Here is a 57,671-nt window from a genome sequence, read left to right on the forward strand (position 1 = left end):
TAATGCGAGTTTAGTTTGCTTTAATGAAATTATAGCTAAATGGCGAGAAAGACTTTACGACATAAGCTGGTATATGAAAAACCTAAATGAATACATTGCCCGTGAAGCAAATAAGGAAGATAGCTGCACAGGTAAGTACTGGGAAGGGCGCTATAAATCACAAGCATTATTAGATGAAACCGCATTGCTTAGTTGCATGGCCTATGTCGATTTAAATCCTATTAGAGCAAACATGGCCGGTACGTTAGAAGACAGTGATTTTACTTCTATTCAAGAACGTATAGCGCAATTGACAGCCTTTACTAAAAATACGGTTCAAACAAATAACCGCTCAAAACAAAAAGATAGTGTTCAAGATCAAAGTCAACCAAGTCAGCTAAAGCCATTTTGCGCTAACAACATAAAACACACTATACCTTTTGCGTTACTAGATTACCTAGAGTTAGTAGATTGGAGTGGTCGTCAAATTTCTCCAAACAAAAAAGGATATATAAATAAAGCAATTCCTAAAGTGCTAGTTACTCTGAATATAGAAGAAGCACAATGGCTTGAATCGATTCAACGATTTAGGCATAAATATTCAAACTTTGCAGGGAGTAAACAACGATTAAAGCAGCAAGCCGCGAATAACGATGTTAAATGGTACAAAGGTGCAGGGTGAGCGCCACACCTTCAGCGATAACTTAAACAACAACTTTAACAAACCACCTTTGAAACTAACTTTACCTGCCTGATATCCTTACTAAACATATATCTACTAATAACTTAAATTATATAAACTAATAGAGCGTAGAAGTGAGAGGGAATTAGTAAATAACGATGACGAACTTTGAGGTTAAATAAACCAGGTAATATATGCCTGTCCCATTTTTAATTTTTATGCCTGTCCCATTTTTAATAAATAACTTCATGCCAATATTGCAATAAGCACCGTTTATGGTATAAGACTGCCAGCTTTAGTTTACTCAATATAGTATGGATAATAGCAAGGGTGAACAAGCCAATTTAATCTATTGAATTTTTTGGACTTTTATCGAAAAGCGGCGCCCAGTATTATCTTTAATATAAAGCCGCTTTGCAGCAATAGCACTTAACCAAACACACCGAATTTATTTTAGCCTACGGCTACACCTTAAATCATACGTACCGCACGAATGCTTATATGAGCACGTACCTGGGTATTTAGTATTAATTACACGCCGCTGGTGATGATCACGCTAGGCATGTCATTTTGTAAGTTAATTAATTCTAATCACACGGCTATGGCCGTAAATTTGTGTAACCAGTTTATAAGCTACAGCACGTTTATAAACGTCAATGCTTTAAACGTAATCCAACAAAAGCGGCATTACCTCACATGCCAAGCTTTGCAAACAGCCTATAAGTACTAAGCACTAGTTACTGCTTTAGGCTGCAATTCAATTTTAGTTATGTAATTAACAAGGTTAACAATGAACACCAATTTTAAAGAGCGTAAGCTTACTTATTTATCTGCTTGTTTAGTTTTCTTATTTACCAGCCAAACAAGCTCAGCCTTTGAGCAACCACCGCTATTTAATCAGGCTAATACAGCTATAGAGAGGGTTGCAGTGATAGGCTCGCGCCATGTATACAGCAGTAACTTTACGCCTTTAGAAACACCACAAGCTGAGCAAACAATCGATTTAGCAACGCTTGAAAATGCTGGCGCATGGGATTTAAACCAAGCATTGGATCTATCTGCTTCGGTTGCTAGGCAAAATAACTTTGGTGGCCTGTTAAATAATTTTGCTTTACGTGGTTTTACAGGAGATGAAAACCTCTCGAGTAACTACTTAGTTAATGGCTTTAATATAGGCTGGGGCTTGGGTGGTACGCGAGATCTGTCAAGTATTGCCTCGGTTGAGGTGCTAAAAGGGCCGCGTGCTGCGTTATTTGGTCGGGGAGAACCTGGCGGAGTGGTTAACTTAATAACTAAACGGCCAACATTTGATACCGCAGGCGAACTAAAACTTGCTGTTGCAAGTGAGGATACCTATAGGGCTGATATAGATTACACCACTGGGGTTTCTGATGATGTTGCAATTAGACTGATCGGTTTTTATGAAGATTCAAATAGCTTTAGAGACACCATTAAAAAAACCAAACAAGGCGTTAGCCCATCAGTAGCTTGGTATATTAACGACAATAGTGAACTGATTTACGAACTTGAATACAGTAAGCAAACAATACCTTTTGATAGAGGAGTGTTAGCAATAAATGGTGAGCTTGGGGTTATTCCTGCAAACCGATTTTTAGGTGAGCCGGGTGATGGCCCTATTACAGCACAAGTAATTGGCCATCAGCTTGAACTTAAGCATGATATTAATGACGACTGGAGTGTATTAATTGCTGCTAATTACCGTGATACTAAGTTAACCGGTTTTGCCACTGAAACTGGTTTTGCAGGTGTAGTGAATGATGAGGTTAATCGCTTTAGGCGTTATCGAGATTACAGTGCAAACTATAAGGTTTTACGCGGCGAAGTTACTGGCGATATTAATTTTGCAGGGTTTGAGCATCGTTTAACTATAGGGGCTGATACCGATAAATTTGAAAACGATCAGTTTTTACTACAGGTAAAGGGCGATCAATATATTAATGTATATAACCCAGAGTATGGTGCTTATGCGCTACCTGCACCCACCACTCATACTGATCGTATTGAAATTCAGCAATCATTGGGCGTATTTATACAAGATCAAATAAGTTTAACCAATAAGCTAGATATACGTCTTGGCGCGCGTTTAGACGATTTTAAGCAAACACTTAATAATCGTTTAACTAATACAGGGTATAAACAAACAGAATCGCGTATTAGTCCGCAATTAGGGGCTGTGTATGCGGTGTCTGACTTTATATCGGCTTATGCGGCTTATGGTGAAAACTTTCGTCCGCTTTCGGGTACCGACGCCCAGGGAAACGGCTTTAAACCAAACCAAACAACTTCAAAGGAAGTAGGCGTTAAGGTTAGTTTAAATAACGGTGCGCTGGTGGGCACCTTAGCCTTATTTAAAGTTGAGCAACAAAATATGTTGGTAGTAGACGATCCAACAGCATTTACCAGTGCCGCTATTGGGGAGGCGCAAAGTAAAGGGTTTGAAATTGATATAAATGGTCAACTAACGAATAACTTAAACCTGTGGGCGTCTTATGCTTATGTTGATGCAACAACCAAAAATTCATTTTACGATAGCAACTTTGGCCTAAATATAGCTGCAGGCAGCTCGCTGTTAAATATTCCTCAGCATCAATTGAGTTTACAGTTGGTAAAGTCGACAGAAGTGAATGGAAAAGCACTAAAATTGGGTGGTGGTTTACTTTATGTGGGAGATCGAAATGGCTTTTTTGGTACCGACTTTACACTGCCAAGTTATATAACTGCTCGGGCATTTATGCGTTACGCCGTATCAGACTCAATAACGCTAACAGGGGAGCTAGATAACTTATTTAATGAAACTTATTATATCAGCTCATTTTCAGACGCTTGGGTGCAACCAGGCACGCCTCGTAGTGTTAGATTTTCTGCCTCGTTTAAGTTTTAATACCTTACACGTATTTTAAAAACGTATAACAGGCTGGTTAATATAAGCAGCCTGTTAGTTAATCTAGTATTGAGTAAGGTATTTTATTGTGGGTACTTTAGTGGCTTGCTTTATCGCCCCAAATTTCTTCTAGGCGGTTGTCGCGCCCACAACGCCAGCGATAGGTATTGTAGCGAATAGGATTGTTTTTATAATAATCTTGATGGTAACTTTCATCGCCTTTAATTGGGTAAAAGGTACTGGTGTTTAGTATAGGGGTAACCACGGTTTTATTTAGGAACTGTTTGCTCACTGCTTGTTTAGATTGTTCTGCTAATTTGCGCTCTTGCTCGTTAGCTACAAAAATAGCGCTTAAGTAACTTGGCCCTTTATCGCAAAATTGGCCTTTAGCATCAAAGGGATCAATGTTTACCCAGTAATGCTCGAGTATAGCTTTATAGCTAACTATTGCAGGATCGTAAGTAATTTCTACAGCTTCATAATGACCACGATGATTGCCGTTATAAGTTGGGTTTTTAAGTTTACCTCCCGTAAAACCCGATATTACATCGGTTACACCTGCTAGCTTTTCAAAATCACTTTCCATACACCAAAAGCAACCTCCGGCTAAAACGGCTTTTTCGGTTTTGTTTGCATGGGCGAGCGAGGCATAAAATATAACGGATGATGTTAACGCTAAGGCTAATATTCTTTTCATAAAATCTCGCATCTGTTTGATGAATGTATAAATAAATATATTGGTATAGTTACTAGACCCGCTATTAGTAAAACGTATTTCATTTTTATTTGTAAGCCGCAACGCGCTTTAGTGAATGAGGCCACTTTAATAAAACCCACTTTAAAGCCTAAACCCTATTTTTGAGACTAACGCAAAGCTTGTTAGCAAATTTTAAGAACAGTAAAACTAATAAAATGCTTATTGCCGGTGGTTCACAACTAGGCATTAGCAAGAAGATAGCGGGTAGGTGCTTAGTACACAAGCTTATAAAATGTTAACTGCCAATACCGCTGGTGGAGGTATGTATTTAAAAAGTAGGGAAGTGAGATATTTAGCACAAATGGCGTTGACTGTTTGCGTACAGTGTTTGTTTTTATATAATAAACTTTATGTATAAATTCAGTTTTATAATAGGTTATTATATATAAAGTTTTAATTTTTAATGGTGCCGGTTTACTTAGCTGGGTTACAATATTGTAGGTAACTGTGTTTATATACAGTATTGTTTGGAGGTGCATAATATTACCTGTACTTATTAAAGTGCAGAATAGGAGTTTAATAAGAAATGGCTAGTGTATTAAACACCTTATTCAGAGCTTATTTATACTGAATGCTATTAGCTTTAATGGACAAAGCTATGAGTAAAAAGAACACATCATGCTTTGTTGTGGGTGAGTATAGTTTAGCAATAGCGCTAATCTTTATGTTTTCTTTATCATAAGTAAAGGGCGGGGCTTACCGCATAGCGATGCTCCGTTTTAGTTACCAGTAATTATATAGTGCTCTGTTTATAGCAAAGCTATTTTTTGGGTAAGTTGCCTTAACATAGCATCGGCATTGGGAGATTGCTCGTTTAACCCGCTAATTAAAGTCATAAAGTAGCAGTCAATCATTACGCTTGCTTTTACGTCATCAATTTGAGTTTGCTGCTGAAATAATAACTGTTTAAACAGGCTTACTTGCTCACTAAAAAAGGTTGCTTGCCAAATAACATTACTGATAAGTATTTTACTAAATTCACTGTTTTCACAATAAAAATAATACAGGGGATGTGCATAATGACGCAGCTTTAATCTAGGAGAGTGTTGTTTATCGGATGCGCGAGCTTGATTAATTATAGCGGTAATTTGTTGCTGCATTCCGGCAATTAATAAGTCTATTTTATTTTCGAAATGACTAAATACAGTGCCCACAGCCACACCAGCAGCTGTTGCAATTTCTCGGGTTGAGGTATGCTCGTAACCTTGTAATAAAAATAACTCCCAAGCAGATGCTAAAATTTTATTACGTGTTCTCTGTTTTTTATCCATTATATTTGTGTATTGCTCTCTACTAGTTTTATTAAGTAATGTTTGTAAGTGCAAAATAAGTGTTTATAAAACTGCATTAAAAACAATTGAGTACCCTATTTTAAGCTTGAAAATGCTTATTGACTATTCGCTACTTACTAAATTAAGTAAATAGTAATTGAGTGCGCTCATTTTTATTGTGAGCATGCTCAATTAATAATCTGCATTGTTATTATTATAGCAAACATGTATTTGTTCATTCTACAGGTTCTAGTTTGTTTATCTAACTCTCAAGTTAGAGTTTATTGCCTTATTTAAGCGCATTAAAATAAACCAGTAGCCTGGTTATAAGCGATAATATTTACTCGCGTAAATGCTATAAAAATTAGCACAGTGTAATACTTAGGATATGTTGTTTAATAGCTGCATTTTAACTAAAATAACTTTATTTATAATGGTTGGTGTGTAAATGAATCAATTAACCGAAAAATCGATTGGCTGCCCTTATTGCGGCGAAACAATTGACGTTTTACTAGATGCTGCAGATTTAGACCAACAGTATATTGAAGACTGCCAGGTATGTTGTAAGCCAATTATTTTTAAAGTTTTTGAAGATGCTGATGCTGAGCTTGGTGTTAATGTATACAGTGAAGATGATGCATTTTAACTTTTATAATCTCGCAGATTTAATTTAAAACTAAAAGGCTGCTTTTTATCAAAGCAGCCTTTTAGTTATTTATGTAAGCTAAAAAGTCGTTATTTATTTTGCTGCTCTCTTGCTAATTGGTTTGGCAATAACTGCTCTATAATTTCGCGAGCGGGAAGGGTGTAGCGCGTGCCGTCAAACATCACCGAAGTGAACTCGTTAATATTAGTAATCCCCGTTAGGGTCCAACCTTCGCCGCGCTCAGGGCAATAAACCGTGGTAGTGGGCTGTATTACTTTAAAATCGTCACTCATGGCTAATTACTCTCAATATATTGCTTGTTAATGCAGTATGGTAAGTTAATAATACTGTTATATAAAGTGCTATTTATTGCTTAATAGCTATTTTTACAAATACTGAATTTAAGTAGTAGGTAGCTCAAAAATTTATAATTTTGGTAATTGCATGTTTAAAACAATAACACTACCGCGAGTTACCTTGCGTTTAATAACTCACAAACATGGTGCAGCTTTGTTTGGCATTTTAAATCATCCTTTAGTGTCTCAATATAACGATTACCAAACACCGCTTAGCCAGCAACAGGTTAAGCAATTAATACAAAACGATATTAGCGGCTATTACGAAGGGGGTGTATTGCGCTTAGCAATTGAGCATAACAGCAATGGCCAATTGTTAGGCTCGTGTGGTTTATACAAAATAAATACAGACAAGCAAACTGCTTTTATAGGTTTTGAGTTACACCCAGATTTTTGGCAACAAGGAATTATGCAAGAAGTGCTTTTAGGTTTTATGGCAGTAATGCCTGCATTACAATTAAAACATTTGTATGCTGAGGTAAGTACACACAACCAACGTTCACACGCTTTGCTAATAAAGCTAGGATTTACGCCAAAGTGTGGTGTACAAAATAGTGATAACAGTTCACTTTGGTATAAATTATTATAGAGTTAACGTGCTACAATAGCCGGTTTAAATCTAAACGTTACTTCCGTAATTACTGTAATTATTTATAATTAAACACAGCAAAGAACACATCATACTTACTGTGGGGGAGCAATACCTTAGCAAAGGTGTTAAATTTATAAAGTAGCAGGGCAGTAGTAAATGCTAAGCGCTGATATTTATCTCAAATTACAATATCTGAGATCCTGACGACTTATCCGGTTCACTTAAATTGCACATTTGAGTTCGGCGTGTTTAACCTTTATGGTGGTTTTGGTCCGCACTTATAAAACCTACTATATGCAAGTGCACGTAACGTTATTTGAAATGACAGCTACAGAGCAAATTGATATAGCGTTTTCAAGGCCATTACTAAGAAGCACAATTAGCAATGAATTTATTAGCCATGCGGTCTATCCAGATAAGCTAGTTGCTCTTGTTAATCAAGGCCATAAATGTGAAAGTAAACAAGTCGGGTTTTCGCCAAATAGTGTTAGCAAACCTAGGCATATGCAAACATTAGTAACCGAGATTGTAATGTTTAGGAGTGGGGTGATAGGACTGTATTGTGCACAAGAAATTTTACAGTGAGGATGTCATTTTATAACGCTGGAGAATGCAAGTACGCAAAGTCCACTACAAATTCAATTTAAAAAATGACGTAAGTACAACATTTGTAAATATAGTTTTAAGCGCCCAAATAGACATTCAAAGCAGCATGGCTGAGTGATGCTATAAACTTAAAACCAATAAAAAAGGCCTTGTTATGCTCTATAACAAGGCCTTTGTAAAACTAAGTTAGGCTTTAAAGTATATACCTAAAACCAATTGCGATACCGTCATCTTCCGATTGTTCCATAAGTGCTTGTTGTTCTTTATTAGCACTTTCAAAGTCACTAAAATCTTTACGTGCTTCTATGTAAAGCTGGGTATTGTCGTCAAGTAAGTAATGAACACCAATAACGGCAAATTGACGCTTAAATACATCGTTAGGATCGGCGTTAAAGTTAGGTTGAATTACGTAATCGTCGCCAGCATCAAAAAGGTTGTATGCAATAAATGGTCTAAAGTCATTATCGAAACGGTAAGATACAAATGTTTCTATACCAACTGCTTCTTTAATTAAGCGCCCCAAATTGTCGGTATCATGGTTTTCGTTTTTATTAATGTTAGCTGCAGCGTATAAACCTGCTGCATTAATATCGCCCCAACTAATTCCCGCACCATAAATTATATCTTCTACTGAGCGAGTTGTGCCATCGCCAAAGTGTAAGTCAAACTCACCGCGGTTAATGCCGGCAGTTAACGTAAGCATATTGGTTACGTTATAAGTTACTGCGCCACCAAAAGTGTAATTAAACTCTACTTTTTGTGCAGTCGCTTCGCCAGCTTCCCATTTGGCTTGGCACTGTGCTTCTGTAATATTGCTTACATCACAAGTGTAAAACTCACTGTTTTTTAGTTGCGTTTGTACGCTAAATTCAAAGTCGTTGTAAGTATTGCGATATTGCAGCGTTTTATCACCGCGACCGGTACCATTTACTGCGCCATCGTCTTTATTATATGTATAAACACCCGCTGCGTTACCATCCCATACATAGCTAAAGTTAGTAGCGTGAACCACATCGAACCATGAACCCCATAGTTTACCAATAGTAATTTGACCATACTTGTAATGCGATAAGCCGGCATAACCTAAGCGGTTATATAAAAACTCATCTTGAATAGATTCAAAGCGGTTATTGTAAACAATATCACTATTACCAACAGGGTTTACACCCCATTCAATTAAGGCCAGTGCTTCCCAATCATTTTTTAATTGGCGTTTAAAAGCAAAGTTAATACGCGAGGCACCATTTACTATTTCAGTTTGGTTTTGGGTATTGATCGCACGAACGTCAATATAACCACCAATAGAGACAGCATTTTTATCGTCTTTATAAACTTCTACTGCTGATACAGCTGGAGCCGCTAAAATACTTACGCTTAGTAGAGTTGCTAACTTGTTATTTATCATTTGTTGCCTTGTGTAAATTTGATGCTTTTTTATTGGGGTATATCTGTGGGGTTGAAGACTAACAAAGCAATAATATGCTCAAAAGTGAAAAATAATCACCCGCAATAAACAAAATAAATAGCAAATATTCACCTAGCGTTAATTTTGTTTTTGTGGTGTTGCTTTTTTTAATACTTTAAGTTGCTGGGTAGTTGTTTGGTATTAGAAATTAAAAAAATAAAGGTGAGTTTTTTTCAAGTTGGCTAAAAAGTGAAGGGTAGTGCAAAAGCTCTAAGTGTCTTTTATATCATCAATATATACAAAAATATTTTTAATAAAAACTAAATGCGACAAACAAGCTAACAAACAGGTTAAACAGTTGTATTAAATAATTTTGCAGATGTTAACAACGGCGAATGAAATTCAGTCAGCAAAAATTTATTAATTAAATACGCACCAGCAGCAATATCAATTGCTGACTGATGTTGTTTTTGGATACAAATATAAGGAAGTGTTAACTTTTTAAAATTGAAATTTGTTTAATTATGCGGCAATTTAATCGCTTTGTAAGGTGCGTTACCTAGTGTGGGTTAAGTAATATTTCACAACTTAATTATAGTTATTAAAGCAGGCTCTTATTTGCGTATTTAGCCTTTAAACTTTCATAGAAAAAACGATGAATTTGGTTTAAACTGCGCGCAATTAAAATACATCATGTCTCCCTTGGAGGGTAGCGCTATTATTAGTACAGCTAACATCACCATGCAATTTGGTGCTAAACCATTATTTGAAAACATCTCAGCAAAATTTGGCGACGGCAACCGTTACGGTTTGATCGGTGCTAATGGTTGCGGTAAATCAACATTTATGAAAATTCTAAGTGGTGAGCTTGAGCCGTCTTCGGGTAACGTTAGCACTGATCCAAATGAACGAGTTGCTAAACTAAACCAAGACCAGTTTGCGTACGAAGAGTATTCTGTAATTGATACTGTGATCATGGGTCACAAGCAGTTATGGGAAATTAAACAAGAACGCGACCGTATTTACTCTTTAGCTGAAATGAGCGAAGCGGATGGCATGAAAGTAGCCGATTTGGAAACTGAATTTGCCGAAATGGACGGTTACTCTGCAGAATCTAAAGCGGGTGAGTTGTTATTAGGTGTAGGTATTGCTACTGAGCAACACTATGGCCCTATGTCAGAAATTGCGCCAGGTTTTAAATTGCGTGTACTTTTAGCACAGGTACTGTTTTCAGATCCTGAAATAATGCTACTCGATGAACCTACTAATAACTTGGATATTTATACAATCAAGTGGTTAGAAGATGTATTGAACCAACGCGATTGCACCATGATAATAATATCGCATGACCGCCACTTTTTAAACTCGGTTTGTACCCACATGGCCGATATTGATTACGGTGAGCTGCGTATTTATTCAGGTAACTACGACGAATACATGTTTGCTGCAACGCAAGCACGTGAGCGTCTGTTAAGCGAAAACGCCAAAAAGAAAAACCAAATTGCTGAACTTCAACAATTTGTATCGCGTTTTTCTGCTAATGCGTCAAAAGCTAAGCAAGCAACGTCGCGTGCTAAACGTATCGACAAAATTCAGTTAGATGAAGTTAAAGCGTCATCACGTCAAACGCCATTTATTCGTTTCGATCAAGAAAAACAATTATTCCGTAATGCGCTAGAAATGACTAACCTTAGCCAAGGTTTTGGCGACAACACTTTGTTCTCTGGCCTTGAAGGTTTAGTAGAAGTAGGTGAACGCATTGCTATTATTGGCGAAAACGGTGTAGGTAAAACAACACTGTTAAATACCTTTGCTGGGCGTTTAGCGCCTAAGTCGGGTGAGTTTAAGTGGTCTGAAAATGCCAATATTGGTTATTACGCGCAAGATCATGCAGATGAATTTGCCACCGATATGAACTTATTTGAGTGGATGGAGCAATGGCAGCAAGAAGGCGACGACGAGCAAGTGGTGCGCAGCTTTTTAGGCCGTATGTTGTTCTCTCAAAACGATATTAAAAAGTCGGTTAAAGTAATATCGGGTGGTGAGCAAGGCCGTATGTTATTTGGTAAAATTATGATGCATAAACCAAATATATTACTAATGGATGAGCCAACCAACCACATGGATATGGAATCTATTGAAGCACTTAACTTAGCACTTGAAGCCTACGAAGGTACTTTATTGTTTGTGTCTCACGATCGCCAATTTGTATCATCGGTTGCTACGCGTATCTGGGAAGTTAAAGACGGTAAGGTTATTGACTTTAGAGGTACCTACGCTGAGTACCTAGCAAGTAAAGAGGCGTAAATAGCGCTTTACTGCTAACTTTTAAAAGCCATGTTTAACATGGCTTTTTTTGTTTTTGTTAGTCGCAATTTAATGACTTTTGGGTATAATACCCGCCATAAAAGCGGACATAAGTCCGCTAGTTAAAATAGTATATTACTGAGGAGTATTTATGAAAGTTGGCATTATTATGGGTTCTAAATCAGATTGGCCAACCATGGAACATGCGGCGCTCATGCTAGAAAAATTTGGCATTGAGTACGAAACAAAAGTAGTTTCTGCCCACCGAACTCCTCAACTCCTTGCTGATTACGCAAGCTCAGCAAGCGACCGTGGTATTAAAGTTATAATTGCAGGCGCAGGCGGCGCGGCCCATTTGCCGGGTATGGCAGCTGCATTTACCTCATTACCAGTACTTGGTGTGCCAGTTAAATCAAAAGCGCTTAATGGTATTGATTCGCTACTTTCTATTTGCCAAATGCCTAAAGGTGTTGCGGTAGGGACATTAGCTATTGGTGAGCCTGGCGCTGCTAATGCAGGTTTACTTGCAGCGCAAATTTTAGGGTGTCAAAATCCTGAAATATTCGCAAAAATTGAAGCGTTTCGTAAAGAACAAACCGACACTATTTTAGCTAACCCTAATCCTGCAGAGTAATAATGACTATTTTAATTTTAGGTGCAGGGCAATTAGCACGCATGATGAGCCTTGCTGGCGCGCCACTTAATTTAAATGTGGTTGCGTACGATGTAGGCAGCCAAAAAATTGTGCACCCACTCACAGGCGAAGTTTACTCAACCACATTAGAGCAAGCCATAGCAAACGCAGATGCAATTACTGCTGAGTTTGAGCATATACCTGACGATGTATTAACACTTTGTTGTAATAGCAATAAGTTTTATCCGGGTAAAGCCGCCATTAAAACCGGTGGCGATCGCCAAATCGAAAAAGCACTACTAGATAAAACAGCTGTAGCGTGCGCACCGTATCAACTTATTACTGAAAAAGCGCACCTTGAGCTTGCGGTTAAAAACCTAGGTAAACCTTTAGTTATTAAAACCTGTCAAGCAGGCTACGATGGTAAAGGCCAATGGCGATTAAAGTCTGACGATCAAATTGATGAAATTTGGGCTCAAATGTCTGATTTTATTGCCTCAGGCACAGCACATGCACCTCATACTATTATTGCTGAAAAAATGATTCCGTTCGATCGTGAAGTATCTATTATTGGTGCACGCGATAAACACGGTAATGTTGCAATTTATCCGTTAACCGAAAACCAGCACACCAATGGTGTATTAACCTTATCGGTAGCAGGTTTAAATAATAGCCATGTAGAGCAGCAAGCTATTGATGCCTTTACTAAATTAGCGAATGAGCTTAATTATGTGGGTGTATTGGCAATTGAGTTTTTTGACGTTAAAGGCACTTTACTGGTAAACGAAATTGCCCCGCGTGTACACAACTCAGGCCACTGGACACAGCAAGGTTGCCATTGCTCGCAGTTTGAAAACCATATGCGTGCGGTTGCAGGGCTGCCTCTGGGTAATACTGAGCTTAAACACGCCACTGCGATGATAAATGTGCTTGGCCAAGCCAGTATTCCTACTGCAGTTTTAGAAGTGACTGATGTAACTAGTCATTGGTACGGTAAAACAGTAAAACCAGGGCGTAAAATGGGTCATATTAATGTCTCAGCTCAAAGTCTACATCAACTAGGTGAACGCTTAGCTGAACTTAGCGAGTGTTTACCAGAACAAGCCTACCCAGGTATTTTAGCCACGAGTACATCTTTGATACTCAACTAAAAATAAGCAATAAATTGGGACATCTCAATTTATTGCTTAACGCCAAAGGCTACACCTATGTTTAACCCTAAATACCGCAATGTTGTGTTTGCATTTTTAATGGCACTATTAATGTCGGGCTTTATGTCTTTTGTGATCTCATTATTTAACGTGGGAATGGTCGATAATATTATAACTATATGGCTCAAAGCATGGGTATTTGCATTTTCTATCGCATTTCCTACAGTTATTCTAGTTGCACCTTTAGTACACAAGTTAACTGATAAAATAATTCGAGCGTAATACAGCATGCCATTAACACTCAAAAAGCCATTGTTTTTAATTCTTTTAGCATTATGTATCACTCCTTTTATTGGCGCTGGTAGTGCACTGGTAATAGGCGCTGCTTTTGCTATGACATTAGGTAATCCGTTTGCCGAGCTTTCGCAAAAAGCCAGTAAGTGGATGTTAAAAGCAGCGGTGGTCGGGCTTGGTTTTGCCGTTGACTTTAATCAGGTAATTGAAGTGGGTAGCAGCTCTTTAGTGCTCACTATTGTGAGTATTACCGCAATAATTGGCTTAGGTGAAATACTTACCCAAGTATTTAAACTTAACCGCAATACCGGCGTATTAATTTCATTTGGCACTGCTATTTGTGGTGGCAGTGCTATTGCAGCTATGGCACCGGTAATTAAAGCAAAAGATCATGAAGTGGCTGTGGCACTTGGCGTAGTATTTATGCTCAATGGCGTGGGCTTACTGTTGTTTCCGGCCATTGGCCATTATTTTAATTTAACCGAGCAGCAATTTGGCATGTGGGCTGCTTTAGCTATTCACGATACCAGCAGTGTTGTAGGTGCATCCGCTACTTATGGCGCTGTGGCACTAAGCATTGCCACCACAGTAAAATTAACCCGCGCTATGTGGATCATTCCTTATACTGCGCTTGCTGGGGTGTTTTTACGCTCAGATGAAAAAGCCAGTATTCCACTATTTATTGTTGGCTTTGTACTCGCCGCACTTATTAATACTTATTTGCCACAGTTTTCACCTGTATGGAGCGTTATTAATATAGTTGCTAAACAATTGCTTATAGTTACATTATTTTTAATTGGTAGTGGCCTATCATTAGCAGTACTAAAACAAGCCGGACTTAAGCCCTTTATAATGGCAATTTTATTATGGATAGTGGTAAGTAGTGTTATTTTATTATTAATTTTAGATGGGTTGATATAATGAAAGGTAATTTAAGTAGTATTACTTTGGGTAGTACGTTGTTTTGTTTACTGCTAAGCAACTACGTTGCAGCGGCGCAACTGCGTGTTGCCACCTTTAATGTAAGTATGGATGCAACTAACTATACACCAAGAAAAACCCCTGTAAAAAGCGATTCTTTGGTTAGCGCGCTTAAAGCAGAGCATTCACAAATTAAAAATATTGCCGAAATAATTCAACGTGTTCGCCCCGATATAATACTATTAAACGAGTTTGACTATGTGCCAAAAGAGCAGGGTATAGCGTACTTTAAAAGCCATTATTTAAACGTGAGTCAAAATAATCAAGCGGCAATAGACTATCCTTATTTTTATATTGCGCCGGTTAATACCGGTTTAGCCACTGAGTTTGATTTAGATAACGACGGTAAAAAAACAGGAATAATGGGCGACGCTCACGGTTTTGGTTTTTTTGAAGGCCATTACGGTATGGCCGTTTTATCTCGTTATCCAATCGATTTAGATAAAGTACGAACGCTGCAAACTTTTAAATATAAAGATATGCCTAATGCGCAAATGCCTATCGATCCAACCACAGGCAAAAACTGGTATAACGAGCAAGAATGGCAAAACATTCGTTTGAGCTCAAAATCTTTTTGGGATTTACCCATATCAGTTAATAATAAAACGGTACATATACTTGCATCGCACCCAACCCCGCCGGTTTTTGATGGCTTAGAGGACAGAAATGGCAAGCGTAACCATGATGAAGTAAGGTTAGTTGCAGACTACATTAATAATGCCGATTATATTTATGACGATAAAGGTAAAAAAGGCGGTTTAAATGCTCAGTCTCGGTTTGTTATTTTAGGTGACTTAAATGCCGCCCCTGAGGGTGATAAACAGCGAACTATAACTACAGATCAGCTACTTAAGCATCCGCTTGTAAACGCCAGTTTTATACCGCAAAGTGCTGGCGCAAAAGAGCAATATCCACAGCACAGCCATGCTAAAAATTACAGTGCAAGTTGGCAAGCACGGGTTGACTATGTTTTGCCATCGCATTATGGGTTAAAAATTATTGATGGTGGGGTATTTTGGCCAACTAAAAATAGCCAGCTAAACCGCTTAATTAAAGACAGAAATGCGTCGAGTGATCATCGACTAGTTTGGCTAGATTTACGCTTAGAATAAGCAACCTAACTCAGTTACACCGGCGTTTGTCTTAAAAAATTGCAATCACCAAAGTGCTTCTGCTTAAATACGGCTTAATTATAATTACCGTTAATAAGCACTATGATTTTTAATATCTCATCGTCCAAAACATTAATAGCACTGGCTGTTGCCTCAAGTGTTTTTTTAGCAGGGTGTCAAGCAACTGCATCATCTTCAACAGCTACGCAAAATAATGTAACAACGTCTCCTGTTGCTGCCGTTGTTAATACCCCCGCCGATATGGGCTCTACTAAAATAACGTTAGAGCAAGCTATGGCCCATCCCGATTGGCTTGGACGTCAACCAGAACGCGCATTTTGGGGCAGTGATTCTGCTACCATTATTTATGCACGTAAAGAGCAAGGTAATGAGTTACGTAACTTATTTAGCCAATCAATTACAAGCCAAAGCGCAGAGCAAATAGCACTTAATAAACTGCACACTGTAGGTGCAAATAAAGCTGTTTATTCAAAAAATAAAGCCCTGCAAGCCTATGTATTTGAGGGTAATATATTTGTAAAAAGCGTTACAACAGGTGCAATTCAACAAGTAACGCATACCTCTAGCACTGAATCTAAACCACAATTTTTAAATGATGGCAGCTTAGCTTATCGTCAAGGTAATACATTTTTTAAAGTTGACTTAAGCTCAGGCTTAACCACTGAAATTGCTAATTTAAAACTGGCAGATAAGCCCCAGGGCATTACAGAGCCAAGCAGTTATATTGCTAAAGAGCAGCACAAACTTATTGATTACATAGCGCTAACGCATAAAAACAATAAAGATAAACAAGCACGCAAAGCACAGCTTAAGCAGCAAAATAGCTCAATTGCTAATACTGAGTTTTATTTAGGCAAAGGTAATAGTGTAAAAGACGTGCAGTTATCGCCAAATGGTGATGCTTTATTAGTGGTAGTGCAAGAGCAAAGAGATTGGCGCGATGATAGCGATATAATGCCAAATTATATTACCGATGATGCCCGCATTGAACCTAAAAAAGCGCGCCGCCGAGTAGCTGACGAAAAGTCGCAAACCTCAGAGCTGGTATACATTAATTTAAACGATAAAAGTCAAAATACCTTAAGCTTTGATACCCTACCGGGCTTTGATGAAGACGTATTAGCAGCGGTTAAAAAAGAAAACTATGCCCGTGATGGTAAAACGTATAAGTCTAAAAAAGCGCCGCGTGGTATAAATTTAATTAGCGATTGGGGCTGGGATCAAAGCCCTATAATTTGGAACGACGACGGCTCAAACGTAGCAGTAATGCTAGAAGCGTGGGATAACAAAGATCGCTGGTTAGCAACCGTCGATTTTAAAAATAATAAGTTAGTGTCGCAACATCGTTTACATGACGACGCTTGGATAGCCTATGCTTTTAACGATTTTGGCTGGCTACACAACTCTAACACCTTATATTATGTATCAGAGCAGTCGGGTTACAGTCAGCTTTATAAAAAGCCGTTAAATGGTAAAGCAACAGCGCTAACAACAGGTAAGTTTGAAGTATCTAATCTTACGCTTACCGACGATAACAGTGCTATTTATTATAAAGCTAACGTTGAACACCCAGGCCTATACGAAATTTACCGTGTAAATCCACTAACCGGTAAAAACGAGCAAGTAACCGACCTTAACGGTATGACCGACTATACACTTAGCCCTGATCAAACCAAGCTGCTGTTAAAGCACTCAACAATTATGTTACCAACTGAGTTGTATGTGGCTGATGCAAAAGCAAACACACAGGTTACCCGGTTAACACATACGGTTTCGGATGAGTTTTTAGCTAAAAAGCTAACGGCCCCTAAAATAATTGCAGTGCCATCTAGCCATACTGATCAACCTATTTACGCAAAAGTGTACTATCCGGCTGATTATGTAGAGGGCGAAGTGGGTAAAAAGCGTAAAGCGGTTATTTTTAACCACGGTGCAGGTTACTTACAAAACTCGCACTTGGGCTGGTCTGGGTATTTTCGTGAGTTTATGTTTCATTCGTTATTAGCTGACGAAGGTTATGTAGTAATGGATATGGATTACCGCGCATCTAAAGGCTATGGACGTGATTGGCGTACGGCAATTTATCGTCAAATGGGTACACCCGAAACCCAAGATTTAGCTGATGGGGTTAAATGGATGGCAGAAAATGCCAACGTAAATACGCAAGCTGTAGGTACGTATGGCGGCTCTTATGGCGGCTTTATGACCTTTATGGCGTTATTTACCGCGCCAGAATTGTTTCAAGCGGGCGCTGCACTTCGCCCCGTTACCGATTGGGCTCATTATAATGCGCCTTACACGGCAAATATATTAAACCATCCGGATGTTGATCCAATTGCATATGAGCGCAGTTCGCCTATTTACTATGCTGAGGGTTTAAACAAACGCTTATTAATTAATGCGCCTATGGTTGACGACAACGTGTTTTTTCAAGATACGGTTAGATTAGTACAGCGTTTAATTGAGCTTGAAAAAGAAAACTTTGAAACGGCTATTTTTCCGGTAGAGCCGCACGGTTTTGTGCAGCCATCGAGCTGGTTAGATGAATATCGCCGTATTTATAAACTGTTTAAAGAAACCCTGTAACGATTAATAACAAGTTACACCTAAAACGCCACTTTTAAGTGGCGTTTTTTATATTTAGTTTTTGTTTTTAATGTAGTTAACTAATAAAGGTGCGGCTAACAAAGTACCACCAATAGCACCAATTAAGTGCGCGTCAATTGCAACGGTTGAGTTTATAAGCTTACCAATATCAGCATTAGGACCATTTAGCTGCTCAAATATTATTTTAAGCCACACCCCAATAAACAATAAATAGCCCGACTTAAGCTCAAGTGTTGTATCTTTAACTGCGCCCCAAATAATAACGCCATGTAACAGTGCGCTTAGCCCAGTGTAAATATAAATACTGGGGCAAAACCAGTAAACACCTAAGCCGCACCACAGAGCCAATAAGCTAATATTAATAGCGTAGCGTTTAGGCGACGTATATTCGCCATGTAGTAACCAAATTAAAATAATACCGCCGCAGTTTAGCGCCAAATGTGCCCAGTTAGCATGAACAAATTGGCTGCTAAAAACTCGCCACAATTCGCCCTGATTAACTAAATCGCGATTAAATTCGAGTAAGTCATTTAAATCAAAAGTAGCAAAAGTAACGCTTAGCAGCATTAAAAATAAAGGAGGGAGTAAATAACGAGGTTGCACTGGTAAATTAAGCATTTAATTGTAATTTTTAGTATTAATTTTTGCATATTGTGCCTGTTTAACTTTAAGATGCCAATTAACTCCTGATAATTTAGGTTATTTACTCTTTATGAACTTTAAACATCACGCATTACTTGCTATTACATTATGTGCAACGTCTTTTCCTTTATTTGCACAACCCCTTACTCAAATTGAAACGCGCGAGCCAGAAGCCGCAACCGGCTTAGTACATAAACAAGCCGTGAGCGGCAATAATTATATGGTGGTTGCAGCTAACCCGTATGCATCTCGTGCTGGGCAGCAAATATTAGCGCAAGGCGGCAGCGCTGTTGATGCTGCAATAGCAACGCAACTGGTACTGACTTTAGTAGAACCACAATCGTCAGGTATTGGTGGCGGCACCTTTATGCTGTACTACAACAAAGTAAACAACAAATTAACCAGTTTTGATGGCCGTGAAACTGCACCAGAAAACGCCGACGAAACATTGTTTTTAGATAAGCATGGCAAAGCCGTGAAGTGGATTGAAGCCATAGTAGGTGGACGCTCAGTAGGTGTGCCAGGGGTTTTACATGCCTTTGCTAACGCACATAAACAATACGGTAAACTACCTTGGGCTGATTTATTTAAACCAGCCATTGAGCTTGCAGAGCAAGGCTTTGAGGTTTCGCCGCGATTACACGGTTTACTGCAGCGCCAATTAAACCCTGGCGTAATGAGCATGCCAGTAATTAACGACTACTTTTTCCCAAACGGTAAATTAATTGCGATAGGTAGCATCAAAAAAAACCAGTCATTAGCTAATTTATACAAAGAGATTGCTAGTAATGGTATTGATGCATTTTATAAGGGCGCTAATGCCAAACAAATGGTTAATGCGGTACAGCACTCTAAAATAGCGCCTGGCAAATTAAATGAGCAAGATCTGGCTAATTACACTAGCAAAGAGCGCGAGGCGGTATGTATTGAGTACCGTGTTTATAATGTATGTTCTATGGCACCACCCAGTAGCGGCGGGGTAGCTGTGCTGCAAATGCTTGGCTTATTAGAGCATAAAAACATGGGCGCACTGCCAGCCAATGGTGAGCAAGCACTGCATTACTTTAGCCAAGCATCAAGAATTGCGTTTGCCGATAGGGATGTTTACATGGGCGATCCCGATTTTACCCAAGTACCTACCAAGGAATTATTAAATAAAGACTATATAGCCACACGTGCAAAACTAATTACCGAGCAAGATATAACAGCCGTTGCTGGTAACCCAGTTGATTACTTAAGTTATGCCAAAGATGACTCGTTCGAATTGCCATCAACCAGCCATGTGTCGATTGTAGATAGCCAAGGTAATGCAGTGTCTATGACCAGTTCAATAGAAATGGCTTTTGGCTCAACGGTAATGGTAAATGGTTTTATTTTAAATAATCAGCTGACTGACTTTTCATTATCGCCGCGTAAAAACGGCCAGCTTGTAGCAAACCGAGTTGAAGCTGGCAAGCGCCCGCGCAGCTCTATGTCGCCAGTAATGGTATTTAATAAAGATGGAAGTTTACGTTTGGTTGTCGGATCTCCTGGCGGAAGCCGTATTATTAGTTACGTTGCGCAAGTGGTAATTGGCGTGCTTGATTGGGATTTATCTGTTCAAGAAGCAATTAATCTACCACGTACTACTAATCGTAACGACTACACTAGCCTTGAAAAAGGCACTGCGCTTGAAGCATTAGCGCCAGCACTTAGCAAGCGTGGTCATAATGTTAGAATTTTAGATTTAAATTCTGGTTTACATGCAGTTGAAGTAAAAAACAACACATTAATAGGCGGCGCCGATCCTCGCCGTGAAGGGGTGGCTTTGTCTGATTTAACTGATAAAAGCGCCACTTTAAAATTCTAAATTATGTATAATACAAATACGCTAAGCTAGTGTTTAAAATTAGCGCATTTATATATTCTCAATGGTCTGACAAGGTTAAATAGCATTGCAATTTAGCCTTTAACACCGATAATGGCAGATCATAACTTAAGACTAAGTAAAGCTTGGAAATATGACTACAAATACCGATCCAAATTATCTTTATATTCATCATTCTGGCCCCGGCCTTCTTGAAACGCCATTACTCAATAAAGGCAGTGCATTTAGCCAAAAAGAACGCGAAAACTTTAATATTGCGGGTTTACTGCCTCCTCGTTATGAAACAATCGAAGAGCAGGTAGAGCGTTGTTACCAGCAGTATTCTAGTTTTACCGACAATCTTAATAAGCATATTTATTTACGTGCAATTCAAGATAATAACGAAACACTTTATTATCGTTTAGTGCGTGATCATATTGAAGAAATGATGCCAATAATTTACACCCCAACAGTGGGTGATGCCTGTGAAAAATTCTCAGATATATATCGCAGCGCACGTGGATTATTTATTTCATATGAAAATCGTTTTCAAATAGACGACATTTTACGCAATGCCACCAAAGGTAAAGTAAAAGTAATTGTGGTAACCGATGGTGAACGCATTTTAGGCTTAGGTGACCAAGGTATTGGTGGCATGGGTATTCCTATTGGTAAGCTATCTTTGTATACCGCATGTGGTGGCATTAGCCCTGCGTATACATTACCGGTAATGCTAGATGTGGGTACAAATAACGAGAAGCTATTAAACGATCCTATGTATATGGGTGCGCGTCATAAGCGTATTACTCAAGATGAGTACGATGAGTTTTTAGACTTATTTATTAAAGCAATCAAGCGTCGCTGGCCAAATGTATTACTACAGTTTGAAGACTTTGCTCAGCCAAATGCGATGCCACTGCTGAAACGTTACCGCAATGAAATTTGTAGTTTTAATGACGACATTCAAGGCACAGCTGCAGTAACTGTTGGCTCATTGCTTGCTGCGTGTAGAGTTAAAAACGAACGCCTAGCAGATCAAAAAGTAGTATTTGTTGGTGCTGGCTCTGCGGGTTGTGGTATTGCTGAGCAAATTGTAAGCCAAATGGTTTTTGAAGGTATTAGCGAAGCGCAAGCACGCAGCCAGGTATTTATGGTTGACCGCTTTGGTTTGTTATCGGAAGGTATGGAAGGTCTACGCGACTTTCAGCAAGTTTTAGCGCAACCACAAGCTCGTTTGAGTGAATGGACGTACAGCGGCGAATTTGCGTCATTACTTGATGTAATGCATTGCTCTAAACCCGATATTTTAATTGGTGTTTCGGGCCAACCTGGTTTATTTACCGAACAAGTAATACGCGCTATGTATTCAGGTTGTGCACAACCTATTATTTTCCCATTAAGTAACCCGTCAAAACAGGTAGAAGCACACCCAATAGATATTATTAACTGGACCGAAGGTAAAGCACTTGTTGCTACAGGTAGCCCATTTGCCCCAGTTGAATATAATGGTGAGCTTTTCCCAATTCCGCAGTGTAACAACAGTTATATTTTCCCGGGAATTGGTTTAGGGGTTATAGCTGCAAAAGCAACGCGTATTACAGATGCTATGTTAAGTGTTTCTAGCGAAATGCTGGCTGAATCATCGCCGCGTGCAAACACAGGTAAAGGAAGTTTATTGCCGGCACTTACAGAAATTGAAACCCTAAGTAAACGTATTGCATTTGCTGTAGGCAAAAAAGCGATTGAAGAGGGCGTTGCTCTTGATATTTCTGACGACGCACTATGGGCTGCTATCGATAAAAACTACTGGTTACCTAAGTACCGTAACTATAAGCGCAGTAGCATTTAAAGCTGCAACTTAGTATTTAGTAATAATTAAAAAACAGGCTACGGCCTGTTTTTTGTACTTGTTCATCTGTAATTAACCACTTAAAGTGTTTAATAAGCTTAATATATAGCAGGCTGTAAATACTTTTTGTATTAAATTAGTGACCAATAAAGGATTGCGAATTTAATAAAGTTAGTAATATAACCAGTTGTTACGGTTAATATAAAAGGATTCACTTATGAAAACGTTTACTTTATTTTTAGGTGCAGCACTGAGCTTTAATGCATTTGCTGCGGCCACACCCGATACACCGCATATTTATGTTAAAGGTGAAGCAACAATTACCACCATGCCAGACCATGTATTATTAAATGTTGGCATTACCGAAATAGATAAAGATTTAATTGCTGCAAAAAATAAAACCGATATAACCATGGCTAAGGCAATAAAATTAGTAACAGCATTAGGTGTAAGTGATGCAGATATTAATGCCGGGCAAATATCAATAAACCGAGAAAGCCAATATAATCGTGAAAGCGGTGAGCAACAATTTAAAGGTTTTAGGGTTAGCAGATCTTTAACGGTTAAGCTTAATGCCATTAATAAATATCCCGAGTTACTACAAAACTTAGTAAACAATGGTATTAACGAAATTAACCATACGCGTTTTTTAGCAAGCAATTACGATGAACTCTACAAAAAAGCGCAAAAACTGGCTATAAAAGATACTCGCGATGCAGCTAAAGAATTTAGCAGTGAGTTTGGCGTAGAGTTAAAAGGCTTATATAGCGCATCTATGCAGCCATTAAATGTGCAATCAGCCCCTTATATGCGCGCTGAAAAAGTGATGCTCTCAGATAGTACACCGAGTAATTATGTACCCGATGCCTATCATGCAGGTGAAATCATTATAACTGCATCTAGTTATGCAGTTTATTATATAGATTAAGTTTATACCTTACTGGCGCTTAAAACGTGCCAGTAATGTATCACCTTGTTGCTTACTAATACGGGCAATTGATTTAAGCATATTATTAATTTCCTGCCTGTCGTACTCATTCGTTACGTGCTCGTTAATGTCATCAACAATAGCATTTAAATAATTAAATAAACTTTCCCTCGCCGCTGAATTTTCGTGAGCAACAAATAAAATATTTTTAAATGCTTCTAACACATTGGTCATTACGTACGCATCGCCTTTAGCGTAATTACGTAGCGGTGTAAAATTATCATGCAGTAATTCATCAAAGCGGGTTTCGTGTATATATAATAATGGCGTATCTTTGCTGTGCTTAAAGCTGTAATTAATATCACTTATTGAAAGTCGTTTAATTAATAAAATACTCAACATATCAATGGCTTTAACTGCTGTACCCGGATCGTTTATGCCTGGGCTCATCGCTTTAACGGCTATTTCTGATATTTGCGTTAAACCATAACGATAATGGTCGCTAATATACTCTTCTATATAAAAAATAAAACAGCTTAAAATTTTAGTAATTAACTCATCATTACTTGAAATATCTTTATTACACTTTAAAAATGGATAACCTTTAACTGTAAAATAACCTTGTTTAACAGTGATATAAAGCTCAATTTCTTCTGCAGATAATAAGGCGCAAAGCTTATCGGTGTGCACTCCTTTGTAGTAGCCTTCAGTTTGACTATTTATAGAATGCCAATCAGTAAAGTCGGGAAGATTTTTAAGCGGCGCTTCTTGCTGACTTTTAATAATGGTTTTAATTTCACTTTTTGTTTGGCTAAATAAACCATTTAAAACATTATCTACTTGAATAGCGCGAGATATAGAGTGAATAAAAAATACGAATAGCCCTAACGAAATCAAACCAAAAATAAGCGCAAATAATACCCCAAGTGCCGGTATAGCCATGGCGCCATTCTCGAGTTTATTAATATTTATGAGCATAATTACTGAGTAAATAATACTGCCTAAATAAAAACCTAATACCAGTTGGTGAGATTTCCGGGTTATTAATCCAGGTACTACACGCGGCGATAAACTGGCACTGGCTGAGTTTAATACCACCATTACCATTGAAAAACTAAACACAGTTAACGAAATAATACTGCCGGCTAAGGTACTTAAAACAGTTCGCGCATTTTCGGCGCTATCTACTAATACTACAGATATAAACGACTTTAGCTTTTCAATAATGGGCATATATTCAACCGACATCGTAATAACCGCAAAGGTTAAAAATGCAATTGAAAGTAAAGAAGGGTAAAAGCCAATACTATTTATCATTTCTCGATAACTGTCGGCTACTTTGCGAGGTACAAACATAAAATCCTTATGCTTTATTGTATAAGAGTATTATTAATACTTTAGCATAGTTGTAAACTAAACTTCTGATAATGAAGGTTAACTTGTGTGTTATTATTGCCAAAAATATTAGGATAATACTGTGATCATTTCAACATACGCTGCATTACTTGCATTTTACTATATTTACTTAAGCTTTAACGTAATAAACGTGCGCAGGGCAGCGCAAATATCACTTGGTGAAGGCGAAAATCCACAGTTGCAACGGGTAATTCGTGCCCATGGTAATTTTATGGAATATGTACCGTTTGCTATTATTTTGCTTTTTTTAGCAGAATATCAGGGGTTAGCGAGTCATTATTGCCATGCACTTGGTGCAATGCTACTTATAGGCCGCGTTTTTCATAATTTTGGCATAGTAGAAAAAAACCTAAAGTACCGCCAAATTGGTGTTATAGCTACATTTTTAACTATGCTTATAAGTGCTTTAGTTATTTTATTAACCCGCTTTAGTTAAATTTAATTATGAATAACAAAATATTTATTATTGGTTTACCGCGTACAGGCACTACAAGTGTTTGCCATGCTTTTTTAGAGTTTGGTATACCAACAGCGCATACTGCTTACACAAACAATTGTTTTGATAACGCCCATGCAATTGCCGATACGCCAATTTTTAATGATTATAAAGCTCTCGATAAGTATTATCCGGATGCAAAATTTATTTATTTAGAGCGTGAGCTTAACGTATGGCTACCATCAATAAAGCAATTATTATTACGTATGCATACTAATTTAACACGCACTGATGGTGGCTTTAATATTCATATAAAGCATTGTTATTTAAATACATTTAGTAATTTAACAATTGATAATATAAACGATGATAGTTACTTAACGCATTGTTATAACACGCATATCAATGACGCTAAAAATTATTTTAAACACCAAGAGCAACGCTTTTTATCAATAAATATAGCAAAACCGCAAAGCTACAAAATGCTCTGTGATTTTTTAGCGATTAAAAGTAATAAAACAGATTTTGAAAAAATGAATATGGGCGGCAAAGTTACTGCCTGGAACGATATAAAACATCCGCTAAAAGTTGAATCAACAGCAAAAGGGCGCATAGATAAACTGTTACGCTACAAGGTTTAACTTTACAGGCTTAGGAGCATGATTTTTTACCTAATATACGCTAAAATCTGCGCATTATTTTACACCTTGTTATAAGTAGTACAGAGCATGTTTGAATTAAAATACCACACTCCATTTGAATGGACCGAAGTTGTACTTGATGACTTCGATACTTTTTTACAAGACCACGCCGCAGCCGAAAAAAAAGCATCGGGTATGGCCATGTCTATGCTGTCGCATTACCCCGATAAACGTAAACTGGTTACAGCTATGGCAGACTTAGCACTTGAAGAAATGATTCATTTTAAAGAAGTGCTGAAAATTTTAATTTCACGTGATGTAAATTTAGGTGACGACAAAAAAGACCCTTATATAAAACAAATACGTGCTTTATTTAGACACGGCCGCGACGGTTTTTTAATGGATCGATTATTAGTCGGTGGGGTTATTGAGGCAAGAGGGCACGAACGTTTTTCACTAGTGGCGCAAGCGTTACCAGAGGGCAAAGAAAAAGAGTTTTACATTGCGATTGCCGAATCAGAAGAAAAACATAAAAACTTATTTGTAGAACTAGCGTATGAGTATTTTGATAAAGAAGAAGTAGACATACGCCTAGAAGAGCTACTAATAGCGGAAGCTAAAATTTGTGAAAGCATTCCGTTTACTGCGGCACTGCATTAATTTAAGCTGTTAATGCCATACTCTAAAAGCGCTAAATTTATATTTGGCGCTTTTTTGTTTGTAACAATTACGCATAATTTAATAATTATTATGTTTGGACAAAGCAGATGATTAATATATTTTCAAAATATAAAGTAATACTAACAACTGCAGGTATTCTATTTATGCTGTCATCTACATCGGTTGCTGCATCATTAGCGTGTAGTGATTTGACTGGCTGTGAAAAAAAATTTTTCGAGATAGAAAGCCAGCTTGCCATAGCTAAGGAACATGGCAATAAATACAAGATTGAAGGGTTAAAAAAGGCATTACATGCAGCAAAAGCTAATTGCAGCGAAAAAATATTGAAAGAAAATTTAATAGAAAAAATAAACGATGCTAACAATGATATTGCTGAATATGAAGAAGATCTGCTAGATGCTAAACAAGCAGGTAAAAGTGATAAAGTTAGTAAGTATCAAAAAAAGATTACAGCAGAAAGCTTAAACTAAAACATCTGAAAGATGAGCTTGGCAAAATTAATTAAATCACCAGTGGCTACTTGTTGTTAACGCTTTAGGTTATCGTTAACAGCAAGTGTACTGCGAATATTATCGGATTAACCATCATATTTAATTACATTATTACGCAACAATAACTATATACAGTGCAGGGCACTTCAATCTTTAAAACTAGCCTAATTAAAATACACTTAAAAATTATACTTAAAAAGTCATACTACAAATAGCAATCAAACATTATGGGGAAGCGCGCTTCCATTACTCTGTTTTATACCAGCTGTCTTTCAACAACTTAGAAGTTCATAGTTAAAACCACTATCAGCAGTGAGTTTTAGTTAAATAACCAAGCGCATTACTGTGATAAACATAATCACACCACAATTTAACATAATTTAAATGACTAATAATTAAACCAAATATAACTAAAACTGAAAATTAAAACCCTACATAATAGGCTATTTAAAGCACCTGCTTATAAAACGAACTAAGCCAGCTGATTTATTACTGTTAATAGCGTTATTTTGTAAAACTAGCTATGTAAATACAGGTAAAACCCATGTGTGTAACAGTGATAAACCAGATCTTTTTGAGGTTTATTTATAAAAAACTATTACAACTGATAGCCAAAGTATAAGCATATGGTATATCAATTCAAATATTATGGCCGGATTGTTACTCATAAAGAGTAATAAAACAGCATGGGATTGAAATAGAAATGTTAGTTAGCTATTGGAATAGAAGATAAAATAAAGCGATTAACTAGGTTAAAGACTTAAGCTTATTTATAGGCGTTAATTATGTAGTAAGTTATGGCGCAAATTTAACTGAATTATCACTTAGTTAAAATCACAGCAAGGCTGCTAGTAAATTTATAGAATAAGTTAAATAATACAGAGAGCAAGGATATGCATATAGAGATTTATAAGTAACGTGTAGGTATGAAATAGTAGCTGAATATTACCTAAGTTAAATTGGTAATTTATGCATAGCCAAAAGAAAGAAATGCTTTAAGGGACCTGATTCATTAAGCTAGATAAGATAATAATTGCAACATAAGTGTTTATATACAAAGAGTATAAGAAGCCACATAAATAGTAAGCAGCAAAATTCCGTTCTTTGAATTGAAAATATAGCAAAGGCATAACAATATACTTGCAGACTGGTTAGTTATAGATAGGTGCGCTTTATAAACAAGGAGAACTTTAACCGCTAAATTATCAGCGGGCTTGTTTTATACAAATACATGTTTAAATAACAAACTTGCTTTATAGGGCTCATGTAAGTAAAGCATCCATATTTAAAGTTATGTATTCGTAGTAGTAGGAAAGCAGCTGTATTGAATTTACTTAAAAACGTAAAATACACTTAATAATCTCGTAACGAGAAGGCTTACAACACACATAGTTATACTGAATAGCTTATTGCAAACCCTATTTAACATAATATAAATTATAGGTAGTTATATGTGTATTAATAAGGAGTGCTATATATTCTCTTTATTAGCCCTGCAATGTCCAATACTAGACAGAGTATATAGCTGTAATGTGTATTTAACTTTTTAACCATTTTAACTAGCTGATTTTTAGTGATTTAATCAAACTAAGAAATAAACACACTATGTATATGAAAGCCCGCTAAGTCCAGTACTAGACGGTATCGGACTTAGTGGGCGTATAAAAGAATGTTGACGATATAGATAAGTTGCTGCAATCATATCTATAGCAGTTGAAACAACGCATGTATGTGAATTGGGAAATGTAAAAAGCTTTATAAGATTTAAGATCTCAGGCACCATATTGTCATTACAGTTTACTGCTCACTATCCGAGGTTGAATAACGAAACTTAACCCAAGCAAGCTGTTTTTTATATTCGTTCTTCATCATATCTATCACGAAATGAGCTAAGCGATTCATCACCATATGCAATGTAACGATTAAGTAAAGACTCTAAGGGACCATTTGGGTTATGAAAAACTGAGGACACACCATTAATAACAATATCTTCGGGCAATTCGCGCTCACGCAACAAAATGACTGATCCTGCAATCATTTTATGGTAAAATAACATGTCACCTATTTCGATGGGATTGAACTCGCAGTTTTCTGTAAGGTTGTAAATTGACATATCAGCAATAAGATAAAACAGAGAAATTGAAGTTTTTAAATATTCATGAAAAGTCCAACCCTTCGGTAATAAGAAAATATCAACAACTGATCTATTAAATAATAGCTGTTGATAGTTTCGTTTAGAGTTATACAAGAATCCATTTACTTTCTCACTATCTAAATAAAATGTAGCTATGGCAAAGGCAAATTGATCACTTTTATTTACTACCCCTTTATGACGATATTCTTGAGCCCCTGCCCTAGCACATCATCTATTGAATTGTGCACACTGGCGAGTAAGTTGTGCTTCTTTTCTTTAGCTAAAGCCGCGACAACTGCATCGAGGCATAGTGCGGCAGCTTGTTAAGTTACTTTTTACCTGTTGGAAGCGCTATTGGTACAGAAAAACTCAGCCTACTAGCAGTGTTATCTGAACTTATATCTGATTTATCTTTACCGAACTTGATTCCTGCAACATTAACTCCAATTCCTTCTTTCCCATCTTTTTTGGTTGTAGTAGATACCGAGACATCAAAACTTATCATATGAACAGGTCTTAAAAAATTTGGATCTGGATTGTCTGTCGGAGAAGTCATATAACCTAATAAATTGTCCTTAGCATTTTTTTCTACTGAAACTCGTTTAGGATTAACAATTGTACCTATTACTTCTAAGTCATCATTACACTCGACAATTGCTTCTGAAATATCCTTTATAGCTTCTTTAATGAAGTCTTTGAGTTCCATACGATACCTTTAAGTAATTCAATAATTTAATAATGCGCTCATCGCGCATATTTTGCCGAAACTATGCTCATTTTTCTACATTATATAGTTTTCATAAATAACCTAAAGTATTGCTATCTCTAAGTTTTCTAAAACTTTTGAGTAAAGTTAAATAGACCAATATACGCGCGCAGCTCGTTTTCATGAATATATACGTGCCAGTATCGAACGGTGGCACCATTGCCTCTTGTTAGGCATTTTTCCAATTTACAAATAAACGCTTATCTATTTCAATTTTGTTGTGTTTTTCAATGTAAATAGGAAATACATCAACATCTGTGACTTTAGCTATAGCATAACGATGATGTCCTCCCTGAAATATAACCTCACCATTATCGACAGGTTTTACCAATGGAGGAGATATTGGTCTATTCTCAGATAAATAAACTATAAGCTTTGCCAAGTTATCTGGATGACCGAGCTCCCACAACTCGCCTTCATCTCTTCGACTAAAATGACATAAGATTTTATCAAATTCAGTTAACAAAACATAACCAAGTATAAATCCATCAGGGTAGTACTTTTGAAAATCACTTTCTCCTACACCGTCCAATGCAAAACGTTGAGAGCTTCTTGACACATCCCAATTAAATATAATTTTAGGCCATGAAGAAACTGGCGTATCCCAATACTTTTCAGATTCTTTCAAAATTCTGGCATGTAAATTTCGCTCAGTTAACTCTTCAATAGATTCTTCTCCATCTAAGCGCAATAGTTTTTTTCTAATAATTCATCGCTCCTAATATTTAACACCTTCATGTCTAACAGCTTAATCAGAGGGCGCTTTAGTTATTTTTACATTAAAACGCCCGTATCTCATAAATTACTAGCAAATACTGTAACTTATTGCCAGCTTTAAATATCACTCTTACTGTAGGTTACTTAAACATATGAAAAAGGAGAAACGCCCTTTTTTTATTACTAAGTTAATGACAACGATCCTGAATGACTAGTTTTCGCTCGTTGCTAAAGTATGCCTGGTGGCTGTTAAAAGTGGAGGCGAAGCCTGAGATTTTAACTGTCTGGCACCTGCTCCTTGATAGTTTCATTATTCAATTTCACTCAATGCGTTTGCAATAATTTCAAGTGACTCATCGCAGTCAGTGCATATTTTTTCGTAATGATTTTTATAGCTACCATATTCAGTTATAGCCACTTTTCTAAGCTCTTCTGCTTTTGTACCTAGAGTGTGCCCCTTTAAAATTGAACGAGCATTGTGAACTATATGGAATGGAGACATTATTTCACGTGCATGCTCTTCTTCGAATTCAACACCAATTAAGATTACTTCGAGTAATTTTAATGCACGTAATCTCGCATCAGGTTTTAATTTTAAAGCCTTCGCTTTATTCCTAAGCCACTTCTCTTCTAAGCCTTCAATAAGTAACTGATCTAGGTTTAGAATTTCTTCAGCCCATTCATCACGAGAACTAGTATACGGGTAGTGAACTTTATCTGGAGCATTTTTATCCCTGAGCTTCCACCACAAAGAGCCTTTTGAATCTAGCTCAGCTAGCTTGGCTTTTAAACTTAATAACGCATCATACTCACTACTCCACTCACCTTTTATATCATTTTCCATAGCGCGAGTTGAAATAGATGCTTTGGGAGCCTCATTGTACTGTTTCCAATGTAGTTGTTCTTCATAAGGCAGATGGCTCAGATATATTAAATAAGTATGTACCTGACCAGCAGTATTGACATCAAAAGTCTTTAGTTCCCATGCCCCTCTGCAATATATACTGCGACTATTCAAAGTAAACCTATCTCGATCAGTTTTATATTTTAGTAATACTTCGGGTTTAAAAAACACAGGTGTTATTTCAAACGGTAGATTAGATTCTGTAAAGTAGTTCGATAAATGAGTTGGGTTACATGAAATCTCCTTTATTTCATTATTCTTCCAGTCTTGCGCAACATAGCTACAATATTCTTTTTCAATTTCATCGTCAGAATGACCCCAAATATTTGCTATTAACTTTTTCTTTGAAACTGAAATATCCGAAAGCTGAAAACCTCGAGAGTAACTTCCAACACCATTTACGATATTAATTTTCCCCAAGATTCCTGTCGTATTAAAATCAACAAGTTCTCTATTTGATCCCCACCCACTAAAATCACCTGTTTTGTAACGAGTAAAGTCAAACATACGAAATAACTTCACATCTTTTATACCCGCATACTCTCCAATAATTTCTCTCTTTGCGCAGATGATAGTTCCCTCATCACTATTCCGAAAATTAGGGATTTTAAGTATCTTAATTACTTCATTAATTTCACCGTGAGAATTTAATTTACACCATGATTTTTTTTCGGGAACGAAATGTAAATCCAAAGAATGAGATATTTTTTGATTAAGCTCATAATAGGTTTCATCGTTTCCTATGGCTTGAAATGACCGAGCGAAAAGTATCTGCTCTCCAGAAGCTAATTCTTTACAGCCAAGATTGGACATAGGACTTTCTATAGATATATCTTCAGATGAACAAGAAATACCCCAAGAAGAAAATGGATTTCCACTCCATTTGAGGAGGTTATTGAAGTTATCTTTAATCGCATTTTTTTCAGGTAAAAATACTGCATGGATAAATACATGTGGCATTGATGCATACAAAATTACGTATTCATCATTAATATCCGAAGTTAAAAACTCAGCAACATCACTTTGTTGACACCAGTCATTGAACTCATCTTCGGAGCTAGGCTCATCAGATAAGAACTTTAAACAATTTAAATCATATACATTCATTGCCGATTTCCACCAAAACTCGAGATAAAACTAACAGTTTTATCAGAGGGCACTTTCCCTATTTTAGCGCGAAAACACCCTTACCTTATAAGCTTCTATTAATAGCAAACAGTGTAAGTTATTGCCAGCTATAAATATTATACTTTCTGTAGCTTATATAAACATGGAAAAAAGAGGAAAGTGTCCTCTTATTCTTACTAAGTTAATGACGATTCACCTGACTGACAGCTCCTCGCTCAAAGCCGACCTATTAGAGTAATTACGTTAACACGTCTTGGGGCAAAGGCGAGTTATATACATAACCCGTCTCTGGACAAAAGCAAGTTAGAGTATTTAGTCAGTAACGCCGCGCTCACGGGTAAATTAGGAGCGCAGCGAGTAATTTATCCGTGTGCAGCGCTTTGTTATGTGCGCGACTACAAATTGACATCATTGACCATCTCTTTCTTTAATATGTTGCTGCGTTTCCTCAGGTACAATATCTGAATAGAGCAGATCTAACTCTTTAGGCTTTGAAATCATTTCATCTGCGATGAAGTTAAGAACGTGGAATAACTTCAGCGCTATGTCTCTACCATCTTCTAAGTCAATTTGACCTGGATGCACAGCGTTATTCCCTACAACTCGAAGTAAGTCTAGTGCTTTTTGAATTTTTGGACTTAGCCCTTCTGCTACAAGATCTTTTATGTCGTTGTTAATATTTTTACCCGACTTACCTAGTTGCTTGAGCAATAGTTGGAGTGCCAATCTAAGTAAGGCCGTAGCACCTTTGGGAGAATCAACAACAATTGTGGATGCCTCCAGATACAATTCCTGAATTTCTTGATCCATATCTTCATTTGGAGGCGATACTGTCGTTTGTTTTGGATAGACAATTTCTTGATTTACCCACAAAGAGAATTCATTACACGTTGAGCAAGTTGCAACAGAAAAACCTTCCGGAACAAACTCGCACATATGTCGATTATTTGCATCTACAACTTGCTCTATAAAAGCTGAGATGGCATTTTGCTGATAATCCTTTATGCGCGTTCTATAGTCATAAAATACATGATTTATTATATTATTAGCTGCATCACTCGAATTATCAACGTCAAACCAAGCCTGCTGAGAGGCAACCTGACAGTGTGGGCACTGAAACTTTTCACTTCTGTATTTTGGGTTTAGATCCAAAGTCTGTCTCCTACTCGATAAAGCACATAACGCCGCCTTAAGCTGTGAGTAATGGTTGGCTAAAATGTGAATGAAGCGAAGCGAAACCGAGCCAACTGTTACGAATCAGACTTTAAGGCCTTGTTAGCTGATGCGGTGCCAAAATAAGTAGATATATCTGTATTTTTATAGTCTTTTAACTGCAATATTTCTTCTCTAATATTTTTCAATTTTTCAATATCCTCTAATATAAAGTAAAGCTTTATAGCTAATTCTTTTCTATTGCTCTTTGGGGGAATTCTATCCGTTGATACACATATTTTTACTTCGTTTTCATTGTGGTTGTACCTTGGATATGACTGCTGATTGTTAAGACTTCCTTTTTTGAAGTGCCTTTTAAAGAAATCAACCACCTGCAAGGCAGATGTAAATCTAGAGTCGTGGCAAACAAGGTCGCTCACATCGTTTATATCGTAATCATCATCAAACATATACATACTATATAATGAATGACTCATCGAAAACATTTCTATAGTTTTCCCTTCTTCATTTTCCTTTGGCTCAGATTCAGCAAGCAACTGCTCATAAAGTGATCTTACAATATTTTCAAATGATAGGATTTTCTTGATAATAACCTTGTCATTAGAAAATTTATCTTTATGAAGGATATAGGTGCTAACTATGTAGGAGAATATAATCTTAACATAAGCATCTAACGACCCTTGAAATCTTACTAGATCTCTTCCCTCAATATCCTTAAGATCAAACCTATTAATTTCGTTGCGAAGTTTATTATCAAATAAAACCGAAATTTCGAGGCAAGTTTGATGAACTTTTTCTATGCCAGTGCCATAAGTATTATATGAATCAAAATAATCCATAACTAAATTAAACTGCTCTTCTAATTCCTCATAAAGACTGTTTTCTTCGGCATGCACTATAGCCTCAATTATAGGTTTCAAATCAGCTTGATAAACATAGCTATGATGAACCTGGATAAGTGTTGCTGGTATTGAATTACAGCCTTCATCTTTTTTCTTAATAACTTTAACTATTTGTCCTGTTGAAGCATCTCTAATTTGAGTTCCTGACTCAACTAGCTCTCCATTTTTGATGCCTTCTTCAATACCGACATCATCAAGTTTTTTCGTTTTATCATTCATATTAATCAATACCCAAATCTATCGTGTAACTCAATTTCAAAACGCCAGCTAACGCCAGCTAACGCCAGCGTAACGGGCCGGTTTGGAGCGCCAGCGGAAAACCGGTCCCGTTGACGCATTGGTTAGTTCTGAATCAGAAGAAGCTTGATTTCGTCCCTGATGCAGTCCCTTAATTCGTATGACTTGCTCTCAATTTCGTCCCACGCTCCATCTCTGACATCATTAATTGAAAACAGCTCATCATCGTCATATACGCCCAAGAAACATTTATATCGAGTAACAGGGCTAGAGACACTCTGAATGAAGTCGAACAGGCTTCCAGCGATGCTGTCTGGAAGCGATATTTCGCTTTTCTCAACAAGCAGGCTCAGTTCTCCAATTTCTTTATGTAGCGCAGAAACCTGACCCCTTAGTTCGCCGGCAGAGGTAGGAGCGCTATAAAATGCGAGGGTATGCCTGGCTTCATGTAAAATGTGGCAAACCCTTTGATATATATCTTCAAAAAGATCAACGCGTAAGTGCTGCTTTTCGTAATTTAAAGAAAACTGGGGGTAATGCTTCAAAAACACCCTTGGAACTGAAACTAAGTCTTGAGTAAGATCTTCCCAAAAAACAATATTTACAGAAAACTTATTGAGGCTTTCTCGCGAACGGGACAAGCCTCTTACAGCTTTCTGCATTCCAACGTCACGAGGCGCCGTAGTCGCGATGTAAAGGCATTCAAGCTTTTCGGGAAAACCTTCCGCTTTTGATATTTCACTATTTATTGTTTTCTCTTTGACTCCATCATACGTATTCTTGCACTGTACTCCGACAAAGCCCAAGTGATTATCTCCATATATATCAACTCCATCCTGCGCCTGCCCGGGTCTGCCGTGCATCGACAAGTCAGGATTCCCCCACCTTATTGCCAAAGCATCTCGAGCGATCTGTTCAAATTCCTCCCAGCTTTTTGGCTCCGGAATTCTCATTGTTGAATATGTAGGCAAAACTTCTCCTTAAAACTAACGCCTCAATAACCGGCGGCTGGAACGGAGCGAAGCGTAGTGCAAGCCGTCCGGCGCCGAAGGCGCGTAGTTCATTGATTTGTTATGTGTGTATCAATTGGCCTAGTTAGCATTTGCCAGATACTAATGCCATAGACGACAACAATAGCCAAGCCAATAACGAGCAACCGTTGGTCCGGAAAGGTAAACCAAGCCACAACTACCAATAGGGTACGCAAAATTGCATGCACTATGCCCAGTGGATGCTGGATTATCCATGACCAAACAATCCAGTGCAGACCGAGCCCAATACCCAGGCTCAATGGAACAAATGTTGGGGCATAAAGAAAGAGCGGTATGTGAACGGCCCATAGCAAATTGACCATCAATACACAAAGCCCCATCAGCTTAGCTAAAGGGTTATTAGAAGCTAAGAGGTTTTCCCCCCTAAATCGTGCTATTAAAAGAGCTAAAGGGAAAATCGTACCCGAACCAAATAACAGGACCAGCACACCAACTCGCTCATCAAGCCTCACAGAAAGCAATGCGACAATAAGCCAGACACATGCACCAGCAATTGGCATCGATACAGATCTTTTTGCTGACGCTTCGAAATCCCTTCTATACTCTTCTAATGTCATTTCCTTGAATCCTTGTTCAGAGCTGAGCTCACACATAACAATTTTATAGTGCGCTCGTCGCGCATCTTTGTGCCGATGTTACGCGCATGTATTAATGAATCTATTTTTAACAAATAACGTAATGCATTGCCAACTTTAATATTTTTATGACACTAAAGGTATTCAGAAAAAGAAAATGCGCTCGTCGCTCATTTTCTTGAATCTGGGAGCACAACAACAAAATTGTATATTAATACAGTAATATATATCATCACCAACATAAAAGTTAGTGGAATATCAGATTATGGGGTAGAGCCAATATCATTAGGTGAATCACTGTGTCTGATAGCTCAAAGGTGATCTATAGAGTAATTACGTTAACTCATTTTGGGGCAAAAGCTTGTTAGAACAAAAGGCAGACTGCGACAAATAGCATCGAAAAGTTTCGAACGTTATTGTCATGGTTTTAGTATTTATTGTCGAGTTTCATACTTTAATGTCCTCCGGCAATAACAAGTTATATTCCTTGGTTTACTTTAAAACTCTGCGCTTGCTCAAATATTTCTTTGTATACTTCATCGCGGCTGATTGGTGGGTATTTAAATTTAGCGAGTATTAAAATCAGCTCTACTTTAAGTGATGATTTAATATCGTCGCGGTTATTCCAATCTACAAATTTTACCTTGTCATCTACAATTACTTTTACCGCTTGGGCCAGCTCAATGAGCTTATCTTCGGGGTAGTCAAAGTCGTATTTAACTGCGAGTGCTTTTAAGGCGTCGTAAAAGCCTTTTTCTTCAATATCAATGCCTAGCTCGTCGCCGGCGTTCATTTCGTCGCGTACGCTGTAAATCATATCAACCATGCTTTCTGAAAAATCATCTAGTACGCTACTTACCAATACGTCATCTTCTTTTCGTTCGTTGTAGCGCTGTACCAGCGATTCAAAGCGTTTAGTAAAATCGATACCTTGGGTTTGGTTTACTTTTTTAAGCTCACCGATGGCTTTAGCTAGCATTTGTTGCAGTATTTTAATTTTAGTATTGGGGAGTTTTATTTTTTCTATTTTGGCGATGTAGTCGTCATTAAAAATGTCGATTTCGCCGCCGTCTTCATTGCCGAGTTTAAATACTTCCTCAACGCCGTCGCTTTGTAGGGCTTCGCTTATCATTTCACGTACTTTGGTGTTCATTTGCGCGGTGTCGGGCGCTTCGCCTTTGGTTAGCTTGTAAATAATCGAGCGAATGGCAAGGTAAAAGTGAATGTGGTTACGCTCATTTTCGTTAATTTTTTCACTGCCACAACATACATCGTAAGCGGCTTTTAAACGCTTAACTAAATCCATAAAACGCTTTTGGCGTTTTTCGGTAATAAGTGCAAACTCAGCGGCGTGGTTTAAACAGTTTAATTGAGCAACGGCTTCACCGGTAAAATACGGGCTGCTGTCAAACTTATGAAATAGCTCTGCAAGTAACGCTAGATGGTTTTTGACTTCAATAACCGAGGCAGTAATGTCTTCAAAGTTGGTTTCGTCTGTTTTTGAATACTGCGCTAGGGCTTTGTTCATTTCTGATTTAATACCAATATAATCTACCACTAAGCCTTTGTCTTTGCCTTCAAACTGGCGGTTAACCCGCGAAATAGTTTGTATTAAGCTGTGCTTTTGCAGTGGCTTATCTATGTACATGGTATCTAAAAATGGCACATCAAAACCGGTTAGCCACATATCGACCACTATGGCTATTTTAAAGTTTGAGTTTTTGTTTTTAAATTGTTTATCAAGCTCTTTACGTTCGTCTTTACTGCCAAGTAAATTATATAGGCGCTCAACGTCGTCCTTGCCACGGGTCATCACCATTTTTACTTTTTCAGAAGGAGCAGCAATACAGCCTTCGCTAATGGCGCGCTTTCGCTCGGTATCTGATAGCTTTTGCGCGTCATCTGTGTCGACTACATCAAACCACTGTGGGCGAAGTTCTTCTAACTCTTGATACAACTGGTAAGCAATACCACGCGAGCTACATACAAACATCGCCTTTCCTGCGACCGTAGAGCCTTCCTCAACGCGTTTTTCATAATGTTCAACAAAGTCCCTTGCTAACACTTTAATGCGGTCAGGATCGCCTAGAATGCTATTCATGTTAGCGGTGGCTTTTTTACTGTCTTCTATTTGCAGCTCGTTACTGCCTGCATCGGCGCATTCTTTGTAATAAGCTTCAATTTCAGCCAGCTTGCTATTGTTTAAACACACCTTGGCAGCGCGGCCTTCGTACACAATGCGTACGGTTATTTCATCTTTAACCGACTCAGTCATGGTGTACGAGTCAACCACTTCACCAAATACATCTAAAGTCGCGTCTACTGGGGTGCCTGTAAAACCAACATAGGTGGCGTTTGGCAGTGAGTCGTGCAGGTACTTTGCAAAACCGAAGGTCTTTTTTACACCTTTGTCGGTGATGGTAATTTTTTGATCAAGATTTACTTGGCTACGATGCGCCTCATCAGAAATACAAATAACATTAGTACGGTCGGTTAGTAGCCGAGTGTCTTCGGTAAATTTATGAATGGTGGTTAAAAATACACCGCCACTGTTACGGCCCTCTAATAACTCACGTAAGTGAGTACGGCTGGTCACTGTTTTTACCGTGTCATCGCCAATGTAGGTTTTAGCATTACCAAACTGCTGCGAGAGTTGATCGTCTAAATCGGTTCGGTCGGTAATTAAAATAATGGTGGGGCTTTTAAGTTCAACGCTTTTCATCAACAAGCGTGTTAAAAATTGCATGGTGTAACTTTTACCGCAACCCGTTGCGCCAAAGTACGTACCGCCTTTACCATCGCCTTTTGGTTTTAAATGCCGTTTTATATTTTCGAACAGCTTATTAGCCGCGTAATATTGTGGGTAACGCGGCACAATTTTTATCTCTTTTTTGCCCGCGCTTTTATTGTCAGAATCAGGGAAGAACACAAAGTTGCGCATTACATCGCGCAAGCGCGCTTTATCAAACAAGCCCTGCAATAAGGTATGTAACGAGTTAATCCCCTCTTGCGCTGTGAGCTCTTGCCCCGTTACTTTTCCCCATGAGTAGAAAAACTGATACGGCGCAAATAAGTTACCCATTTTGTTGTTTACGCCATCGCTTATAACGCACAAGGTATTAAACACAAATAACTGCGGAATAGCGCGCCTATAGCGAACAGTTAATTGCTCATAGGCTTCAAATATGGGGGCTTGCTCGCGTATCGCGCTTTTAAATTCAAACACCACTAATGGCAAGCCGTTTACGTATAAAATACCATCGGGAATACGCAGTTCAATATTGTCGTAGCTTGTGGGGCTTTGTATTTCTAGCTGGGTAACAAACCGGTAAATATTGTCGTCTTGCAGATAAGTAACGCTTGCTTCATTCACATTATTCAAAGCAGCCATAGCACTGCCTGCTATTAGGCTACTTTTAATGCCTTGCTCAACGTTATCGTAATCAAGCAGCTGAACATACAAATCTTTTTGCGCTGCACTGCCTGCTACTCTGCCCCGCTCGCGTGTCAGTAAAAAACCATCACTTAACCACTTACAAAAGGTTTTATTGCTCTCGTATAAATCACTGGCTGGCAGTTTTTCAAGCTTTGCAATAATTGAGTCTACTTCGCTGGTAGTAATGTTATTTTTAGCGTAACGCTTGGTTAAAAAAGCACGGAGGTCTTCTTTAATTAATACATCGCTATGGTTGCGGTTGAGCTCACCACCGAGTAAATGCGGGTAGCCTTGCTCGCCTAATAACTCAACCACCGCTTGTTCTAATTTGGCTTCAGTAAATTTCATCAAACATCCTTATTGTTATTATTTTTTGCCTTTGAAAACTCAGCTTGTGTATTAATCTACTATTTCGTCATCACTGGCTACATCAGGCATTTGTAGTTCGCCAGAGATGAGTTTGGGTAGCAACGCGTCACGCAAGCTAGTAATTGAAAATGTATTTTCTTTGTTCTTTTGAAGTTTGTAGTTCAACTCGTCATAAGAAGTATTGAATACATCAATTACTTCAATACTTGGAGTTAAGACGCTAAGTTTTCTGAATCCAGTTTTATTGAATTTTTGCTGTGCGCTACCGCTAGTGATTGAATCTATTTGATACTGGCCAAAATCATTTGAAAAATACAAGTATAAATAGTTATTTAACTTATTGGACTTCAAAGAAATCGCATTACTTCCCAAAGTCATAGGCATTCCAAGCCAAATCGGTGGCCTAAAAACAGTGCCAACATCACCTACATTTGAGATAATCACCTCATCTCCAATCAATTTAGATTTTTTTAAAAAATCATAAGAATGCTTAGATACATATTTAGCTTTTGTTAATGAAAATTCATTCTTAAAGTCTGTGGTACGTATGTACAAAGCATAACCTCGTTCATCTGAAAGACTTACATTTTCTTTCAAAGACGCAAAGCTACCATTAGCTACGTAATCAGTTATTTCTGCTATGGAATTGATATCTCGATTATTCCAACTCTTTGGTATCCAGCCTAGTTGTTCGTTGTGCTCGAACTCATTGGGGAAGTGGGCGTGGGTATTGGCGTGTTGCGCTAATATTTTAGGTTTGGCGCTAAAGTCTGGCTTAATGGGTGTTTCAGCGGCTTGTGTTGCTTCTTTTGTTGGTAGCTGTGCTTGTAACTCGTGAGCAAGCGCAATGAGTGATGCTTTGCATTCTGCCGTGTTTTTTAAACTGTTCAGTGCTGCTAAGCGGCGCTGTGCTTTTTGTTTTAACTGGTCAGGCAAACGGTTTTCAAGGTTTTCTAAGTTAAAATCAACGCTCGCAAGGAGATTGTCGAACACCGGATCAAAGTCAACAAACCAGCTTTTAAATAACGCCTGCGCCATTTGCTCTAAGGTTTGGTTGGTTTTTTGGTTGAGCTCAATTTTTTTGTCTAAACCTGAAAGTATTTTTGAAACTTCTTGTTGAACTTTTAGAAGCGGCAATTTAATTTTTATATTCTTTAATATTGGAACCGTTAGACTGGGTACCGCAGACCCTTCATTTAATCGATTAAAATCTATTAATTTAAGCTGATAATATATGAATTTAGGATCTGCTATTATTTTATTTATTTTTGACCAAAATAAAGTATCAACTGTCCAAAAGGGAGTATCAATAAAATAAATATTATTCAAAGAGCCTTTTCTAGGAATCAAAATTGACTCTCTCTCATACAGGAACTCAGAAACATAACGCATGACTCCGCCTGAACCATAGCAAGGTATCATACCTTCAGTTAGTTTCTTATGGTCTTTTCCATATTTAATTTCAAGCACTTCTCCTAAAGTGACTTCTGGCCAATTACTCCCCATAACCCAGCGCCTCCAAGTTTTTACGAATCGCTTTATCAAGCTCCTCACTTTGGGTCATTTGGCCATAAAGCGTTTGGCTAAGCTCGCTCATTTTAGTTTCGAACGGGATGCCATCGTCTGCAATATCAGCAGCACCGACATAGCGCCCTGGGGTGAGTACGTAGTCGTTTGCCTTTATGTCTGCAAGGGTGGCTGATTTACAGTAACCGGCAACATCTACATACTCTTGCTCTGTATCTGAAATTAGCTCTTCGCCGCGCCAAATATGGTAGGTTTGGGTTATTTTAGCTATGTCGTCGTTGGTGAGTTCTTTTAAGGTACGGTTAACCATAGAGCCCATTTCGCGGGCGTCTATAAATAGCGTTTCGCCTTGGCGGTCACGGCGTTTTAGTAGGCCTTTTTCGTTATTACCTTTTTTATCTTTACTTATAAACCATAAACACACCGGAATTTGTGTGGTGTAAAACAGCTGCCCAGGTAGGGCTATCATGCAATCGACTAAATCGTTTTCGATTATTTTTTGGCGAATATCGCCCTCGCCACTGGTGTTTGAACTCATTGAGCCATTAGCGAGTACAAAGCCAGCGGTGCCATGCTCGCTAAGTTTTGAGATCATGTGCATGATCCACGCATAGTTGGCATTACCGGTAGGCGGTGTTGGGTAACCGGCCCAGCGGGCATCGTCGACTAGTTCGTTATCGGCGCGCCACTGTTTTTGGTTAAATGGTGGGTTTGCCATTATGTAATCGGCTTTTAGGTCGGGGTGTTGATCTTTAAAAAAAGTGTCGCCGGCTACATCGCCTAAATTGCCCGATATACCGCGCACGGCAAGGTTCATTTTAGCCAGTTTATAAGTGGTGTTGGTGTACTCTTGCCCGTAAATAGACACGTTTTTTTGATTGCCGTTATGGCTATTAATAAATTTAAGCGATTGCACAAACATACCGCCCGAGCCACAACAGGGGTCGTAAATTTTACCTTCGAATGGTTCGATCATATCGGCAATAAGGGTAACAATCGATTTTGGCGTATAGAACTCGCCCCCACCTTTACCTTCAGAGGCGGCAAATTTACCTAAAAAGTATTCGTACACACGGCCAACTAAGTCTTCTTCTGTTTTTTCGTTTTGGTTGGCAATGGTGTCGATATTATTAATGGTATCGATTAATGCAGAGAGCTTACTGGCATCAAGCCCTAAGCGAGAAAAGTAGTTATCGGGCAATGCGCCGGCGAGTGATTTATTGTTTTTTTCAACCGCGTGCAGTGCGGTATCTATTTTTACGGCTATATCGCCTTGCTTGGCGTTGATTTGAATATACGACCAGCGTGCGTCTTCTGGTAGGTAAAACACGTTATTCATAGCGTAAAAGTCGACCATGTCGATGTATTCGTCGCCGTACTCGGCAATAATGGCTTTTTTACGCGCTTCAAACTTATCACTAATAAATTTAAGAAAGATTAAGCTTAAAACAATGTGCTTATATTCGGCTGATTCAACACTTCCGCGCAGTTTATTGGCGGCGTCCCAAAGGGATTCTTCAAACCCGACTTGTGTTTTTTTTACGGCTTTTTTTGGTGCAGGCTTTTTTGATACAGCGTCCATGTGGTCTCTCTTTGCAAGAATATCAATATAAATTATTGGCTTATCATACCGCAAAGGTCGTGGTTTTTTGAGTGTTAATTAGTAATAAATTGGTATTAAAAAAAGAGATATAAAATAATTTTTAAAAAAATATGTTTGTTAAAAAACGACTACTGTAAATCAGGCATATATTTACGCCCGATTATACGTGTATTTTACTGTTTTAATTCTAATAATTGAATGAGCTTACGCTTACCTTCGTCATCAAGCTTTTCGATTAAACACGCCAGTGTTGCGCTTTCTTCTGACTCACAAAAAAAGTAATTTACGGGAACATTTAACTCGGTCGCTAGCTTTTTTAAGGTAGCTAAGTCGGGCATATGGCGACCTGTTTCGTAATGGTTCATTCTGCCACTGGCTGAACTTGGGTCCATCCCTATTTTAATACCTAACTCTTTTTGGCTTATTTTCATTCGCTTTCGAGCCTCTTTAAGACGCTCTGTAAAAAAGGATTTAACCTGCACCGTTGCTTCATCTTGGTAACTCTTACATTTAAATGATTGTCTAGTTTTTACATGAGCATGTATACTTAGGAATCCTAAGTTTATGGTGAGTGGTAAAGTTTAGCAATGAGTAAGAAAGCGAATATGAATGTATTTTTACATTTTCTTTTGGTAATCAAACAGATGGATAACTTCACTGTAACGCAAGCGAAAGACGCTTTATTACATGAACAATCTGCATTTACCGATGCGGTAGAAACCCGAAAGTTTATATACCGTCAATTAACTCGTAATGTTGAAAAAGGACTATTAAAGCGAACCAATAAATTAAACAATGGAGTTAAAGAAGTTATTTACTCAAAAACGGAGTTATTTTTAAATTTAGAAATTGTGCCTAATTCTAGAGAAAGTAGAGCAAAAAAAATTTATATTCCTAACAATAACTCTACTAACGCCACAGCTGAAAATCTTGAAATTACTGAGTACCAAGAAGAGCTTAAAAAAGACTTACTAACATATGAAATTGATTTAAACACCGTGCTTGAAGAAGCTAAAGAGTACAAACGCCTTACTGCGCGTTACCCTAAACTACATGAACAATTGCAACTGCATCACACTCAGGCTAAGGAAAGATCGATTAAATTACTTGGCAAAATAAATGCTTTGCAGACTTTACTGGGTAATAAAACAACAGAAAAACAGCCATGTTAAGGGCTTGGCAAACAGCCTGCTTATCGGTAGTTAAAAAACATTACTCTCAAAACCATAAACACTTTTTTTGTTTAGCTACACCAGGGGCTGGTAAAAGCGTGTTGGCGGCAGAAGTTACAGCTTATTTATTTGATACAAAGCAAATAGACTTTGTGATTTGTTTTTCACCCTCTAGTGAGGTTGCAAATGGCATTAGAAAGACGTTTGCTAAACGTTTAAATTGTAATTTTGACGGTGTTATTGGCTCAGTTGGTTGCTCGTATACTTATCAAAACATGCGCTTTTTTAATGACGACTACTGGAAACTATTAAGGAACAACCGCGTGTTAGTGGTGTTTGATGAAATACACCATTGCGCTGGTTCAAGCATTGAGGATGCCAATGTATGGGGGCAAGATATTGTTAAAAATATTCAACAGCAGGCTGCTTTCACGTTAGCTTTAACAGGCACACCTTGGCGCTCTGACCTTCTCCCTATCGCGCTGGCAACTTATAGCGACCCTGATAATAAAATTCAGTGCAATTACACTTACTCGCTGCAACAGGCGGTAAATGATGGCGTTTGCCGTAACCCTAAAATTGTTTTAATTGATAATGAAGAAATTTCGGTAACAACCACGAAACAGGAAACTAAAACCTATAACTCATTAAAGTCTTTGCTAAAAGATCCATCGATTTCCTACCAAGATTTGATTAAGCACGAAGCTGTAATCAATTACATTGTTGCTCAAGGGGTAAGTAAACTTGCCACTATTAGGCAGCAGAATAGCAATGCCGCAGGGTTAATTGTTGCCTCTTCTGTTGAGCATGCAGAGCAGATAGTGATGGTTCTTACAGAGATTTTCCATCAATCAGCAACCATAGTTACTTACAAAGAAAGCGATGCTGGCGAGAGAATCAGTCATTTTCGCTTTAGCAACACACAATGGATTGTAAGCGTTGGTATGGTATCGGAAGGAACTGACATACCAAGACTGCAAGTGTGCTGCCATTTAAGCAGAGTTAAAACCGAGCTTTATTTTAGGCAGGTGCTTGGACGCATATTAAGAGTAAACAATTCCCCTAACCAAGAAGCTTGGCTATTCACCCTCGCCGAAGAAACACTAAGCACCTTTGCAAATAGAATTGACCAAGAGCTACCCGACACTTGTGTACTAATAAGAAATAACGCCATAGCGAATGAATATTTTGGAACAGAGACTCATAAAAAGACAAGCTCCACTAGGCCCGATAGTCAGCCGATTGCTGAAATTGATGATTTATTATTTTCATGGGGATCAAACGAATCAAGTCAGCTGAAAACTGAGCTTCAAGAAGCAAGCTTTTTACAGGCCTTTGGCGGATTTAGAGAGCGGGTAATAGAGGTGTTTGTAATGAGCTAAAATATCAAGCTACTTTGTAGAGCAGGTATTACACCTGCTTAGATTTATGAAAGACAACTAGTAAGTTAAATTAAAGCTATAAATTATTCTACTTTTACACCAAGCAGTTTTGTTAAACCTGTAATAAAACCACGCGGAAGTATTTCAATGTTACTATCTTTACTTTTAATTTGCCCTGCTGAGGTTGAATACCAGTCATTATTTTCCATGCACTCTTGAGATATGGCGTAGTTTAGTGTTTTGTTTTCAGACTCTGTTAAGTTGTTTATCAACGATGGTTCAAAAGTATGAGGTTCATTTGATTGTTTGATTGGGCGTCTGTCGATCACAATATTTGCATGTTGTTTAAGTAAGTTAACCTCTTTTCTGTACCGGTTTCTCTCGGCAATAATTTGTCCAAACAAAGCTCTCACCGCAGGGTCTGTAATACGCTGCAGTAAAATATTATCGGAAGGGAGTTTGCTGTTCGGTTTGACTTTGCTATTAGCTCTTTGAACCCTATCTCTGCTCTTCTCAGCCCATGCTTCAATAAGTACACGATAATGGTCGTTTCTTGTCGCCCTCAAAGCTTCATATCCTGGACCACCATTTAATTTGGAGTAATGACCTATCTGTGTTATTGAAAAATTACAATTACCTAAAGATGAATAATTACTCATAATTTCATTCAATTTTTCTAAGTTTTTTTGTGTTCTAGTTGCCTTTCCATCTTTTAAATCAGCTAGGATAATTTCTGTATTAATAATCATTAGCTTTCCAAACTTAATGGCGAGGTTAATTTTTCTAAATTTATTACATTATTATTGATAGCAGATATACCGGCAGACAAAAGTTTATTATTTATAAGATATTCTTCAGCTTCAATATGATTTGCTACCTTTCTATAACCTTCCATTTTATCTTCAGGATCAGCAATTTTAGCCATTTTTCTCATCATTGCATTTACTGCGATTAACTGTTGATTTTCGTCCATTTCCATAAAAATTGGCTTGAAACCACTTTTCATAAGCACCCGGCTTAATTGCATTGTGCGCTTATGTATTGCTGGTGTTTTGCGAAGTTCATCTTTGAGGTCAGGGTAAAATTCAGCATCCTCGCAAAGCAATGATAAGTGTAATAACTCTGATTTTGTTTCTATGAACTTCAGTGCTTTCGTAACATCTCTTTCATTGCCAACAGCAATTAATTTATCTTGTTTTTCATCATCATTGCGTGTTTCTTCTATCCGAATAATTTTGTTTATAAGTTCAAAGCAGGCCATCCAATCTTTTGTATATTCATCAGCTTCAACTTTTTGCTTTTCGTATCTCCGCTGTAAAATTTGAAGTTCATTATGTTTAATAAATGGAATTCCTTGTTCTTCAGCAAAAAAACTTTCATCTTTTAACTCATCTAACTCACCTTCGATTTCAATAAATAGGTTTGCAGCTTGGTGAGCCTTATAGCTGAGTTGATTGAATTGTGCATTAAGAGTTGGAAGGTAGCGTGCTTCAGTTATAAACCACCGACACCTAATACAGTTCTCAGGACCATGAGATACAGCTGCATAAATACGGTTTTGAGCATGTATTGCTTCAGTTAGTTCTTCTCCTCCATTCCAGCAGCCTCCCAGTGAACTAGATTCACTAGATTTAACGGTATTACCGCCAACTAAGCATAGGCCTGCAGCTCTTTCTTCCCAACCTATAGGTGCACGATTAACTAATGCTGCTTCGATACTATCGGACTTATGGTATGCCATTTTCATTTGAATTTGCTCGGTAGAAGCATCTTTTAAAAAATTTCTGACGCTTTGAGCAGACTTTTCTTCTAATTGAAGTTCTGCCTCACCCATTTTATGTGCAAATACAGAAGGAGTGATTTTGTTGTAGTAAATTGTCATCAGTAATCTACTGTGGCCTGCTAGCATTTTTGAAATAACAGCAATGGGGAGCTGTGTATCCATTGTGTATGCCGTAATTAAAGAAACACGTAAGCTATGAAGCGGAAAGTACGTACTAGTCATTGAAGCCAAAGATACACCAGGAGGACATTCGTGAACTAACTTTAATTTTTCTCCATTATCCAGTGTATCTCCATTTGATTCTAGATTGAATTCCAATTTAAGTAATAATTGATACCATAATCGATTTATTGCCTTATAGTAAGTTGGTTTAGATATATCCGTACCCGCTGCAGAGGCATCGCGAAAAAGAAAGGAAATATCGCCCATACTTTTTAACTGAGCTTCAGATTTTTTCTGATCTGCTATATGTTTATTTTTTAGAGTAGTACAGTCTGTAGGGCTTTCAATAGAATTATATTTTTCCTGCCAATTACGTAATTTTTCTAACCAATATAGGACTTCCTCATTTTGCCAAGGAATTGTATATCCCCGCTCGAGCTCCTCTTTATTATTGTCTGCAGATTTATTAGTATTTATGTATAAGGCAGTTGAATAAGAGGCAGAAACAGAATCATATACTCGACGAAAAACGCCTTTACCAAATGGTCTTTTCTCATTTCCTAATATAAATCTATGTTTTTCGTTAAGTACCCATTGCTGATTTTCATATCTCCATGTATCAGCCTCGCCACTATCCAACATACTTATTTGATATGTACGCAAAGGTAAATGTAGTTTAATAAACAGTATCATATGCCTAACAGGCGACCAGATTTGGAACGTTTCTTTTTTACCATTCTTTTTTGTACGCCACACACAATCTGGGTCTGATTTATCGATAACTTCTTCATCGACTTCGTACCAATCACTTTTTTGTACATCATGGGACCAAGTCCAATCACAGAAGTTTCGGTAGTGATAAGATGGTTTCAACTCTTCATTTAACCCTATGCTTTTAGAAATCTTTAGCATTTCTTTTTTACTTGGTAATGGACAGATAATCTGACGTAAATCTTGAATATATCGATAAGGTAAAGGGTTACGAACAGTTTCTGTGAGAGAACGGGCTATCTTTATTTTAGAGAAAGGGTTAACTACAAGTGGGATAGAAATACCATTATCATTTTTTTCAGATAAATGAGATTCAATAATATAATCAATAAAATCGCATGGGACATTAACTGACTTTTGTATTGCTGCAGGTTGATTAACTGTTTTTCTTATTATCTTTTCAAATTCTTCAGTAGAGCATTTATGGCCATTGAAGCCACTAAAAAAAAGTTTAACATCAACAGCGTAAGGGACTTGTTTATAGAGGTATGTTTCAAAGAAACGTGTCAGAGCGACCTGTTTAGGCCCAACACCAGTTTGCTGTGTTTCCATCCATTCTGAAGCTAATTTTTGCCACTCCTCCCATTCAGGACCAAATGTGTTTAACATCCAACCGAAAGTTGTATCCGATGCACGATTATCTCTTTTTTTTATTTCAAAATTTCTGTTCATTTTAAGCTTCTAAATTTAGAGTGTTTACCAGTAAAGTAACCTTCAGGGTCTATATCCCTAAAACCAACCTCAACTAAGTCATTCCAATTCAATGGTTTAACAACGGGCTCTATGTTTGATAGTTGATGCGTGGCTCTTTCAAGTTCTTTAGATATTTCCATGTGGCTCTTAGCTGTATAGGGTATTTGAGATTCTAACGATTTATGATGCATACAACGACGTATTATAAGTGGACTCAGCCCTGCTCGCTCAAGGCGTCTTCCATAGTTATGACGATGTCCATGAGGACAAATTCCTTCTGATTTGTTAGATCTTAATCCAATTCTTTTTAACCCAACTGAATAATTATGGTTAAAAGCATTAATTGTATAAGGAGAACTTAAACTTGTATGATGAAAAGATATAAAAGCATAAGGGTGATAACAATCTACACTAGCACGGAACTTCTGATAGCTAGTCCATAATGACATAAAAACCTTACCGTAATCAGAAGGAAACCAATGAACTTGTAAATAATTATCTTTATGATCAACGACCGTACTTTTCCAACCTAGATAATGAGTTCCTTTCATTTTAATACGTGGAATTCTTACATAGTTTTCTTTTAAATATGCTTGTCTAGTTTGGGTGCCTGAGCGGCACTTCCAATCATAAGGGGCTTTGCCGTCTACTTCGTTATAAACTCTGACAACAGCAATTTCAGGATTATAGGGATCCTCAAACACATCTGTAATCCATAGAGTCAGTGCTTCACTTAAGCGAAGACCACCTCCATGAATTAATAATAAAACCAATTTATCCCTAAGTATTATTCTTGGGTCAGAGGAGCCTCCTAAGCCATGCTTAAAAAACATTTCCCAATATTTCTCTGGAAATGCAACTGCATCACCTTCGGCTTGTGTTAGTAATGTACGCCCTTTGATATGCCTTGCTTTTCGAATAGTTTTATTAATAGCCTTATCTTCAATATGTCCCAAGTAGTCATTTTGATTCTTTCGAAACCATGATGCATAATTTAACCTATATTCATGTGGTGTAGCATCACGTAGGGGGTTCATTGAAACCTTACCAATTTTGTTAGCCTGCCAATCCGTAAATGCAGTTAGCCTATTGATATGTTTATTTACATTAATTGTTGAAGTAGGCATCCAATATAAGCCTGAAGGATCTAAACCTTCCTCACCTATAGTGCCTGTATATAAGCGCTTAGCGAAAGTTTGAAAGAGTATGGCGGGATCATGAAATAAATATTTATTAGCTTCCATGTAATCTAATAACAAAGATATAGCCCTGATTAGACTTAACATAGACGAATTACTTGAACCATTAGCCTCCATTAATAGTAAGTAATCAGTTACTGAACTTATTTCACCCTCTTCTGTAAGTAAGGTAGGTATTTGGCTTTTTACACCAGTATTATCTTCTATTATTGTTGCTCTAACTTTTACTGTAGTCAATCCTATCTCTTAAATACACTATATACATACATACAACTATATAGCTTGCGCTGTTAAAGTCAAATTCATCGATTAATTAACCACTTAAATACACAATATACACTTAATTAATTACTATATATAATAGACGGTATCGGACATTAAAGAGGTTTTTATCTAAGTTAGTTATTCTCAGTTTGGTACATTTAAATTTAATTAATATTTTCTAATGTATGTAATCTAATGCATGGAATATTATATTTCAGGATTCCATTTAAAATATAAGTTACTCAATACTTAGTAAACGCTCGGCCGTGTATTCGTTAGTAATAAGCCCACTAATCATTTTAGATCTTAGCGCACCTAAAATGGCTAATACTTTTTCTTCTCCGGCAGCTATGGCAAAAATTTGTTTATCTGAATTAACTTTTAATGGCGTACTTGCTACTCGCTGATTAACATTACAATCTAATAACTTACCATTCTTATCAAACACCCAGCTTATCATTTCTCCTACAGCACCTTGCTGTTGTAACTCTTGGAGTTCGTCAAGGCTTACAAAACCGTCTTTATGAAGTGGCGAATTTAATCCTAAATTACCAACGCCTACAAATGTAACATCTGCATTCGTGGCTAATTTTAAATTACTAGCAACATTCTGCTGTGAATGCAGTTGCAGCTTTTCCTCAATGGTGCGTGGCAAAACAGGTAACGGCATTGGGTAATATTTAGCATTTATATGTTCCGCCATTCTTACTACTACATCGTATGGCGATGCCGATCCGTCTAATGCCATATTGCCTAACATGGCAACTATTTTATGTTGTTGGCAATCTTGTGTTCGCAGCTCATCTACGCATGCGCGTAAAACTCGCCCAGTTCCCATTGCGATAACTTTTGGTTGTGGTGATTTTAAATGGCGTTCTATTTCAGCCGCACCAGCTTGTGCCAAACCTAATGTAGATGAAGGTTCTGACGGATCACTAGGGACTACATCACAAGAGAGCAAACCAAAACGTGTTTTAATTTGTTCAGCCAAATCCATACATTTAGCAATAGGATGATCGAGTCTTACTTTTATTAATCCTTGGCTAACAGATAGCGCTACCATTCTTTGTGCCGATTGGCGTGAGGTATTAAGCTTTTTAGCTATTTCGTCTTGTGTTTTACCTGCAACATAATACAACCACCCTGCTCTTGCTGCGTCATCGAGTTTTCTAATTTCTGTATTAGATAGCTTGGCCACTGAAACCTCTTAAAATCAAAATAAAAAGACTATTAAAATTGATTAACAGCAAAATATTTTTGTTAATTGAACGAATTATTTAATTGTTATTAGCCCTCTAAATATACCATTCATTTAATAAAAGTGTCGAATTTTCATGTTATTGCACTAATAGAAATCAAGTTAACGCTTTCTAATTGCTCACAACATATTTTTTCTATTACAGCTAAGTGCAAGTTATGGCCACAGCTATAAAAATTATAAAAACGTAAATGCGACCTGTAATGCACCTTTATTTTGCGCGGGGTTCCACATAGCTGTTGCCGATATAGGAAAATTATACTCTAGTATTTGTAAGCTCTTGGAGTAAGTAAAACCTAAGTTAACTATATTAGCGTTATCATCATAAAAGTTTTGCTGATCTAAAAAAGAAAAAGCACCACCAATAAATACAGAGACTTGCTCATCTAATTCATTACCCTTCCACACGGGCATGCTAGCTTCGAGATAGTTAGTGTAAGCTTGTTTGTTTTTTCCTGAACTTTCATCTAAATAGGTATCTATCCCTTGAACTATTACTGAGTAGTAAAGTGATAATGGCATTTCGCCCTCAAAGGTGTAACCAAGACCGACATCAATAAAGTTTCCGGTTTTATCCGGATCGCTTGAATAGTCAAAAATATCTACATCATTAATCGACGAGTGGTTACCATGATTAACAATTTCAATGAACAGCTGCTCTGAAAACTTATAAGAAGCAAAATAAGTAAACTCCTGATACTCACCATCAAAAGAGGTCCCACCCCATAAACCTAAGGTGATTTTATTATCCGCCGTTTTATAAGTTAATTCACCAGCAACCATTGGGCCTGGCGTTACAATTGAGCCATGCCATAAGTGATTTGTTTTAAATTCTAACCCTAAATTAAAATCGTTGCTGTGTACCTGGCTACTATAAGTCGCTATTGCTGCCGTTAGTGTTAATACATGTTTAGCTTTCATAAATATGCTTCTTTGGTTGTATAAGCTCTGCGTTTGGCTTGAGTTATATAGTGCTAAATTACAGTATGGGCATAAGCCCTTCTTGTGGTCATAATCCCAGCAAGAAGTTCGTACGTCAACTATTTAAATAACAAAAAATTCACAATGCGTTACCTTGCAATAATAAGTCAATTATATCAGTAGGTTAAAACACCATAATTGTTAATTTGTTTTTTATTAATTAAACGTAAATCACTTGCAACGTAAATTTTTACAATATTAAAGGATAAGTAATGCGCGGAGGTTATTTAATAAAACGACAAAGTAGCAAAAATTATTTAAATCAGTTATTAATGACTGTTTTTTAGTTACTATCTTGAGCTTATGAGGTGGTTAGCTTAGTATTGAAAGTACTCAAATGGTATTAACAATAGAAGTAACAACATATGGAATTTGTGCACCCACTAGAACCTATTTTAATCATTGATGATACAAAAAACAGTCGCGACTATCTAAACCAAATTTTAACGGATCTTGGTTATGAAGATATTCTTGAGTGTGAAGATTTTGATTGTGCAAAACCGCTGCTTAGCGAAAAGTCCCCAAAGGTTATATTTTTAGATGTCGAAATACCTGACTCTGAAGGTAGTGATATTTTAACTTATATAAATAATTGCTATCCGCATATTCATGTTGTTATTTGCTTTGGCCATAACAGTTTCGAAAATGTAGAAAATACGTGGGAACTTGGTGCTAAAGGGGTTATAGCAAAACCGTTTAATGTACAAAAAGTAGATACAGTAATGAAGCGTTTAGAGCTCATTGAATAATAATAAGGTTAGTATGCAAAGTTCTGTTAGTGCAATTATCGATGATTTATCTAATGTTATTTTTGGTAAAAAACAACAAATAAAGCTCGCGCTCACCTGCTTATTTAGTGAAGGCCATTTACTAATTGAAGATTTACCTGGCATGGGTAAAACAACGTTATCGCATGCCTTAGCAGCCGTTTTAGGCTTGTCGTATCAACGGATACAATTTACCAGCGACTTACTCCCAGCCGACATATTAGGTACTAATGTATTTAATAGTAATGAACACAGTTTTAGCTTTCATAAAGGGCCTATTTTTAGCCAAGTTGTTTTAGCAGACGAAATAAACAGAGCGGGACCTAAAACACAAAGCGCCTTACTTGAGGCAATGGAAGAACAACAAGTTACTGTTGATGGTAAAAAGTATTCTCTTCCTACCCCATTTTTTGTTATTGCTACACAAAATCCATTACATCAATCAGGTACTTACCCTTTACCTGAGTCGCAGCTAGATCGTTTTTTAATGCGTATTAGCCTTGGTTTTCCGCCAAAAGAAGCCGAAAAAAGGCTGTTACTAAATATGCAAAAGCGTGACTACACCCAGCTACCACAACGTATTACTGAGCAACAATTAGCTCAAATTCAAACTGAAATTAGCAATATTATACTAAGTAATCCTGTAATTGATTATATTATTGAATTGGTAAATTATACACGCGAAAGTAATAATTTTGCTGCATCGTTATCGCCACGCGCTAGCATGGCATTAGCAAAAGCTGCTAAATCATGGGCTTATATTGACGGTCGTGACTATGTTATGCCTGAAGATGTGCAAGCAGTTTTTGCCAGTGTTTGTCAGCACCGTTTAGGGTTACACAATGAGTCGGGCGAAGCGCAAGTTATGCAAATATTAAAAGCTGTTATGGTTCCGGTATAGCATTTATGCCAAATAAAAAAGCTAAGCGCCCTGCTTTATTTAAGTCATTTAAACGTGCCATATTTAATAAATTATTAAAAAATAAACATTTAAAACAGTCAATTACACTTGAACACAAAACTATTTATGTTTTTCCATCAGCCCTTGGCTGCTACTTTATTAGTGTAGCTATTTTAAATTTTGTGATGGGGATTAACTATCAAAACAACTTAATTTTGATCATGGCTTATTTAATGTTTGTGGTAATGATTATTGCTGTACTACTGGGTTACAGCAATGCAAAAGGCTTAACTGTTACTTTTAAAAATTCACTTTCGAGCTTTGCACCACAAAATCCACAAGTTCAGTTTGCTGTACAAAGCCCCTCGATTTGCCAATCTGTGATGCTAATTTATCAAGGCGATCAACAAACGCAAATTAATCATGATGAAATAACCAATGCAGCCCAAACGCTAAGCTTACCACTACCCTATAACAAACGCGGATGTTACTCACTACAGCGAATAAAAATTGCCAGTAATTATCCCTTTGGCTTGATCACTGTTTGGAGCTACATTCAACTACAATCAAGTGTTTATATTTACCCTTCACTTGAAAAGGTGTTTAGTGACGCTCAGATAAATAGTCTAGCCGAGCAAGCCGAAAACGGTATTGCCAAACAACTCGGTAGTGAAGAGTTTGAAACATTAATACCGCACTTGCCTGAAATGGGATTGCAAAGAATTTCTTGGAAACATTTTGCTAAAACACAGCAGTTATTAGTTAAAGAGTTTGTTGATTTTAAAGCTGCTGATGCATTATTTGATTTTGATTTAATGCATGGCGATACCGAGCAACGCTTAAACCAGCTGTGCTTTTTAGTATGTGAAGCAACAGAGAATAACACCCCCTTTATGCTAAAACTACCAAGTAAAATAATAGCTACCAACCTAGGTGTGCAACATAAAACACTTTGTTTAGAATCACTTAGTACATTTAATGGTTATACAAAGTGACGGCAATAAAAAACATAAAAGTAATAAATTATTCACTGTGTTTTATATACAGCTGCTTAGTCGTGTTTTTTATTGCTCACTTACCAATTGTATTTATTAGTGTACTAGCGCTACTTTGTGCGTGGAACTTTTATGTAACCATAAGTAATAAAACTAAACCTAATGCCTGGTTGGCTAACGCTTTAGCAGCACTTGCTTTAGGGTTAATGCTTTTTAGTGTGGGATTTAGCGACACGGTTATTTTATTTGTGGCTATGTTGTTGCTTTCAAGCTTATTTAAGTTGTTACAGGCGAAAACTAAAAAGCATTATCATGTAATAACTACGCTGACATTTTTTTCGCTTTCGGCGGTTTATTTATTTAACCAAAGTATTTTAACTACTTTAGTAGTGAGTAGTTTGTACATTTTAAATTTTGCCGTACTGGGCTTGTTAGAATCAAAACATAATTTAAAAGTCGCATCTAAACAAAGCGGTAAATTACTATTATTGGCATTACCACTGGCGGTATTTTTATTAATATTTTTACCAAAAATGCCGGCATTTTGGCAACTACCTGGGCCAAAGTTAGCTAAAACTGGTTTGTCTGAGCAAATAGATCCGTTTGATATTGCCAAGTTATCTAATTCAGATGAACTGGTTTTTAGAGCTAAATTTAATGATCTAGCACCTAAAGCTCCCCTGTATTGGCGTGCCTTAGTACACGATGAGTTTAACGGAAATGCGTGGCTCACTTCCAATTTATTAAAGCATAACAGCGTAACTCAAACTAAAACGCAACAAGTTAGTAGTTTAACAAAATACGACTATTCGATTATTGCCGAGCCCTCGAGTCAAAAGTGGTTATATGGGCTCAACTTTGCAACCAGTAATAACGATAACGTAGAGAGTGACTCACTGGGCTTACTGCGTAAAAAAAATTACCAAGCTAAAAGTGTGCAATACACAGCAAGTAGCTCTGCACTAACAAATGCTCCTTTATTACAGTGGCAAACTAAACACTACAAACACTTAGTAAATAACGACAATAACAAAGCAAGTGCCCTTGCCTATAATTTAAAACAAAACTTAACCAGCGACCGTGATTTTTACAATGCATTACTACAGTACTTTATAGACGAAAAATTTAGTTATACGCTTAACCCGACGCCAATGAGCGGCAACAATACTATTGATCAGTTTATGTTTGAGCAACAACGTGGGTTTTGTGGCCACTATGCCAGTGCCGCAGCTTATATTTTTAGAAGTGCGGGTATACCGGCAAGAGTTGTCAGTGGCTATTTAGGTGGTGAGCTTAATACAGATAATAATACTTTATCTGTTCGCCAATATGATGCACATGCATGGGTAGAAGTGTATTTAGATAATGAAGGCTGGCAAATATTTGATGCCACAGCGGTGGTTGCTCCCGATAGGCTTACAGGATCGCTTTCACAAAATACTGAGTTAAATAATGAGTTTAAAAGCAATCTCGACTTTGGTTTAGTTAGTTTAAGTAACTTTGCAGCTATTAATTGGCTAAGGCTAGAGCTAGAAAACTTAGATTATAGGTGGTCTAGCTGGGTACTTGGTTTTGATGATGAAAAAC

Annotated in this window: 48 protein-coding genes (2 of these 48 cut by a window edge); 25 read left to right on the forward strand and 23 right to left on the reverse strand. The window is 37.5% G+C overall.

The features are described 5' to 3' along the window. Nucleotides 1-661 carry the 3' portion of a transposase gene (locus I6E78_RS04580; protein WP_179807039.1) on the forward strand. Its footprint begins 260 nt before the window's first position, so 661 of the gene's 921 nt are visible here — the last part of the coding sequence; its start codon lies off the left edge, out of view; its stop codon occupies nt 659-661. Between the two features lie 790 nt (nt 662-1,451). After that, entirely contained in the window at nt 1,452-3,563 is a 2,112-nt protein-coding gene (locus tag I6E78_RS04585; RefSeq protein ID WP_197182054.1) for a TonB-dependent siderophore receptor, read from the forward strand. A 97-nt stretch (nt 3,564-3,660) separates the two neighbouring features. Here the strand turns inward: I6E78_RS04585 and msrA are convergent, their stop codons facing one another. Beyond that, nucleotides 3,661-4,260, reverse strand: coding sequence for a peptide-methionine (S)-S-oxide reductase MsrA (gene msrA / locus I6E78_RS04590; RefSeq protein WP_197182055.1), 600 nt, complete (start codon nt 4,258-4,260; stop codon nt 3,661-3,663). An 809-nt stretch (nt 4,261-5,069) separates the two neighbouring features. Further along, on the reverse strand, nt 5,070-5,591 hold the full coding sequence (locus I6E78_RS04595; RefSeq protein WP_041454430.1) for a TetR/AcrR family transcriptional regulator: 522 nt from the start codon (nt 5,589-5,591) through the stop codon (nt 5,070-5,072). Between the two features lie 448 nt (nt 5,592-6,039). Here I6E78_RS04595 and I6E78_RS04600 point away from each other — a divergent pair, with 448 nt between their 5' ends. Beyond that, nucleotides 6,040-6,237, forward strand: coding sequence for a CPXCG motif-containing cysteine-rich protein (locus I6E78_RS04600; RefSeq protein WP_011328257.1), 198 nt, complete (start codon nt 6,040-6,042; stop codon nt 6,235-6,237). A gap of 89 nt (nt 6,238-6,326) precedes the next feature. Here I6E78_RS04600 and I6E78_RS04605 read toward each other — a convergent pair whose 3' ends face one another. Further along, nucleotides 6,327-6,530 carry a hypothetical protein gene (locus I6E78_RS04605; protein ID WP_011328256.1) on the reverse strand — a complete coding sequence of 68 codons (204 nt, stop codon included), beginning with the start codon at nt 6,528-6,530 and terminating at the stop codon, nt 6,327-6,329. A gap of 151 nt (nt 6,531-6,681) precedes the next feature. On the opposite strand from I6E78_RS04605, the gene I6E78_RS04610 reads away from it, so the two are divergent. Next, nucleotides 6,682-7,182: a GNAT family N-acetyltransferase gene (locus I6E78_RS04610; protein ID WP_011328255.1), complete on the forward strand. Its 501-nt coding sequence runs from the start codon at nt 6,682-6,684 to the stop codon at nt 7,180-7,182. Nucleotides 7,183-7,479: 297 nt separating this feature from the next. Then, nucleotides 7,480-7,770, forward strand: a complete 291-nt coding sequence (locus I6E78_RS04615) for a hypothetical protein (RefSeq protein WP_197182056.1) — start codon at nt 7,480-7,482, stop codon at nt 7,768-7,770. A 214-nt stretch (nt 7,771-7,984) separates the two neighbouring features. Here I6E78_RS04615 and I6E78_RS04620 read toward each other — a convergent pair whose 3' ends face one another. Continuing rightward, nucleotides 7,985-9,196 (reverse strand): porin, encoded by a 1,212-nt coding sequence (locus tag I6E78_RS04620; protein WP_197182057.1) that lies wholly within the window; start codon nt 9,194-9,196, stop codon nt 7,985-7,987. 717 nt (nt 9,197-9,913) lie between these two features. Here I6E78_RS04620 and I6E78_RS04625 point away from each other — a divergent pair. The 7 genes from I6E78_RS04625 to I6E78_RS04655 all read left to right on the forward strand — a co-directional run bounded on the left by I6E78_RS04625 (nt 9,914) and on the right by I6E78_RS04655 (nt 18,282). Further along, the gene (locus I6E78_RS04625; RefSeq protein WP_080516828.1) at nt 9,914-11,503 is read left to right on the forward strand and encodes an ABC-F family ATPase; all 1,590 of its coding nucleotides are present in this window, start codon (nt 9,914-9,916) and stop codon (nt 11,501-11,503) included. A gap of 151 nt (nt 11,504-11,654) precedes the next feature. Beyond that, nucleotides 11,655-12,137, forward strand: a complete 483-nt coding sequence (gene purE, locus I6E78_RS04630) for a 5-(carboxyamino)imidazole ribonucleotide mutase (protein ID WP_011328251.1) — start codon at nt 11,655-11,657, stop codon at nt 12,135-12,137. A 2-nt stretch (nt 12,138-12,139) separates the two neighbouring features. Beyond that, entirely contained in the window at nt 12,140-13,288 is a 1,149-nt protein-coding gene (locus I6E78_RS04635) for a 5-(carboxyamino)imidazole ribonucleotide synthase (RefSeq protein ID WP_197182058.1), read from the forward strand. Between the two features lie 57 nt (nt 13,289-13,345). After that, nucleotides 13,346-13,570: a DUF2798 domain-containing protein gene (locus I6E78_RS04640; RefSeq protein ID WP_011328249.1), complete on the forward strand. Its 225-nt coding sequence runs from the start codon at nt 13,346-13,348 to the stop codon at nt 13,568-13,570. Nucleotides 13,571-13,576: 6 nt separating this feature from the next. Continuing rightward, nucleotides 13,577-14,503, forward strand: coding sequence for a YeiH family protein (locus I6E78_RS04645; protein ID WP_011328248.1), 927 nt, complete (start codon nt 13,577-13,579; stop codon nt 14,501-14,503). Beyond that, nucleotides 14,503-15,675 (forward strand): endonuclease/exonuclease/phosphatase family protein, encoded by a 1,173-nt coding sequence (locus I6E78_RS04650; protein WP_197182059.1) that lies wholly within the window; start codon nt 14,503-14,505, stop codon nt 15,673-15,675. Before I6E78_RS04645 ends, I6E78_RS04650 begins: the two co-directional genes overlap by 1 nt. A 102-nt stretch (nt 15,676-15,777) precedes the next feature. After that, nucleotides 15,778-18,282, forward strand: a complete 2,505-nt coding sequence (locus tag I6E78_RS04655; RefSeq protein ID WP_197182060.1) for a S9 family peptidase — start codon at nt 15,778-15,780, stop codon at nt 18,280-18,282. 54 nt (nt 18,283-18,336) lie between these two features. Here I6E78_RS04655 and rrtA read toward each other — a convergent pair whose 3' ends face one another. After that, the gene (gene rrtA / locus I6E78_RS04660; RefSeq protein WP_011328245.1) at nt 18,337-18,921 is read right to left on the reverse strand and encodes a rhombosortase; all 585 of its coding nucleotides are present in this window, start codon (nt 18,919-18,921) and stop codon (nt 18,337-18,339) included. A gap of 94 nt (nt 18,922-19,015) precedes the next feature. On the opposite strand from rrtA, the gene ggt reads away from it, so the two are divergent. The 3 genes from ggt to I6E78_RS04675 all read left to right on the forward strand — a co-directional run bounded on the left by ggt (nt 19,016) and on the right by I6E78_RS04675 (nt 23,568). Continuing rightward, nucleotides 19,016-20,794 carry a gamma-glutamyltransferase gene (gene ggt / locus I6E78_RS04665; RefSeq protein WP_197182061.1) on the forward strand — a complete coding sequence of 593 codons (1,779 nt, stop codon included), beginning with the start codon at nt 19,016-19,018 and terminating at the stop codon, nt 20,792-20,794. Nucleotides 20,795-20,945: 151 nt separating this feature from the next. Next, nucleotides 20,946-22,640, forward strand: coding sequence for an NAD-dependent malic enzyme (locus tag I6E78_RS04670; protein WP_011328243.1), 1,695 nt, complete (start codon nt 20,946-20,948; stop codon nt 22,638-22,640). Between the two features lie 217 nt (nt 22,641-22,857). Beyond that, the gene (locus tag I6E78_RS04675; protein ID WP_011328242.1) at nt 22,858-23,568 is read left to right on the forward strand and encodes an SIMPL domain-containing protein; all 711 of its coding nucleotides are present in this window, start codon (nt 22,858-22,860) and stop codon (nt 23,566-23,568) included. 9 nt (nt 23,569-23,577) lie between these two features. Here I6E78_RS04675 and I6E78_RS04680 read toward each other — a convergent pair whose 3' ends face one another. Then, nucleotides 23,578-24,924 carry a DUF2254 domain-containing protein gene (locus I6E78_RS04680; protein WP_011328241.1) on the reverse strand — a complete coding sequence of 449 codons (1,347 nt, stop codon included), beginning with the start codon at nt 24,922-24,924 and terminating at the stop codon, nt 23,578-23,580. Nucleotides 24,925-25,045: 121 nt separating this feature from the next. Between I6E78_RS04680 and I6E78_RS04685 the strand changes: the two genes are divergently transcribed. From I6E78_RS04685 to I6E78_RS04700, 4 genes are all read left to right on the forward strand, one after another. Further along, nucleotides 25,046-25,420 (forward strand): MAPEG family protein, encoded by a 375-nt coding sequence (locus I6E78_RS04685; RefSeq protein WP_192531913.1) that lies wholly within the window; start codon nt 25,046-25,048, stop codon nt 25,418-25,420. An 8-nt stretch (nt 25,421-25,428) separates the two neighbouring features. Next, complete coding sequence (locus I6E78_RS04690; protein ID WP_086996941.1) at nt 25,429-26,061, forward strand: sulfotransferase; 633 nt, start codon at nt 25,429-25,431, stop codon at nt 26,059-26,061. Nucleotides 26,062-26,148: 87 nt separating this feature from the next. Next, nucleotides 26,149-26,721, forward strand: coding sequence for a tRNA-(ms[2]io[6]A)-hydroxylase (locus I6E78_RS04695; protein WP_011328238.1), 573 nt, complete (start codon nt 26,149-26,151; stop codon nt 26,719-26,721). 107 nt (nt 26,722-26,828) lie between these two features. Next, entirely contained in the window at nt 26,829-27,212 is a 384-nt protein-coding gene (locus tag I6E78_RS04700) for a DUF1090 domain-containing protein (protein ID WP_197182062.1), read from the forward strand. A 1,873-nt stretch (nt 27,213-29,085) separates the two neighbouring features. Here I6E78_RS04700 and I6E78_RS04705 read toward each other — a convergent pair. The 12 genes from I6E78_RS04705 to I6E78_RS04760 form a co-directional block, all read right to left on the reverse strand. Then, on the reverse strand, nt 29,086-29,481 hold the full coding sequence (locus I6E78_RS04705; protein WP_197182063.1) for a hypothetical protein: 396 nt from the start codon (nt 29,479-29,481) through the stop codon (nt 29,086-29,088). A gap of 214 nt (nt 29,482-29,695) precedes the next feature. Continuing rightward, entirely contained in the window at nt 29,696-30,073 is a 378-nt protein-coding gene (locus I6E78_RS04710) for a hypothetical protein (protein WP_165723465.1), read from the reverse strand. A 229-nt stretch (nt 30,074-30,302) separates the two neighbouring features. Next, nucleotides 30,303-30,824, reverse strand: coding sequence for a transcriptional regulator (locus tag I6E78_RS04715; RefSeq protein WP_165723464.1), 522 nt, complete (start codon nt 30,822-30,824; stop codon nt 30,303-30,305). Nucleotides 30,825-31,160: 336 nt separating this feature from the next. Beyond that, nucleotides 31,161-32,861, reverse strand: coding sequence for a hypothetical protein (locus tag I6E78_RS04720; RefSeq protein ID WP_165723463.1), 1,701 nt, complete (start codon nt 32,859-32,861; stop codon nt 31,161-31,163). Between the two features lie 429 nt (nt 32,862-33,290). Further along, a complete protein-coding gene (locus I6E78_RS04725; RefSeq protein ID WP_165723462.1) occupies nt 33,291-34,034 on the reverse strand; it encodes a DUF4145 domain-containing protein in 744 nt (247 codons plus the stop codon). Between the two features lie 98 nt (nt 34,035-34,132). Next, nucleotides 34,133-35,176 (reverse strand): hypothetical protein, encoded by a 1,044-nt coding sequence (locus I6E78_RS04730; protein WP_165723461.1) that lies wholly within the window; start codon nt 35,174-35,176, stop codon nt 34,133-34,135. Nucleotides 35,177-35,298: 122 nt separating this feature from the next. Then, on the reverse strand, nt 35,299-36,165 hold the full coding sequence (locus I6E78_RS04735) for a hypothetical protein (RefSeq protein ID WP_165723460.1): 867 nt from the start codon (nt 36,163-36,165) through the stop codon (nt 35,299-35,301). A gap of 89 nt (nt 36,166-36,254) precedes the next feature. Further along, entirely contained in the window at nt 36,255-36,803 is a 549-nt protein-coding gene (locus I6E78_RS04740) for a DUF7010 family protein (RefSeq protein ID WP_165723459.1), read from the reverse strand. A 496-nt stretch (nt 36,804-37,299) separates the two neighbouring features. Further along, on the reverse strand, nt 37,300-40,605 hold the full coding sequence (locus I6E78_RS04745; protein WP_165723458.1) for a type I restriction endonuclease subunit R: 3,306 nt from the start codon (nt 40,603-40,605) through the stop codon (nt 37,300-37,302). A 51-nt stretch (nt 40,606-40,656) separates the two neighbouring features. Then, nucleotides 40,657-42,132, reverse strand: coding sequence for a restriction endonuclease subunit S (locus tag I6E78_RS04750; RefSeq protein ID WP_165723457.1), 1,476 nt, complete (start codon nt 42,130-42,132; stop codon nt 40,657-40,659). Further along, on the reverse strand, nt 42,122-43,735 hold the full coding sequence (locus I6E78_RS04755; protein WP_165723456.1) for a type I restriction-modification system subunit M: 1,614 nt from the start codon (nt 43,733-43,735) through the stop codon (nt 42,122-42,124). Before I6E78_RS04755 ends, I6E78_RS04750 begins: the two co-directional genes overlap by 11 nt. A 194-nt stretch (nt 43,736-43,929) precedes the next feature. Continuing rightward, nucleotides 43,930-44,187, reverse strand: coding sequence for a helix-turn-helix domain-containing protein (locus I6E78_RS04760; RefSeq protein ID WP_165723455.1), 258 nt, complete (start codon nt 44,185-44,187; stop codon nt 43,930-43,932). Nucleotides 44,188-44,343: 156 nt separating this feature from the next. Between I6E78_RS04760 and I6E78_RS04765 the strand changes: the two genes are divergently transcribed. Then, nucleotides 44,344-44,928, forward strand: a complete 585-nt coding sequence (locus tag I6E78_RS04765; protein ID WP_165723454.1) for a hypothetical protein — start codon at nt 44,344-44,346, stop codon at nt 44,926-44,928. Then, nucleotides 44,922-46,310 (forward strand): DEAD/DEAH box helicase, encoded by a 1,389-nt coding sequence (locus tag I6E78_RS04770; protein WP_165723453.1) that lies wholly within the window; start codon nt 44,922-44,924, stop codon nt 46,308-46,310. Before I6E78_RS04765 ends, I6E78_RS04770 begins: the two co-directional genes overlap by 7 nt. 83 nt (nt 46,311-46,393) lie before the next feature. Here the strand turns inward: I6E78_RS04770 and gmtX are convergent, their stop codons facing one another. The 5 genes from gmtX to I6E78_RS04795 form a co-directional block, all read right to left on the reverse strand. Next, a complete protein-coding gene (gmtX, locus tag I6E78_RS04775; RefSeq protein ID WP_165723452.1) occupies nt 46,394-47,059 on the reverse strand; it encodes a gamma-mobile-trio protein GmtX in 666 nt (221 codons plus the stop codon). Next, nucleotides 47,059-49,698 carry a gamma-mobile-trio integrase GmtZ gene (gmtZ, locus tag I6E78_RS04780; protein WP_165723451.1) on the reverse strand — a complete coding sequence of 880 codons (2,640 nt, stop codon included), beginning with the start codon at nt 49,696-49,698 and terminating at the stop codon, nt 47,059-47,061. Before gmtZ ends, gmtX begins: the two co-directional genes overlap by 1 nt. After that, nucleotides 49,695-51,155, reverse strand: a complete 1,461-nt coding sequence (gene gmtY / locus I6E78_RS04785) for a gamma-mobile-trio recombinase GmtY (RefSeq protein WP_165723450.1) — start codon at nt 51,153-51,155, stop codon at nt 49,695-49,697. The genes gmtZ and gmtY overlap by 4 nt, the downstream gene beginning before the upstream one ends. 265 nt (nt 51,156-51,420) lie before the next feature. Beyond that, nucleotides 51,421-52,380, reverse strand: coding sequence for a sugar-binding transcriptional regulator (locus tag I6E78_RS04790; RefSeq protein ID WP_182676689.1), 960 nt, complete (start codon nt 52,378-52,380; stop codon nt 51,421-51,423). Nucleotides 52,381-52,617: 237 nt separating this feature from the next. Then, nucleotides 52,618-53,361 carry a hypothetical protein gene (locus I6E78_RS04795; RefSeq protein ID WP_182676691.1) on the reverse strand — a complete coding sequence of 248 codons (744 nt, stop codon included), beginning with the start codon at nt 53,359-53,361 and terminating at the stop codon, nt 52,618-52,620. Between the two features lie 425 nt (nt 53,362-53,786). Here I6E78_RS04795 and I6E78_RS04800 point away from each other — a divergent pair, with 425 nt between their 5' ends. The 4 genes in view from I6E78_RS04800 to I6E78_RS04815 are tightly spaced (at most 13 nt apart) and all read left to right on the forward strand, a layout consistent with a single transcriptional unit that may run on beyond the window. Then, nucleotides 53,787-54,170: a response regulator gene (locus tag I6E78_RS04800; RefSeq protein WP_086994129.1), complete on the forward strand. Its 384-nt coding sequence runs from the start codon at nt 53,787-53,789 to the stop codon at nt 54,168-54,170. 13 nt (nt 54,171-54,183) lie between these two features. Next, nucleotides 54,184-55,089 (forward strand): AAA family ATPase, encoded by a 906-nt coding sequence (locus tag I6E78_RS04805; protein ID WP_182676693.1) that lies wholly within the window; start codon nt 54,184-54,186, stop codon nt 55,087-55,089. Nucleotides 55,090-55,094: 5 nt separating this feature from the next. Further along, entirely contained in the window at nt 55,095-56,084 is a 990-nt protein-coding gene (locus I6E78_RS04810) for a DUF58 domain-containing protein (RefSeq protein ID WP_182676695.1), read from the forward strand. Beyond that, nucleotides 56,081-57,671, forward strand: partial view of a transglutaminase TgpA family protein gene (locus I6E78_RS04815; RefSeq protein WP_182676698.1) — the 5' portion only. Its footprint extends 392 nt past the window's final position; 1,591 of the gene's 1,983 nt are visible here — the first part of the coding sequence; its start codon is at nt 56,081-56,083; the stop codon falls past the right edge of the window. Before I6E78_RS04810 ends, I6E78_RS04815 begins: the two co-directional genes overlap by 4 nt.

Origin of the sequence: Pseudoalteromonas sp. NZS127, assembly GCF_015864805.1 — a bacterium.
GTDB lineage: Bacteria > Pseudomonadota > Gammaproteobacteria > Enterobacterales > Alteromonadaceae > Pseudoalteromonas > Pseudoalteromonas nigrifaciens.

Coding starts and splice junctions, on each gene's coding strand:
- I6E78_RS04585 (WP_197182054.1), top strand. CDS start 1,452: ATGAACACCAATTTTAAAGAGCGTAAGCTTACTTATTTATCTGCTTGT.
- msrA (WP_197182055.1), bottom strand. CDS start 4,260: ATGAAAAGAATATTAGCCTTAGCGTTAACATCATCCGTTATATTTTAT.
- I6E78_RS04595 (WP_041454430.1), bottom strand. CDS start 5,591: ATGGATAAAAAACAGAGAACACGTAATAAAATTTTAGCATCTGCTTGG.
- I6E78_RS04600 (WP_011328257.1), top strand. CDS start 6,040: ATGAATCAATTAACCGAAAAATCGATTGGCTGCCCTTATTGCGGCGAA.
- I6E78_RS04605 (WP_011328256.1), bottom strand. CDS start 6,530: ATGAGTGACGATTTTAAAGTAATACAGCCCACTACCACGGTTTATTGC.
- I6E78_RS04610 (WP_011328255.1), top strand. CDS start 6,682: ATGTTTAAAACAATAACACTACCGCGAGTTACCTTGCGTTTAATAACT.
- I6E78_RS04615 (WP_197182056.1), top strand. CDS start 7,480: ATGCAAGTGCACGTAACGTTATTTGAAATGACAGCTACAGAGCAAATT.
- I6E78_RS04620 (WP_197182057.1), bottom strand. CDS start 9,196: ATGATAAATAACAAGTTAGCAACTCTACTAAGCGTAAGTATTTTAGCG.
- purE (WP_011328251.1), top strand. CDS start 11,655: ATGAAAGTTGGCATTATTATGGGTTCTAAATCAGATTGGCCAACCATG.
- I6E78_RS04635 (WP_197182058.1), top strand. CDS start 12,140: ATGACTATTTTAATTTTAGGTGCAGGGCAATTAGCACGCATGATGAGC.
- I6E78_RS04640 (WP_011328249.1), top strand. CDS start 13,346: ATGTTTAACCCTAAATACCGCAATGTTGTGTTTGCATTTTTAATGGCA.
- I6E78_RS04645 (WP_011328248.1), top strand. CDS start 13,577: ATGCCATTAACACTCAAAAAGCCATTGTTTTTAATTCTTTTAGCATTA.
- I6E78_RS04650 (WP_197182059.1), top strand. CDS start 14,503: ATGAAAGGTAATTTAAGTAGTATTACTTTGGGTAGTACGTTGTTTTGT.
- I6E78_RS04655 (WP_197182060.1), top strand. CDS start 15,778: ATGATTTTTAATATCTCATCGTCCAAAACATTAATAGCACTGGCTGTT.
- rrtA (WP_011328245.1), bottom strand. CDS start 18,921: ATGCTTAATTTACCAGTGCAACCTCGTTATTTACTCCCTCCTTTATTT.
- ggt (WP_197182061.1), top strand. CDS start 19,016: ATGAACTTTAAACATCACGCATTACTTGCTATTACATTATGTGCAACG.
- I6E78_RS04670 (WP_011328243.1), top strand. CDS start 20,946: ATGACTACAAATACCGATCCAAATTATCTTTATATTCATCATTCTGGC.
- I6E78_RS04675 (WP_011328242.1), top strand. CDS start 22,858: ATGAAAACGTTTACTTTATTTTTAGGTGCAGCACTGAGCTTTAATGCA.
- I6E78_RS04680 (WP_011328241.1), bottom strand. CDS start 24,924: ATGTTTGTACCTCGCAAAGTAGCCGACAGTTATCGAGAAATGATAAAT.
- I6E78_RS04690 (WP_086996941.1), top strand. CDS start 25,429: ATGAATAACAAAATATTTATTATTGGTTTACCGCGTACAGGCACTACA.
- I6E78_RS04695 (WP_011328238.1), top strand. CDS start 26,149: ATGTTTGAATTAAAATACCACACTCCATTTGAATGGACCGAAGTTGTA.
- I6E78_RS04700 (WP_197182062.1), top strand. CDS start 26,829: ATGATTAATATATTTTCAAAATATAAAGTAATACTAACAACTGCAGGT.
- I6E78_RS04710 (WP_165723465.1), bottom strand. CDS start 30,073: ATGGAACTCAAAGACTTCATTAAAGAAGCTATAAAGGATATTTCAGAA.
- I6E78_RS04720 (WP_165723463.1), bottom strand. CDS start 32,861: ATGAATGTATATGATTTAAATTGTTTAAAGTTCTTATCTGATGAGCCT.
- I6E78_RS04730 (WP_165723461.1), bottom strand. CDS start 35,176: ATGAATGATAAAACGAAAAAACTTGATGATGTCGGTATTGAAGAAGGC.
- I6E78_RS04740 (WP_165723459.1), bottom strand. CDS start 36,803: ATGACATTAGAAGAGTATAGAAGGGATTTCGAAGCGTCAGCAAAAAGA.
- I6E78_RS04745 (WP_165723458.1), bottom strand. CDS start 40,605: ATGAAATTTACTGAAGCCAAATTAGAACAAGCGGTGGTTGAGTTATTA.
- I6E78_RS04750 (WP_165723457.1), bottom strand. CDS start 42,132: ATGGGGAGTAATTGGCCAGAAGTCACTTTAGGAGAAGTGCTTGAAATT.
- I6E78_RS04755 (WP_165723456.1), bottom strand. CDS start 43,735: ATGGACGCTGTATCAAAAAAGCCTGCACCAAAAAAAGCCGTAAAAAAA.
- I6E78_RS04760 (WP_165723455.1), bottom strand. CDS start 44,187: ATGAAAATAAGCCAAAAAGAGTTAGGTATTAAAATAGGGATGGACCCA.
- I6E78_RS04765 (WP_165723454.1), top strand. CDS start 44,344: ATGAGTAAGAAAGCGAATATGAATGTATTTTTACATTTTCTTTTGGTA.
- I6E78_RS04770 (WP_165723453.1), top strand. CDS start 44,922: ATGTTAAGGGCTTGGCAAACAGCCTGCTTATCGGTAGTTAAAAAACAT.
- gmtX (WP_165723452.1), bottom strand. CDS start 47,059: ATGATTATTAATACAGAAATTATCCTAGCTGATTTAAAAGATGGAAAG.
- gmtZ (WP_165723451.1), bottom strand. CDS start 49,698: ATGAACAGAAATTTTGAAATAAAAAAAAGAGATAATCGTGCATCGGAT.
- I6E78_RS04795 (WP_182676691.1), bottom strand. CDS start 53,361: ATGAAAGCTAAACATGTATTAACACTAACGGCAGCAATAGCGACTTAT.
- I6E78_RS04800 (WP_086994129.1), top strand. CDS start 53,787: ATGGAATTTGTGCACCCACTAGAACCTATTTTAATCATTGATGATACA.
- I6E78_RS04805 (WP_182676693.1), top strand. CDS start 54,184: ATGCAAAGTTCTGTTAGTGCAATTATCGATGATTTATCTAATGTTATT.
- I6E78_RS04810 (WP_182676695.1), top strand. CDS start 55,095: ATGCCAAATAAAAAAGCTAAGCGCCCTGCTTTATTTAAGTCATTTAAA.